Source organism: Catenulispora yoronensis, assembly GCF_039531695.1.
Classification (GTDB): Bacteria; Actinomycetota; Actinomycetes; order Streptomycetales; family Catenulisporaceae; genus Catenulispora; species Catenulispora yoronensis.
Genome location: NZ_BAAAQN010000005.1, coordinates 57,023 through 114,693, shown reverse-complemented (window position 1 = coordinate 114,693; position 57,671 = coordinate 57,023). Strand labels below are relative to the sequence as shown.

Sequence of the window (57,671 nt, the reverse complement as noted above, 5' to 3'; positions counted from 1 at the left end):
ACGTATCTGGTCACCGGCTCGATAGACGGCCAGACGTGGGGTGTCGACTACTACCCGAACGCGGACAAAGAGCTGCGGATCCAAGGCGGGACCGGCTGCAACGTCAAGCCCGACAGCACGGCGCCTCCGCCGAAGTCGACCTGACGCGTCGCCGGCTGCGCTCTCGCGACTCTGCGCTCTCGCGACTCTGCGCGCACGCGATTCAACACCCGCGCACGCGATCCAGCGCCCGCGCCCGCCAAAACAACCCCTACTGCTCCCCGCGCAGCATCGCCGCGGCCCGCTCCGGCCCGATGTCGTTCATGAACGCCCCGGCCCCGGACTCGGTCCCGGCCAAGTGCTTCAGCTTCCCGGGCGCCCGGCGCAGCGCGGCGAGCTGCCAGCGCAGGTGCGATTCGGCACGCCCGGCGCCGACCGGGGCCTGGTACCAGGACCCGATGTACGGCATCGGCCCGTCGAACAGCCCGTCCAGGCGCCCCACGCAGTCCTTGCCGATCTCGGCCAGTTCGTCGCGCTCGGCGGCGGTCAGCGCGGGCAGGTCCGGGACGTGGCGGTGCGGCACGATGTCCACCTGGAACGGCCAGCGGCCGGCATAGGGCACGTACGCCGTGAAGTACCGGCCGGACGTGATCACGCGCGCGGCCTCGGCACGTTCCTCGGCCAGCGCGTCGCAGGCCACGCATCCGCCGGTGCTCCCGTGGTACGCGGTCGCGACTTCGAGCATCTTCCGCATCCGGGGCGGGACATAGGTGAAGGCGTAGATCTGGCCGTGCGGATGGTGCAGGGTCACGCCGACCTCGACGCCACGGTTCTCGAAGCAGTACACGTACTCGATCCCCGGCCGCTGGCCGAGCTCGGCGGTGCGGTCGGCCCAGACGTCGACGATGCTGCGGATCCGCGCGACCGGCAGCGAGCCGAACGAGGAGCCGTGGTCGGAGGAGAACACCACGACCTCGCACCGCCCGGTGTCGCCGGCCAGCGACGGGAAGCGGTTCTCGAAGACCGCCACGTCGTAGTCCGCCGCGGGGATCTCGGTGAGGCGGCCGGGCGGGCGCGAGGGGTCCAGCGGGCACTGGTCGGCGGCCGGGAGGAAGATCCGGTCCTGGCGGTGCCCGGCCACCGTGGTGAACTCGCCGGTCAGCGGATCGCGGCGGAGCTGGCTGGTGGTGGACACGGTCGGCAGGTCGCGCTGGTCGGCGGCGGAGCGGTCGTGACCGGGGGTCTCGTCGTAGTAGATCAGCTCGCGGCCGTCGGAGAGCTTGGTGACGGTGCGCGTCAGGACGGGGTCCATGACGGGGTCCATGGTCCAGGCCTCCATCAGACGATCCGGCGCGCACCGGCGGAGGCGACGGCCGGGAAGAACTGGGGTTCGGCGTATCCCTGTTCGGCGAAGGCGGCGCGCACCGCGTCCTGCACGGCGTCGAGCTGGCCGCGGTCGACCAGCGCGATGGCGCTGCCGCCGAAGCCGCCGCCGGTCATCCGGGCACCGTGCGCGCCGGCGACGACCGCGGTGGCCACGGCGAGATCGAGTTCGGGGGCGCTGACCTCGTAGTCGTCGCGCAGCGAGGCGTGGGACTGCATCATCCGGTGGCCCAGCGGCGGCAGCGAGAAGTGCTCGTGGTTCAGGATGGCGACGAACTGCTGCACCCGGGCGTTCTCGGTGACGACGTGGCGGACCCGGCGGGCGGTCGGCTCGTCCAGGCCGACGGCGACCTTCGCGAACGCCTCCGGCAGGTCGGCCAGTGCGATGTCGCGCAGCGCCGGGACGCCGAGGAACTCGGCGGCGCGCTCGCAGGCCGCGCGCCGGTCGGCGTAGCCGTTCTCGCCGTGCGCGTGCGAGACCCGGGTGTCGATCACGAGCAGCAGGGCGTCCTCGGCGGCCAGGTCGAAGGGCTGCGGTCGGACCTCGCCGGTGCGGGTGTCGATGAACAGGACCGCGCCGTCCTGGCCGAACGCGGAGGACATCTGGTCCAGCGGTCCGCAGGGCACGCCGGCGTAGATGTTCTCGGCGCGCTGGGCGTGGTGGGCGAGTTCGGCGGTGGTGAGGTCGAACCCGGAGACGCCGGCCAGGGCCAGCCCGGTCGCGCACTCCAGGGCCGCCGACGAGGACAGGCCCGCGCCGACCGGCACGGTGCTGGTCAGGTAGAGGTCGGCGCCGGAGACCGGGAAGCCGGCCTGCTGGAGCACCCAGGCCACGCCGACCGGGTAGGCGGCCCAGCCGGTGACCGCGGGGTCGGCCAGCGGGCTCATGTCCGGGTCGGCGGCGTCCCGGTCGTCGGCGGCCGAGCCGGGGCCGACCAGCGCGTCGAGCGGGATCTCGACGGTCTCGCCGAGCTGGGCGGCGTGCACCCGCAGGATCCGGTCGGCGCGCGGCGCGGCGGCCGCGTAGCAGGCGCGGTCGATGGCCATCGGCAGCACGAAGCCGTCGTTGTAGTCGGTGTGCTCGCCGATGACGTTGACCCGGCCCGGCGCGGTCCACACGCCGGCCGGCTCGGCGCCGAACGTCTCCCTGAATCCGGTGGACGCCGACTGCGCCCCGTCCGCGGCCGATCCGGTCTGACGGCTCACCGCCACCCCTCACCCCACTGTTGCGATCCGTTTGATTCTGTTCGGATCTGGTGGGGTCAGGGTAGCGGTGAGATCATCCCCGCGACAAGCCGGGACGGCCGGGAGAACGGCTTCAGACCACGGTCAGCGGCAGCAGCTTCACCCCGGTCGGGCCCACCTGGATCTCGGTGCCCATCTGCGGGCACACGCCGCAGTCGTAGCACGGGGTCCACCGGCAGTCCTCGACCTCGGCGCCGCCGCCCTCGGCCGCCTCCAGCGCGTCCTGCCAGTCCTCCCACAGCCAGTCCCGGTCCAGCCCGGAGTCGATGTGGTCCCAGGGCAGGACCTCGTTGTACTCGCGCTCGCGGGTGGTGTACCAGGCCAGCGAGACCGGGCTGCCGGCGAGCGCCGCCTCGGCGGCGTCGGCCCAGCGCTGGTAGGAGAAGTGCTCGCTCCAGCCGTCGAAGCGGCCGCCGCGCTCCCAGACCTCGCGGATGACCGCGCCGACCCGGCGGTCGCCGCGGGAGAGCAGGCCCTCGATCACGCCGGGCTTGCCGTCGTGGTAGCGGAAGCCGATGGCCTTGCCGTAGTTGCGGTCGGCGCGGATGGCGTCGCGCAGCTTCACCAGGCGGGCGTCGGTGGCCTCGGCGTCGAGCTGGCCGGCCCACTGGAAGGGGGTGTGCGGCTTGGGCACGAAGCCGCCGATGGACACGGTGCAGCGGATGTCGCGGGTGCCGGAGGCCTCGCGGCCGGCCTGGATCACCTTGCGGGCCAGGTCGGCGATCTGGAGCACGTCCTCGTCGGTCTCGGTGGGCAGCCCGCACATGAAGTACAGCTTCACCTGGCGCCAGCCGGCGGAGTAGGCGGCGGTGACGGTGCGGATCAGGTCCTCCTCGGTCACCATCTTGTTGATGACCTTGCGCATCCGCTCGCTGCCGCCCTCGGGGGCGAAGGTCAGGCCGCTGCGGCGGCCGTTGCGGGACAGCTCGTTGGCCAGGTCGATGTTGAAGGCGTCGACCCGGGTCGAGGGCAGCGACAGCGAGGTGTTGGTGCCCTCGTAGCGGTCGGCCAGGCCCTTGGCGACCTCGGCGATCTCGGTGTGGTCGGCGCTGGACAGCGACAGCAGGCCGACCTCCTCGTAGCCGGTGGCCTTCAGCCCGGCCTCGACCATCTCGCCGATGCCGGTGATGGAGCGCTCGCGCACCGGGCGGGTGATCATGCCGGCCTGGCAGAAGCGGCAGCCGCGGGTGCAGCCGCGGAAGATCTCCACCGACATCCGCTCGTGCACGGTCTCGGCCAGCGGGACCAGCGGCTGCTTGGGGTAGGGCCACTCGTCCAGGTCCATGACCGTGTGCTTGGCCACCCGGAACGGCACGCCGGGGCGGTTCGGGGCGACGCGGCGGATGCGGCCGTCGGCCAGGTACTCGACGTCGTAGAAGCCCGGGACGTAGACGTTGCCGGTGCGGGCCAGCCGCATCAGCACCTCCTCGCGCCCGCCGGGCCGGCCCTCGGCCTTCCAGGCCCGCACGATGTCGGTGATGGCCAGCACCGCGCCCTCGCCGTCGCCGACCACGGCGGCGTCCAGGAAGTCGGCGATCGGCTCGGGGTTGAACGCCGCGTGCCCGCCGGCGATCACCAGCGGGTGCTCCAGCGTCCGGTCCGCGGCCGCCAGCGGGATCCCGGCCAGGTCCAGGGCGTTGAGCAGGTTGGTGTAGCCGAGCTCGGTGGAGAAGGAGACGCCGAACAGGTCGAAGTCCCGCACCGGCCGGTGGGCGTCCACGGTGAACTGCGGGATGCCGCGCTCCCGCATCACCTTCTCCATGTCCGGCCACACCGAGTAGGTGCGCTCGGCCAGGACGCCCTCGCGCTCGTTGAGCACTTCGTAGAGGATCATGACGCCCTGGTTGGGCAGCCCGACCTCGTAGGCGTCCGGGTACATCAGGGCCCAGCGGACGTCGCAGGCGTCCCAGTCCTTGACGGTCGAGTTGAGCTCGCCGCCGATGTACTGGATCGGCTTCTGCACCCCGGGCAGGACCGCTTCGAGCTGCGGGAACACGGATTCGACTGGCATTGGCTACTCGACCTGGGCTTTCTGGCTCACCGGGCGGCGGCGGGTGGCGGGCGGGTGTGACGGGCGTCACGGCCCGGGCGCACTGCGGCGCAGCTCCAGCCTAACGCGTGCGCGCAGGGTGGCGGCTGTCACTCGTTCGGGTGCCCGCCCCCCGCCACTCGGTCCAGCCGCACCGCCGCTCAGTCCAGCGTCACCGCCGGCCGCGTCGCGCGCAGCCGCACGTTCTCGACCAGGCCGATGGCGATGAAGCTGGCGAACATGGACGAGCCGCCGTAGGAGACGAAGGGCAGCGGGATGCCGGCGACCGGCATGATGCCCAGGGTCATGCCGATGTTCTCGAAGGTCTCGAAGGCGAACCAGCTGACGACGCCGGCGCAGACCAGCATGCCGAACAGGTCGTCGCACTGGCGGGCGATGGCGATGCCGCGCAGCAGCAGGACCGCGAACAGGGCGATGAGGACCACGCCGCCGACGAAGCCGAGCTCCTCGCCGGCGACGGTGAAGACGAAGTCGGTCTGCTGCTCCGGGACGTAGCGGCCGTTGGTCTGGGTGCCGTTGAACAGGCCCTTGCCCAGGACCCCGCCGGAGCCGATGGCCAGCCGGGCCTGGGCGGTGTTGTAGCCGACGCCCTGCGGGTCCAGGTGCGGGTCGGCGAACGCCGCGAACCGGTTGACCTGGTGCTGGGCCAGCAGGTGGAGCTGGGTGGCGGCGACCGCGGCGGTGGCGGCGCCGACCCCGAGCAGGGCCAGCCACTTGCCGCTGGTGCCGGCGAAGACCAGCAGGCCGGCCGTGGCCACCATGATCACCATGGCCGAGCCCAGGTCCGGCAGCAGCATGATGATGCCGGTCGGGACGCCGGCCACCACGGCCGCGGCGGCGATCCGGCGCGGCGGGACCGCCTCGGCGACGTGCTCGGACAGCACCCCGGTGCTCGACTTCAGGGTCAGCACCACGGCCAGCCCCAGCACCACCGCGACCTTGGCGAACTCGGCCGGCTGGATGGAGAAGCCGCCGCCCAGCACGATCCAGGAGTGCGCGCCGTTGATCGTCGTGCCCAGCGGGGTCAGCACCGCCAGCAGCCCGAACAGCGAGAGCACGGAGAACACCGGCGCGCAGGCCCGCACCCAGGCGTAGGACAGCACCGAGGTCCCGGCCATCAGCACCAGGCCGATGACCAGGTTCATCAGGTGCCGCTTCAGGAAGAACTGCGGGTCGCCGCCGGTCAGGCTGGTGCGGCCGCGGGTCGCGGACCACACCAGCACGGCGCCGTAGACGGACAGCGCCAGCGCCGTCCCGGGCAGGACCCAGTCGAAGCGGCGCAGCCGGCTGGAGCGGCGCCGGGTCTCGGCGACCGGCATCGCGGCCGGGCCCTTGTTCACGGCGGGGTTCAGGGTCACGGCGTGGCCTCGCGCATCTCGGGGCGGTCGGAGCACGTCCGACGGCGACGGCGGTCGGTCTGGCGCGCGGGCCGGGCGTCCACGGTCCCGGCGCTCACGTCGTCGGCTTCTTCGCCGACGGCGGGGACGCGGCCGTCTGCTGGGACGTCCCCGAGCCCCCGGAGTCCCCCGTCCCGGGCGCGGGCGGAGGCGGCGGCGTCGGCAGCGTGGTGGCCGGCGGCAGGGCCGGCAGCAGCCCGTCGGGCCGGATCGCCGGCAGCGCGGTCGGCAGCGTCCCGTTCGGGTCCGGCTTGCCCATGTCGACGCCGAACAGCGCCTTCAGGATGTTCCCCACCGACGGCCCCGAGGTCCCGACGCCGGTGCCACCCTGCGACACCATCATCGCCACCACGTACCGCGGCCCGGTCTCGGTCCCGGCGAACGCCACGAAGCACGACGTCGTCTGCTTGCCGTAGACCTCGGCGGTCCCGGTCTTGGCGTACGCCGGGATCACGTTCTGCGGCCACCCGGCGAACGCCGGGGCCGCGGTGCCCTCGACCGCCGTGCCGTGCAGCGCGTCCTTCAGGAACCCCAGCGTCGAGCCCGACACCGGCAGCTTGCGGGTGACGATCGGCGCCAGGTCCTTGACCAGCTTGCCGTCCGGGCTGACCAGCGCGCGCCCGATCTGCGGCTGCATCAGCGAGCCGCCGTTGGCGATCGCCGCGTACACCCGGGCCAGCTGGAGCGGGGTCACCAGGTCCCCGCCCTGGCCGATCGCCGAGATCACGGCGTCGCCGGGCTTGTACTGGTTGCCGTCGACGCAGTTCTCCTTGGCGATCGCCTGCAGGTACTTCGCGCGCTCCGGGTCCGGGCCGGCCAGCTCCGGGTAGCCGTCCTTGGCGCGCTTGCACCAGATGCCGTGCATCTTGTTCCACGTGGCCTGCTTCTCGGCCCGGTCCTGGATGTCGCCAGCCGCCTCGCCGGGCAGGTCGATGCCGGTCCGGGCGCCCAGCCCGAAGGCGTGCGCCATGGTGGCGATCGGCTCGGCCGGGTGCGCCACCGGCTTCATCCCGCCGTCGCGCTGCCACATGTCGAAGGCGACCCGGTAGAACACCGTGTCGCAGGACACCTCGATGGCCCGCTTCAGCGAGATCGGCCCGAACGCCTCGCCCTCGAAGTTGGTGAACGACTGGCCGCCGTAGGAGAACGAGGGCGAGCAGTCGTAGGTCCCGGTGCCGAACCCGTCCTGGAGCATCGCCGCGGTGGTCACCGCCTTGAAGGTGGAGCCCGGCGCGAACTGGCCCTGATAGGCCCGGGACAGCAGCGGGGTGCCGGCCGACTCGCCGGTCAGCGCCGCGTAGTCGGCCTGCGAGATGCCGCCGGTCCACACGTTCGGGTCGTAGGTCGGGGTGCTGGCCATCGCCACCACCCGGCCGGTGCGGGCCTCCAGCACCACCGCCGCCGCCGAGTCCGCGACGTAGGGCTTGCCGTTCGTCGGCGAGGTCTGCGACCGGGCCCGGGCCACGGCGGCGGCCAGCTCCTTCTCGGTGATCGCCTGGATCCGGGCGTCGATCGAGGTCACCAGGTGGTCGCCGTCGACCGGCGCGGTGTCGGCGACCGTGGACTGCGCGTGCCCGACGATGTCCACCGCGACCTGGGTCACGCCCGGCTTGCCCCGCAGGTAGGAGTCGTAGGTCGCCTCCAGCCCGGCCCGGCCGACCAGGTCCGAGCGCTGCATCACCTCGCCCTTGGCCGCCGCCGCGCCGAGCTCCTTCTCCGTGGCCGGCGACAGGTAGCCCAGGATGTGCGCGGCGTTCAGGCTGTACGGCGCCGGGAAGCGGCGGATGGTGTCCGGGCCGGCCAGCACGCCGGGAAACAGGTCGTGCTGCTCGGAGACCGCCAGCGCCTGCTGCACCGAGACGTTGCGCGCGACCGGGATCGGCTGCAGCGGCGAGCCGTTCCAGCAGGGCTTGGGGATGTTCGGCGCGCAGGTGCGGATCTGGTCGGAGATCGCCTGCGGCGTGGTGCCCAGCACCGAGGCCAGGCGGGCCAGCGTGGCCGCGCCGTGGTCCCGGCCGCCGAGCAGGGTGTTGCGATCCACCGACAGCGTCAGCGCCGACCGGTTGTCGACCAGCGGCCGGCCCTGGTCGTCGAGGATGTCGCCGCGCACCGCGGGGGTGACCACGGTCCGCACGTCGTTCGCGGCCGCGGCGTCGCGGAAGGTCTGGCCGGTGCGGACCTGGAGGTACCACAGCCGCCCGACCAGCGTCGCCAGCAGCGCCAGCACCAGGACCCGGAGCACCATCAGGCGGGTGCGGCGGCGGTCGGCCAAGCGGCTCTGCGCGGACGTCATCTACAGCACCTGCGTGCTGCCGGCCGAGGCGCGGCGGTTCAGGGTCTTGACGCCCGGCAGCCGGCTGTGCGAGCGCTGCGTCGGCAGGCCGCGCGAGTCGCCCCGGCCGAGCAGGAAGGCCACCACCGGGACCACGAACGGGGCCAGGACCCCGGCGTAGAGCGCCGAGGCCGCGGCGGCGGCCGCGACGCCCTGGACCTCGCCGGTGCCGACCGCGTAGTCCAGCGCCGTGTAGAGGAACGGAGCCAGCGCGGCCAGGGCCGCGACGAGCAGGATCGGCCGCACGACGGTGCCGCGCACCGCCTGAGCGGCCCGGCCGGCCAGGTAGCCGGACAGGCAGAGCACGAAGGCCTGGCTGCCGATCGCGTGCGCGGCCGGCGGGGTCAGGTCGGCGGCCAGGCCCAGCAGGAAGCCGACCAGCAGGCCGGCCCGCGGGCCGCGGACGAAGGCCACCGCGGCGACCACGGCCAGCAGCAGGTCGGGGGCGGCGAGCGGCAGGCGCACCGCCGAGAGCAGGAGGTCCTGCAGCGCGAGGACCAAGGCCAGGCCGCACAGCAGCGCGAGGATTCCGGTGAGTCTCAAGGTTCCACGTCTTCCGGGTCGTCAGCGGGTGAGCGGGTACGGGGACCGGCGCCCGACGGCCGGCGTCATTTCGGCGTTGTTCCGACGTGATTCCGACGTCACCACGGCCTCACTTCGGCGGCACCAGCGCGTCGCGCGGATCGGTGCGCGGCGGCGCGACCACCACCCCGACCGTCTGGATCGCGCCGTAGTCCACGTACGGCTTGACCGTCGCGGTCCGGGTCAGCGATCCGGGCGTGGGCTGCACCGCGGTCACGGTGCCCAGCGGCACGCCCGGCACGAACGGCGAGCCGCCGGAGGAGCCGAAGGTCAGCACCGGGGTGCCGAGCGGGATGTCGGCCTGCGGGTCGTAGAACTGCACGCTGAACCCGCCCGCGCCGCCGCCGGTGGCCAGCCCGACCTGGCCGCCGCCGCCCGGGCCGCCGGCCCCGGGGGTCCGGACGCCGACCGTGAACCGCGGGTCGGCGGCCAGCAGCACCGTCGCGGTGTCCGCGCCGACCGCCGTGGTCCGGCCGATCAGGCCGTCGCCGCCGAGCACGGTCATGCCCGGCCGCACGCCGTCGACCGACCCGGCGTCGATGGTCGCCGACCAGGTGCCCTGCTGCCGCGGCGCGAAGGCCAGCACCCGCGCCGGGACGGTGCGGTAGCCGCCGAGCGCGGCCACGTGCAGCAGCTTGTCCAGCTCCCCGGCCCGGGCCCGGGCGTCGGCGGAGGTCTCGTTCTGCTCGCGCAGCGCGGCGTTCTCGGCCTTCAGCCGGGTGATCTGCTTCTGGTCGGCCGTGCTGTGGCCGAGTCCGTGCACGAAGTCGGTCACCGGATTCGCCGCGGCCGAGACCGCGTGCTGCACCGGGCCGAAGGCCGCCTCGCCGGCCGCCCGCAGCGGGCGCAGCGGGGACCGGGCGCCGCCCCGGGCGTCCACCGTGATCATGGCGAAGGCCGCCGCCAGCAGTACCGCCAGCAGCAGCCTCGTCCGCTTGTCGTCACGCACGCTCCCCGGCTACCTCCGCCCGGGACGGCGACGGTTGTTCAGCGAGCCGAGCACCGGCGCCAGCGCCTCGAACTCCTCCAGGCAGCGGCCCGAGCCCAGCACCACCGAGTCCAGCGGGTTCTCCGCGATGTGCACCGGCATGCCGGTCTCGTTGCGGATCCGCTCGTCCAGGCCGTGCAGTATCGCCCCGCCCCCGGTCAGCACGATGCCCCGGTCCATGATGTCGCCGGCCAGCTCCGGCGGGCACTTGTCCAGGGTGTCGCGGACCGCGTCGATGATCGCCGCCACCGGCTCCTCGATCGCCTTGCGGACCTCGGTGGAGGACAGCAGGATCACCTTCGGCAGGCCGGAGACCAGGTCGCGGCCCCGGACCTCGGCGCGGGTCTCCTCCCCGGCGTCCCAGGCCGAGCCCACCGTCACCTTGATCTCCTCGGCGGTGCGGTCGCCGAGCAGCAGCGAGTACTCCTTCTTGACGTACTGGATGATCGCGTTGTCCAGTTCGTCGCCGGCCACCCGGACGCTGAGCGCGGTCACGATGCCGCCGTAGGAGATCACCGCCACCTCGGTGGTGCCGCCGCCGATGTCCACCACCATGTTCCCGGTGGCCTCCTGGACCGGCAGCCCGGCGCCGATCGCGGCGGCCATCGGCTCCTCGATCAGGTGCACGCTGCGCGCGCCGGCGGCGCTGGCGGCGTCCTCCACCGCACGCTTCTCCACGCCGGTGATCCCGGAGGGCACGCACACGATGACCCGGGGCTGGGCCAGCCAGCGGCGCTTGTGCGCCTTGCGGATGAAGTAGCGCAGCATCCGCTCGGCGACTTCGAAGTCGGCGATGACGCCGTCCTTGAGCGGACGGATCGCCACGATGTTGCCGGGTGTGCGGCCGATCATCTTCTTGGCCTCGGCCCCGACCGCGAGCACCGCGCCGGTCCCGGTGTCCACCGCGACCACCGAGGGTTCGTTGAGCACGATCCCTCGGCCGCGTACGTACACCAGCGTGTTGGCGGTACCCAGGTCCACCGCGATGTCCCTACCGATGACCGCCATCCCGGAGCCCATGCGCGATCCCCATATCTTCCGACGCTCGGAGGTTGCAGAAGTCTTGCCGTCACTGTCGGCGTCCGGCCCAGTGCTCTGAGCAACGCCTTCGATCGATCCTAACCAGCGTTATGCCCGATGCATCCCGGGGAATCCGATTCACCCCCAGGCGGTACGCCCGAACGGGTGAGAAGCCTTATGTCAGGGCTCTGCGCAGCTCAGGGGCCGTGGAACCGGCCGGCCCGCGGGCGGCCCAGGCGTGGCGGCGCGGCTCATGGATCCAGGATCGTCAGGCCGCGCGCCGGCCACCGGCCCGCCGATTCCAGCCGCCGGCAGACGGCCAGCATCGCCCCCGCGCAGGCCACGGCGGCGCCCACGGCATAGGACTGCGCGGCCCAGTACGCGGCCTCGTCGCGGGCCGGCACCGTGGCGGCGCCGTGGTACCGCAGGGTGAAGGCGGCGCCGACGGCGAGGGCGGCGGTGGCGACGCAGACCAGGAAGATGTACATCAGGCGCGGCCCGAGCCTGCTGCGCACCCGCGAGCGGGTCGGCAGCACCAGGCCGAGCTGCGCGACCGCGGCCAGGCCGGCCAGGCCGACGGCGAGCGCCAGCAGGTCGGCGGCGACGGCGTCGGAGAGCCGGTGCCAGTGCGCGGCCACGGTCGCCGCCCCGGAGACGGCGGCGCCGGGCAGGGCGAGCAGTGTGACCGGGACGTACCAGCGGCGGCTGACGACGATGAGGGCGGCGAAGAACAGCCCCATCGCCGCGGCGGTGTGGCCGGAGGGCAGGGTGTTCGGGGCCTGCGACGCCGCGTGGGCGGCCCCGCCGGCCGGGCCGAGCTGCGGCCGGCCCGGCAGCGCGCCCTTCAGCAGCCGGGCCCCGACGACGGCGCCGGCGGCGGTCAGCACCCCGCACAGCGCCAGCAGCCGACGGCGGCGGACCAGGCCGACCGCGGCGATCACGGCCAGCGACAGCGCGAAGCTCTCGGCGGTGATCCGGTTGAGCCACCGGTCGGCGTCCCCGTACCAGGTGCCGCCGCGGTGCTGCCGGGCCCCGGCCAGCGCGGAGTCCTCGAAGCCCGGCCCCCAGCGGGTCCGGACGGCGAGCAGGTAGACGACGAACACACCGGCGAACGCCACCGCCGCGACGGCGAGCAGCCGGGCGCACAGCTCGCGGCGCGAGCCGACGGTCGTGGTACGGCGGTCGACGGCGAGGGCCGGTTGGTAGAGCATGCGGTGGGGGTACCCGGTGCGGCGGGGCGGGTCGCCGGGGTTGGGCTGAATTGGTGACCGACGACGAGGGGCGGGGGTGGCACGGAACCATGGGGACGGAGCCCGGAACGGGGACGGAGCCGGGACGGGGATACATAGGGTCGACGCGGACCGATGGAAAGCCGGCGCGGAGGAATCCACGCGCGACAGGACCCGGTGACAGATCGCAGCGTCCGGACGGGACGCCTCCGCCGACCGCCGCCGGCTATCGCCTGCTGCTGGTCCTGATGGGGGCGGCGGTGCCGTTCGTGGTGGTGTTCGGGAGCGAGTTCCTCGTCGGCCTGCGGCAGACGCCGGACGTGCGGGACGGCTACCGGCCGAGTTGGAGCCTCGCCTGCGCGATCGCCGCCGTCTCGGCCGGCGTCTTCTACGGCGCTCTCGTCGCCGCCCGACGAAGCCCGGGCCGCGGCATCGCCAAGGCCCGTCGTCGGCAGGGTTATCGGAGACAGTACGACGCCCAGGCCGAGGCCTACTGGGAGGACCTGCGCACCAGGTACTTCGGCCCGAAGCGGGTGCCCTTGGCGTTCGTGGTGACCCCCGCGCTGTGGCTGCTCCCGATCACCTTCACGGCCAGCGACCTGGGGCCGCCGGACCCGGTGACCGGCCAGGCCCCGGTCTACGTCGGCAACCTGGTGGCGGGGTTCGCGCTGGCGGTGGCGCCCGTGCTGGTGTGGTCGCTCGCCGGACGCACGGTCACGGCGATGTGCCTCGGCGCGTGGTCGGCGTACGCGGGCTGGACCGAGGCCGGACATCCGTTCGCCGGCGGGGTCGCCGGGTTCGTGGGGCTCGCGGCGACGCTCGTCGTGCTGGTGGCGACGGTCGTGGTGCGCAGGCGGCGGCCGGCGAGGTCCTGAGGCCTGAGCCCCGGGGCCCTCGGCCCAGCCCTCAGCTCAGCCTCAGCCCAGCCCTCAGCCCAGCCCTCGGCTCAGCCCTCGGCGCCCCGGGCCTGCGCCGCCTCGTAGGCCGCGTAAGCCGCGGCCTTCTCCTCGTCGATCTTCCGGCCGGCCTTCAACGCCCAGTACCAGAGCACGGCGAAGAAGCCGCCGATGAAGAACATGTCGACGATCACGAACCCGCCGACGACCAGCGCGACCTGGAGCACCCAACCGATCTGGTAGGCCCACGCCTTGCGCAGCATGCCGCACAGCAGCACCGCGAGGACCATGGCCGGACCGCAGACGGCCCACACCGTGCCCGCGCTCAGATCCGAGAGCTTCATCGCCACCAGGGCGAAGAACAGGATCACCAGGACCTCGAAGCTCAGCACCGAGGTCGCCATCCGTCGGACCATCACCGGTCGTCACCGCCGTACTCGTCGTACTCGTCATAACCGCCGGACCGGTCGCCGGACCGGTCGCCGTAGTCCTCGCCGGACCCGTCGCCGCGCCCGCCGCCGCGCTCCCCGAACAGGTCGAGGTCGCGGTCGTCGAAGTCCTCCTTCTCGGCGTCCTCGAACTGGACGTCCTCGAAGGTGTGCCGGTCCTCGACCCGCTCGCCGCGGTCCCGCACCAGCAGGGTACGCGCCTCCCCGGCGGTCACCACCGACCCGGTCACGATGACCCCGGCGCCGCCGCTGGTCCCGGCCGGCACGGCCGCCTCGGCCAGGCCCAGGGCCAGGTCGATGGCGTCGTCCAGGCGGCGGGCCTCGTGGACCCGCTCGGCCCCGAAGATCTCGGCCGCGATCTGGGCCAGCTCGCCGGCCGGCAGCGCGCGCTCGGAGGCGTTCTGGGTGATCACCACCTCGCTCAGCACCGGCTCCAGCGCCTCCAGGATCCCGGCGACGTCCTTGTCCCGCAGCGCGCCGACCACGCCGACCAGGTGGTCGAAGGTGAAGTCGTCGGCCAGGGCCTGCGCGGTGACCCGGGCGCCGGCCGGGTTGTGGGTGGCGTCGACGATGACCGTCGGGCCGCGCCGCACCACTTCGAGGCGGCCCGGGGAGGTGACCTTCCCGAACGCCTCCCGGACCACGTCCGGATCCAGCGACGCGCCGCCGCGCCCGGCGCCGAGGAACGCCTCGACGGCGGCCAGGGCGGTGGCGGCGTTGTGCGCCATGTGCGCGCCGTACAGCGGCAGGTAGACCTCGGAGTACTCGCCGGCCAGGCCGCGCAGGGTCAACAGCTGCCCGCCGAGCGCCTGCTGCCGGTCCAGCACGCCGTACTCCAGGCCTTCGCGGGCCACGGTGGCGTTCATCTCCGAGGCCCGGCGCAGAATCACCTCGGCCGCCTCGATCGGCTGCTGGGCCATGACGACCAGCGCGTTCTCCTTGATGATCCCGGCCTTCTCGGAGGCGATCTGCGCCGGGTTGTCGCCGAGGATGTGCGCGTGGTCGACGTCGATCGGGGTGATCACCGCGACCTGGCCGTCGGCCACGTTGGTGCAGTCCCAGGTGCCGCCCAGGCCCACCTCCAGCACCGCGACGTCCACCGGGGCGTCGGCGAAGGCCGCGAAGGCCATGCCGACGATCACCTCGAAGAAGGACATCGGGAACTCCTGCGAGCCGTCCACCATGTCGACGTACGGCCGCAGGTCCTCGTAGACCTCGACGAAGCGCCGGACCGGCAGCGGCGCCCCGTCCAGGGTGATGCGCTCGGTCATCGACTCCAGATGCGGCGAGGTGAACCGCCCGGTGCGCAGGTTGAGCTCGCGCAGCAGGGTCTCGATCATCCGCGCGGTGGTCGTCTTGCCGTTGGTCCCGGTCAGGTGGACCACCGGATACGCCCGCTGCGGGTCGCCCAGCAGCTCGGTCAGGGCCCGGATCCGCGCCAGCGTCGGATCCATCTTGCTCTCGGGCCAGCGCTCCAGGAGCTCGCGTTCGACTTCCTCGAACTGCTCCTGGAGCTCCGGGTCGATGTTCGCCATGGACTGATGGTTCCTTATCGCAGTCGGTCAGGCGGACGGCAGGGCGTCGAGCTGGGCGCCCAGGCGCGCGATGTCGCCCTCGGCGTCGGCCAACCGCTTGCGGATCTTGTCGACCACGGCGTCCGGCGCCTTGGCCAGGAAATCGGCGTTGCCCAGCTTGGCGTTCGCCTGCTCGACCTCCTTGCGCGCGGTGGCCAGGTCCTTCTCCAGCCGCTTGCGCTCGGCGGCGACGTCGATCGCGCCGGAGGTGTCGAGCTCGATGGTGCCGCCGGTCAGGGTCAGGGTGGCGGTGGCCGCGAAGGCGTCCGAGGGCTCGGTGAGCCGGTTCAGCATCCTGATCGCGGCCTCGTGCCCGGCCAGCTTCGGGTCGGTCAGCGCCAGCCGCGCCGTCACCTTCTGCGTCGGCTTCACACCCTGGTCGGCCCGGAACCGGCGGATCTCGGTCACCACCTCCTGGAGCGCCTCGACCGAGGCCTGCGCGGCCTGGTCGATCCGGGCGGGGTCGGCGATCGGCCACTCGGCGATCACGATCGACTCGCGGCCGGTGAGCGCCGTCCACAGCGTCTCGGTCACGTAGGGCACGACCGGGTGCAGCAGGCGCAGGGTCACGTCCAGGACGTGGCCGAGCACCGCGCGCGCGGTCTGCGCGTCCGGGTCGTCGGCCGCGGCGCCCACCGGGAGGCGCAGCTTGGACAGCTCGATGTACCAGTCGAAGACCTCGTCCCACGCGAAGTGGTAGAGCGCCTCCATGGCCTTGGCGAACTGGAAGTCCTCGTAGAGGGCGTCCACCTCGGCCACCACCTCGTTGAGGCGGGACAGGATCCAGCGGTCCTCGGTGGTGAGCCGCTCGGTCGGCACCGCCTCGGGCACGTACGCGCCGTTCATCAGCGCGAACCGGGTGGCGTTCCACACCTTGTTGGCGAAGTTCCGGGCGCCGCCGATCCAGTCCTCGGCGATCGCCTGGTCGGTGCCGGGGTTGGCGCCGCGCAGCAGGCCGAAGCGCACCGCGTCGGAGCCGTACTTGTCCATCCACTCCAGCGGGTCGACCACGTTGCCCTTGGACTTGGACATCTTCTTGCCGAACTGGTCGCGCACCAGACCGGAGAGCACCACCTTGTCGAAGGGCTGCACCCCGTCCATGGCGTACAGGCCGAACATCATCATCCGGGCCACCCAGAAGAAGATGATGTCGTAGCCGGTGTGCAGCACCGCGGTCGGATAGAACTTCCGCAGGTCGGCGGTCTGCTCCGGCCAGCCCAGGGTGGAGAACGGCCACAGGCCCGAGGAGAACCAGGTGTCGAGCACGTCGGTGTCCTGGTGCCAGCCCTCGCCGGCCGGCGGCTGTTCGTCCGGGCCCACGCACACCACCTCGCCGGCCGGGCCGTACCAGATCGGGATCCGGTGGCCCCACCACAGCTGGCGGGAGATCGTCCAGTCGTGCATGTTGTCGACCCAGGCGAAGTAGCGCGGCTCCATCTCCTTGGGATGGATCCGCACCCGGCCGTCGCGCACCGCGTCGCCGGCCGCCCGGGCCAGCGACTCCACCTTCACCCACCACTGCAGGGACAGGCGCGGCTCCACCACGGTCTCGCAGCGCGAGCAGTGGCCCACCGGGCGCAGCAGCTGCTTCTGGCCGACGATCCGGCCCTGCTCGCGCAGCGCGGCCACCACGGCCGGGCGGGCCTCGAAGCGGTCCATGCCCAGGAACGGGCCGTGCACGGTGATCCGCGCGTGCTCGTCCAGGATGCTCGGCATCGGCAGGTTGTGGCGGCGGCCGATCTCGAAGTCGTTCGGGTCGTGGGCCGGCGTCACCTTCACGGCGCCGGTGCCGAACTCCGGGTCCACGTGCTCGTCGGCGACGATCGGGATGCGGCGCCCGGTCAGCGGCAGCTCCACCTCGCGGCCCACCAGGTGCCGGTAGCGCTCGTCGTCCGGGTGCACGGCCACCGCGGTGTCGCCGAGCATGGTCTCCGCGCGCGAGGTCGCCACCACGATCGAGTCCTCACCCTCGCCGTAGCGAATGGACACCAACTCGCCGGGCTCGTCGAAGTGGTCCACCTCGATGTCGGACAGCGCGGTCAGACAGCGCGGGCACCAGTTGATGATGCGCTCGGCGCGGTAGATCAGGCCGTCGTCGTACATCTTCTTGAACATTGTCTGCACCGCCTGGGACAGACCCTCGTCCATGGTGAACCGCTCGCGCGACCAGTCCACGGAGATGCCCAGCCGCCGCTGCTGGCCCAGGATCCGGCCGCCGTACTCGGCCTTCCAGTCCCACACCTTGCGCACGAAGGCCTCCCGGCCCAGGTCGTGCCGCGACAGGCCGTCCTTGGCCAGCTCCCGCTCCACCACGTTCTGGGTGGCGATGCCGGCGTGGTCCATGCCCGGCAGGTACAGCGTCTCGTAGCCCTGCATCCGCTTGCGGCGGATGATCGCGTCCTGGATCGACTGGTTGAGCGCGTGGCCCACGTGCAGCGAACCGGTCACGTTCGGCGGCGGGATCACGATGGTGAACGGCTCCTTGTCGGAGGCCGCGTCGGCGGTGAAGTAACCGTTCTTTACCCACCGCTCGTACAGCTCGCCCTCTACCTCTACCGGCGCGTAAGCGGTCGGCAGAGTGGTGGCGGCGCTGTCGGCAGCGCCCTGGGCGGCTGGATCGGTGGTTTCATTCACGCTCCAAGCTTAATGGTGCCCAGGTCGCGATTCCGCCGAGTATCCCGCAGTGCGGTCACAACGCCAGACGCAGGCTCAGCGCGACTTCCAAGTCGCGCATCGCGGCCCGGGTCAGGGTGGTGATTCGGTTGCCTCGCCGCCCCGCACCGGATCCAGGCCGACCCAGGAAGCGTCGCCCACCCGTCTCTGCTAAGAGATCCCGTCGCCGGTCACGGCGTCCCACAGCTCCGCGTCCCCGGATGCCTCCCACTCGTCGAACGCGGCGGCGTAGTCATCGGACAGCCGCAGCGAACGAACCAGTTCGATGGCCGCGTGGACTGCCGCTGAGCGGGAGCTCTCGTTCAGCCCGTCCAAGAAGGCCACGTCCTCGTCCGGCAGGGAGATGCGCAACTTCGTCGTCACCCGACAATTCTACCCAGATAAGAAATTCTCCTCGCCAAGTAGCACCCGAAACGCCGACAGCGGCGGCCCGCCGAAGCGAACCGCCGCTGTCCCGCTGTCCCGCTGACCGGCGATCGGACGGCTACGCCGACCGCTCCCGGCGCTCGTTGAGGTTCTGCTGGGTCCCGGTCCGGCGGAACTGCTGGTCCCGCGGCACCAGCGTGGGCAGCACGTGCTCGCGCACCACCTCGCCGGTGATCACCACGGTGCCGACGTCGGAGTGGCTGGGGACCTCGTACATCACGGACATCAGCACCTCCTCCATGATCGCGCGCAGGCCGCGGGCGCCGGTGCCGCGCAGGATCGCCTGGTCGGCGATGGCCTCCACGGCGTCGTCCTCGAAGACCAGCTCCACGCCGTCGAGCTCCATCAGGCGCTGGTACTGCTTGATCAGCGCGTTGCGCGGCTCGACCAGGATCCGTACCAGGGCGGCGCGGTCCAGCTTGTGGACCGAGGTGACGACCGGGAGCCGGCCCACGAACTCCGGGATCATGCCGTACTTCAGCAGGTCCTCGGGCAGCACGTCGGCGAAGACGTCGGTGGTGTCGATGTCGTAGCGGGAGCGCAGCTGCGCGGTGAAGCCCATGCCGCGCTTGTTCACCCGGGAGTCCACGATCTTGTCCAGGCCCTCGAAGGCGCCGGCCACGATGAACAGCACGTTGGTGGTGTCGATCTGCAGGAACTCCTGGTGCGGGTGCTTGCGGCCGCCCTGCGGCGGCACCGAGGACACCGTGCCCTCCAGGATCTTCAGCAACGCCTGCTGCACGCCCTCGCCGGAGACGTCGCGGGTGATCGACGGGTTCTCGGCCTTGCGGGCGATCTTGTCGATCTCGTCGATGTAGATGATCCCGGTCTCGGCCTTCTTGATGTCGTAGTCGGCCGCCTGGATCAGCTTGAGCAGGATGTTCTCGACGTCCTCGCCGACGTAGCCGGCCTCGGTCAGCGCCGTGGCGTCGGCGATCGCGAACGGGACGTTGAGCATCCGGGCCAGCGTCTGCGCCAGGTAGGTCTTGCCGCAGCCGGTCGGGCCCAGCAGCAGGATGTTGGACTTGGCCAGTTCGATCTGCTCGCCCCGGCGGCCGCCGCGCTCCCGCTGGTAGTCCCCGGCCTGGACCCGCTTGTAGTGGTTGTAGACCGCCACCGACAAGCTCTTTTTGGCGTTCTCCTGCCCGATCACGTACTCGTCGAGGAAGTCGTAGATCTCCTTGGGCTTGGGCAGTTCGGCCAGGCCCCGGGCCGCGGCGGGCTCGCCGGGCTCCTCCTCGATGATCTCGTTGCACAGATCGATGCACTCGTCGCAGATGTACACGCCAGGCCCTGCGATGAGCTTCTTGACCTGCTTCTGGCTTTTGCCACAGAAACTGCACTTCAGCAGGTCGGCGTTGTCGATGCGTGCCACGGTGGAGCTTCTCCTTCGTGAAGATCCCGGTGCTTGACCAACCACGGCGCGCCTGTCGGCGCGCTTCGTAGTCTGTCCCCCAAGACGGTACCGCTCATACCCCCGGCAAGGCGTGATGCGCGTCGATCACATCGTCGAGAACATCCCCGAACGGATCGGCGAGCATCAGCCGTGGCATCGAATGATAATCCGACACCACGGCCCGCGGCGGGTCACCCCGCCGAATTCCCCTCCCCGCCTTGAGCCTTCAGTGCGTGGCGAGCGTCTCGGTGCGGGTGGTCAGCACCTGGTCGATGATCCCGTACTCCTTGGCCTCGTCGGCCGAGAGGATCTTGTCCCGGTCGATGTCCCGGTGCACGTCCTCCAGCTGCCGGCCGGAGTGCTTGGCCAGCATCTGCTCCATCACGCTGCGCATCCGCAGGATCTCGTTGGCCTGGATCTCCAGGTCCGACAGGTCGCCGCGGCCGCCCTCGCTCCAGGGCTGGTGGATCAGGATCCGGGCGTTGGGCAGCGCCAGGCGCTTGCCCGGGGTGCCGGCGGCCAGCAGCACGGCGGCGGCCGAGGCGGCCTGGCCCATGCACACCGTCTGGATGTCCGGCTTGACCCACTGCATGGTGTCGTAGATGGCGGTGAGCGCCGTGAACGACCCGCCGGGGCTGTTGATGTAGATGGAGATGTCCCGGTCCGGGTCCATCGACTCCAGGGTGATCAGCTGGGCCATCACGTCGTTGGCCGAGGCGTCGTCGATCTGCACGCCGAGGAAGATGATCCGCTCGTCGAACAGCTTCGAGTACGGGTCCCACTCGCGGAAGCCGTAGCTGGTGCGCTCGCTGAACTTGGGGACGATGTAGCGGGCGTCGTGCTCCGGCCCGCGGTACAGCATGTCGTTCATATCAGGGTCCTCCGGAAGGGGGCGGCCAGGGGGGAATCGGGTGCCGGTGCGCACGCCGGGGTCAGGACCCGGCGGTGCCGCCGCCACCGGGGACGTCCGTGGCGTGCGTCATGATGTCGTCGATCAGGCCGTACTCCTTGGCCTCCGCGGCGCTGAACCAGGTGTCGCGGTCGGAGTCCTTCTCGATCTTGTCCAGCGACTGCCCGGTGTGCCGGGCGGTGAGCTCGGCCATCCGCGCCTTGCTGCGCAGCAGCCGCTCGGCCTGGATCCGGATGTCCGCCGCCGACCCGCCGATCCCGGCCGAGCCCTGGTGCAGCAGGATCTCGGTGTTCGGCAGCGCGAAGCGCTTGCCGGGGGTGCCGGCGGTGAGCAGGAACTGGCCCATGGAGGCCGCCATGCCCATGCCCACGGTCACGATGTCGTTCGGGATGTACATCATCGTGTCGTAGATCGCCAGGCCCGCCGAGACCGAGCCGCCGGGGCTGTTGATGTAGAAGTAGATGTCCTTCTCGCTGTCCTCGGCCGTGAGCAGCAGCAGCTGGGCGCACAGCGAGTTGGCGATGTCGTCGTCGACCTGGGTCCCCAGGAAGATGATCCGGTTGCGCAGCAGCCGGTTGTAGACCTGGTCGCTCAGGCCGAGCGGGCTGTCCACACCCGCGCGGGCCGTCGGGGTCAGCGGCGTCGTCATAGGTTCACCCTGCCTGGTTCGTCGGAAGCCGGAATGCTCGGACCGCCGATGACGGGCCCTGTGGGGGGTGTGATCGCCAGGTCCTAGGACGACCCTAACGCCCCGGTCCCCTGCCACGTCGGCGGCCCGGCCCTTGTTCGCTGACGGCATACGCCAAAGCCCTGCCGGACAGCGGGCAGGGCTTTAGTCGTACCGGAGCGCCGGTCTCAGGGGCCTGGCGCCGGGCCGGACGGCCGGCTCGCGGCGCGGCCCGGGGCCGGTCGGGAGCCGGCCGCGGGCCCGTCGCGGGCCGGTGGCGCGGAGCTCGTCGCAGGGCCGGCGCGCGGGCGCCAGCCGCGCGGCGGTCAGTCGTGCTTGTGGCCGTAGTGCTCGTCGCCGGGCGTGCGGCCATGGCTGTCCGGGTTCTCGCCGTCGGTGTCCTCGACGTCGGGCTCGTTGAGCTTCTTGACGTCGACCTCGTTGCCCGAGGCGTCCTTGACGGTCGCGGCCTCCAGCACCAGGTTCAGCGCCTTGCCGCGGCGGACCTCGCCGACCAGGGCCGGGATCTGGCCGGCCTGGGAGATCTGCTGGGCGAACTCGTCCGGGCGCATGCCGGCCTGCGACGCGCGCTGGATGAGGTGGTTGGTCAGCTCGCCCTCGGTGACCGAGATCTCCTTGTCGTTGGCCAGCTTGTCCAGGATGAACTGGGCCTTGACCCCGTCCCGGACCTCGGCGTCGAGCTCGGCGGTGTACTCGTCCTCGGTCTTCTCCTGGAGCTTGAAGAAGCCCTCGCGGGTCATGCCGCCCATGGCGATCTGCCGGTCCAGGGCCTCGTTGCGCCAGGCCAGCTCGGACTCCACGACCGACTTCGGCAGCGGGATGTCCACGCGCTCCAGCAGGACCTCCAGCACCTTGTCCCGGGCCGCGGCGACCTGCTCGAACTGCTCGGAGCGCTCCAGCGTCTCGCGGACGTTGGACCGGAACTCCTCGATGGTGTCGAACTCGCTGGCCAGCTGGGCGAACTCGTCGTCCAGGGCCGGCAGCTCGCGCTCCTTGACCGCGGTGACGGTGACCTCGATGGTGGCGTCCTCGCCGGCGTGCGAGCCGCCGAGCAGCTTGGAGGTGAAGGAGGCGGTCTCGCCGGCCTTCTTGCCGATGATCGCCTCGTCGGTGCCCTCGACCAGCTGGGTGGAGCCGACCTCGTAGCTCATGCCCTTGGCGGTGCCGTCCTCCAGCACCTCGCCGTCGATCGAGGCGGCCAGGTCCAGCGTCACGAAGTCGCCGTCCTGCACCTCGCGCTCGACCTCCTTCAGCGAGCCGAAGCGCTTGCGGATCAGGTCGATGCGCTCGTCCACGGCCTCGTCGGCCACGGCGGCGTCGTCGACCTCGACCTCGATGTCCTCGAAGGCCGGGACCTCGAAGTCCGGGCGCACGTCCACCTCGGCGGTGAACTTCAGCGTCTGGCCCGGCTCCAGCTCGGTCAGGTCCACGTCGGGCTGCCCGACGACCTCGATCTTGTGCTCCTCGACCGCCTGGCCGTAGAACTGCGGCAGGGAGGAGTTGACCGCCTCCTCCAGCGCGGCGCCGCGGCCGAAGCGCTGGTCGATGACCGCGGCCGGGACCTTGCCCTTGCGGAAGCCCGGGATCGAGACCTGCTCGGCGATCTTCTTGTACGCCGCGTCGAGGCTCGGCTTGAGCTCCTCGTACGGGACCTCAACGGTGAGCCGGACCCGAGTGGGGTCCAGGGTCTCGACAGCGCTCTTCACTGCTGCTCTCCTTGCGGCGCTGCCGGCGCCGGCAGCCTCGAGTCATGGCGCGACGTCGCGCGTGGACGGGATACGAAGCCCCATCGTAACCCGGAGTGCCGCCCCTGAAGGAAACGGTCCCCGAACTCGCTACAGCTCTCGTTGGTAGCAGAAGGAAGTCGGGTCCTCGGCGTACGCGCCGAAACAGGGGATGCCGGTGTATCCGGAGCGCTCGTAGAAGCGGATGGCGGCGGCCTGCTTGGGACCGGTCTCCAGCCGCAGCGTGCGCCAGCCCCGGGCGACGGCCGCGGCCTCCAGCGCCGCCAGTACGGCTCCGGAGACCCCGCGACCGCGCCAGTCCGGCACGACGTACATCCGCTTCAGCTCCGCGGCGCCGGGCTCCAGCGGCCGCAGCCCGCCACAGCCAACCGCCCGACCCTCGGCGCGCGCGACCAGGAAGAAGGCGATGTCGGAAGCCGACGGCGCCACGCCCGGTTCGCTGCCCTGCCCGTACATGCCGTCGATCTCGGCCCGCTGCGCGGCCCGCAGCGCTGCGGCCTCGGGATCGTCCCAGGGGACTTCCCCGACCACGATGTCCGAGGTGATCATGTCGTCCAGTGTGCCGCCGGCATGTGTCCGCGGTGTTTCGAGTGTTTCGATCAGTTCAGCTGTCCTGATCAGTTCAGCAGGGACTGCACTGTCATGATCGGCATCATCGCCAGCAGCACCGTCCCCAGCAGCCCCAGGAACACGAACACCATGGCGTTGAAACCGCTCAGCGGCCCCACCGCGAAATCCGCCTCGGCCAGCGGATAGCGGACGTCGACCGTGTCGCCGACGGCCAGTGCGCGGCTGGAGGCGTCACCGTGACGGTGGGTGACGCCGTCGGGCGTCGCGTATTCGAAGACCGGATATGTGAACTCGCTGTTGTGGAAGGAGATGACGGCGGCCACGGTCGCCGTCGCGCGCCCGGCGCCCCGTCGCAGCCGCCAGCGCAGGCCGAGAGCTCGCAGGTAGTCGGTCCGCAGCGCGGCGGCGGCCAGGCCGGCACCGAACGCGGTGGTGAAGGCGCCGATCACGACATCGGCGTAGCCGGTGTTCCGGTCCCAGGCGGTCCGGGTGATCACGACCGCTTCCACCAGGTACAGAAGGACGACGACCAGCAGGAACCGGCTGCTCCTGGCCATCGCCGACCACTTCCCGGCCATCCGCGGTCCTCCCCTTGCCTCGGCCCGTGATGCGGCGAGGAGCCCGAGCCCCTCGCCGCACCACGCTCACACGTCCGTGGCGGAGATGGTAGCGGCCGTCATCCGGCGCGCGTCGAGACCTGGAAGCTCTCGATCGTCATCGGCTTGCCGCTGACCGTCCCCGAGCCCGGACGGGCGGCGTCCGGGCCGCCGACGGAGCCCGGGAACGAGCCGCCGACGGCGACGTCGAAGATCACGAAGAACCCGTGGTGCACGGCGGCGTCCCAGGTGGCGGCATCGACCTGGGCGGCGTCCACGTGGAACACCTCGGTCCCGTCGATGGACCAGCGGATCTGTTCCGGGCTGCGCGAGCGGTCGATCTCCACCGAGTACTCATGCGGGCCGGAGGTGCAGGCCGGACAGGGATGCTCGCCGGAGCTGACGCCGCCCGGCTCGCCGCACGGACCGCCCGGCGAGATGCCGCAATGCAGGGTCGACCAGGTCGACGCCCGGCCGTTCAAGGCTTCCAGGACGTCGATCTCGCCGGCGCCCGGCCACGCCTGCGAACCGTCGCGCACCCCGCTGCCCAGCGCCCAGAACGCGGGCCAGTAGCCGGCCCCGTCCGAGGTGGTGACATCGGGCAGGGTCAGTCTGGCGCTGAGCTTCAGGACCCCGCCGGGCGGCGCCGCGAAGTCCGAACGCCGGGTCTCGACCCGTCCGGAGGTCCAGCTGCCGTCGGCGGCCCGGACCGGCGTGATGCGCAGCGCACCGGCACCGTCGAGCGCGACGTTGGCCGGGTCGCCGCTCATCGACTCCACTTCCTCGGTGCCCCAGTTCGGCGCCGGGCAGCCGGGATAGCAGTGCCCGGTGTCGACGAGCCAGTCCTGCGGCGGGAGCGGCGCGCCCGCGGGCCCCTGGAAGTCGGCCGTGTAGACCGTGCTCCAGGGCTTCGCGAACGGCAGCTGCGCACCCAATCGGGCCGCCAGCAGATAGGCGGCCGCGTTGGTGAGGTGCGAGTCGTCCCGATAGAGAAGGACGCCGTCCAACACCGCCGGGCACTTGGTGTCCGGGCACAGCAGGGAGCTGAAATCGACCGGCGTCACCCGCAGGTCCGCGGCGAGCGGATCGGCCGCCAGGGCGTCGGACCGGTTGAACGCGCAGTCCTGCCACCGCTCCTGCGCCCCGGAGACACAGACCGGGATATCGGTGTCGGGCTTCGGGGTGTCGTGGATGCCCGCGATCGGAACCCCGAGCGCGGCCAGCGCGGCCAGCGGTCCGTCCCAGGCCTTGGCGGTCTCGGCGGCCGGGGCGTACCAGTTCAGTTCGGTGACGATGATCAGGGCCGGCCGCGGCTCCTGCCGCAGCTGGTCCAGGACCGACGCGCGCCACGAGTAGCACTCGCGGTAGTCCCGGCCCAGGACCGGGCTCGTCACTTTCAGGTCGGCGAACGGGCAGCCCTGTTTGACCCGTTCCTCGACCGCCAGATGCCGGTCGGCGGCGATCCGGCTGACCGCCGAGAACCATTGGCCGGCGTGGGAATCGCCGATGAGGACGATGCGGTCGGCGGGCATTCGGTTCAGCGCCGGCGGATCAGGATCGCGGACCAGGCCGGTCGGCGAGGGACTTCCCGCCGGAGCCGGAACGAACAAGCACGGTGTGCTCACCGCGGCTTCCGGGGCGACCTCGCAAGCACCGTCCGGCGGGAAGTCCTTGCGGGCCTGGGCCGGACTCGGCACGGTGCTGCCGCCCTTCCGGTCGACCGCGGGCGCGGCCAGCAGATGCTGCCCGGTCCGCGCCGCCGCCGGCAGAGCCCTGACGTCGTACGGCTGCGTGTCGCCGAGCGCGTTCACGGCGCCGGTGCCGACCGCGAGACCGGCGGCCAGCGGCAGCATCACGGCGGTCGCGCCGATCGCCAGACCCCGCCGGGGCGTGGAGGTGATCAGCTTCGAGAAGCGCAGCGGCTGCTCGACGAGGCGCATGGTGCCGTAGGCCGGCAGCGCCGACAGCGCGGCCAGGACCGCGGCCGTCTCCCAGGGCAGGTCGCCCCACTCCGCCTGGGCCAGGACCAGGATCGGCCAGTGCCAGAGGTACAGCGCGAAGGACAGGCGGCCGACGGCGCGCGCCGGACGGACCGCCAGCAGTCCCGGCGCGGAGAGTTTGGAGTACTCCCCCGCACCGGCGAACAGAATAAGGACGGTTCCGGCGACGGGTACCAGGGCCGCCGTGCCCGGATAGGGCGTCTTGGCGTCGAAGACGACGGTCGCGGCGACGATCAGTGCCAGTCCCACGTACCCGGCGACGGTACGGAGGTGCCGCATCGCGACGGTCCGGCCGGCGACCGCGACCGCGAGGATCGCTCCGGCGCCGAACTGCCAGGCGCGGGACGGCGAGCCCATATAGGCCAGCGGGGCCGAGGTGGTCGTCCAGTACAGGGACAGGGCCAGCGACGCGGCGGACAGGATCAGGATCTCGCCGAGCACGAAGGCCCGGATCGAGCGGTTCCGCTTGCGGGCGGCGAGGATCGCGAGCAGCACCAGCGGCGCCCACACGACGTAGAACTGTTCCTCGACGCCGAGCGACCAGTAGTGCAGCAGCGGGCTCGGGGCGCGCGAGGCGGCCAGGTAGTCGGTCTGGTCGGCGACGAAGCGCCAGTTGCCGCCGTTGAGCGCGGCGGTGAGCAGGTCGTAGGCGACGTCGTGCTGGCGCAGCGGCGGCAGCACGATCCAGGTCGCGAGGGCGGTGAACAGCAGCACCACGCACGCGGCGGGCAGGATGCGCCGGGCCCGGCGGGCGTAGAACTCGGCGAGCGAGAAGGCGGGGCGGCCCAGCACCTGGCCGGTGATGAGAAAGCCGGAGACGACGAAGAACACGTCGACGCCGACGTAGCCGCCGGCCATGCCGGGCACCGCGGCGTGGAAGCCGATCACGGTGAGCACGGCGAGGGCGCGCAGTCCTTCGATGTCCGGCCGGAACTTGCGGTCGGTCACGGCTCAGCCCAGCCAGGGCAGCATCGGACGGAACGCGCCGGACGCCACCGCGCCGCCGAGGAGCAGCGCGAGGGTGATGGCGACGGCTTCGGGCCAGCGGAGGCGGTGGTCGGGGGTGGTGGCGGGATCGGGGGTGGCGGGATCGGGGGTGGCAGGATCGGGTGACACGGGTTCCCGCGAGGTACCGGCGAGTGCGGGTGCGGTCGCGTCCACGCGGTCGTCCGTTAAGGTCGGCGCCGCCGACATCTCGCTGCTCGTATCGGAATCCGCAATCGGTGTCGCGTACACGGTGTTCTCGGTGTTCCTGACGTTCTCGGCGTTCTTGGTGTTCTTGGTGTTCTTGGCGTTCTCAGCGCTCTGGGTGTTCTCAGTGCTCTGGGCGTTCGGGATGCTGGCGGTCATGCCGGCGGTACTCACTTCGACTCCTTCAACACCGGCGCGACCGGGCGACGGAAGCCCAGTGCCGGTATCAGATCCTTGATCAGCGGCACGGTGAGATACACCGTCACCGCCACGTACACGGCCACGCCCCAGAACCGGGCGGGCCCATAACGCGCGACGCCCGCGGCCAGGGCCACCACCGCCGCCCCGGTCGTCGCCCCGAGCCAGCACACCGCCAGCCGGGCGATGCCCCGGGCCAGCTTCGAGCGGCCGCCGCCGGAGCCGGTCGGCACCCAGTCGGCGCCGCGTCCGCGCAGGGTGTGCACGAGCGCCGCGCAGGCGGCGAAGGCGACCAGATAGTTGGCGCGGATCACCTCGATGCGCCATCTGCTGCGCGACACCGCCGGCAGCAGCACGAACCACACCCACAGCGGGGCCAGCAGCGGCAGCACGTGCCAGGGCCGGATCTGCTCGGGGTGCCCGGCCAGCATGATCAGCGGCGGGAGCGGGGCGGCGAAGACGTTGACCGCCATCACCACGTAGCCCAGGACGCCGTTGTAGTAGCAGACCCGGGTCCGCCAGGCCGCGCCGACCCGCTTGAGGTCGCGGCCGGTCAGCAGGTGCAGGTTGCCCATGGCCCAGCGGTACTGCTGGTTCACGTAGGCCGGCAGGCTCTCCGGCGACAGGCCCTTGGCCACGAGCACCGGCACGTACTGCGTGCGGTAGCCCTGGCCGAGCATCTCCAGGCCGGTGTACATGTCCTCGGAGTGGTCGAGCTTGGCGAAGCCGCCGATCGCGTCCAGCGCGGTGCGGCGGTAGACGGCGTTGCTCCCGCAGCAGATCGCGGCGTCGGCCGCGTCGCGCGAGGGCTGCACCCAGCGGAAGAACCATTCCTGGGCGGCGCCGGCGGCGCGCTGGAGCCAGGACATGGTCTCGTCGGTGTCGAAGAACTGCGGGCTCTGGACGATGCCGATCTCCGGGTCGGCGAGGTAGGGCACCAGGTGGTCCAGGAAGTCCGGGCGCGGGCAGAAGTCGGCGTCGAGGATGGCCACCACCTCGCCGTCGGAGACGGTCAGGGCGTGGTTCAGGTTCCCGGCCTTCTTCAGCCGGCCGCGGTCGGGCCGCACCACGTAGCGGAACCCGTACTCCCGGGCCAGGGCCGCCACTTGGGAGCTGGCGGCGTCGTCCAGGACGTACACGGCCAGGGTGCCGCGCCAGCGGACCCGGGCGACGTGGTCGTAGGCGTTGCGCAGGACGTCCAGCGGCTCGCCGCAGGTCGGCAGGTACACGTCCACGCTCGGCGCCCGCTCGGGCTGCCAGGCGCGGATCAGGACCTCGTGTCCGGCGCGGGTCAGGCGGCGCTGCTTCTGACCGTCGGCCAGGGCGAACGCCAGGCCCACCAGGTTCAGGGCCAGGACCGCGAAGAAGACCCAGAGCACCGGGGTGCGCAGGGAGAAGAAGAACAGTGTGATCGCGGTGAATATGAAGGACAAGGACGAACAGAGCAATACCCAGCGCCGCTGCGGGCCGAAGTACCAATAGAGCTCGTCGTCGTCGGGAGCTGCGGGCAGGAAAGGTGTCGATGATGTGCTCGGCGCCATGGCCGATGATCCCCCTGTGAATTCGTGCATTGACTCAACGCGACGGTATCCCGCTGGTCTAGACCTCTTGGCTACGAGCGTGTGAACGAGCCCTGAACCATGCCTTGTGACATCGGCCACTCCGACAGGTCAACGCCTTGACGGAACCGGCCGAACTGATGGCGGATCAGCCCTGCTCCGGGCCGGAAAACGGGACCCTGACCTCGGGCCCGACCGAGGCGAACAAATCTGCGCACCCTGCGTCACCGAGCAGGTTCGGAGGGTCAGGACACGAACGTGTCACAGACTCCAGGTCCGGGTTGTGGCCCCGGTGACGACGTGGATAGACACGTGGTTCGTCCCTGAAAATTTCATGAGGTTCCGGTGTCACGTCCGGAGCCCTCGGGGGCTTTTTGCACACAGGGGAAAGGGACTTCTTTCATGCCGAACGCCGCACACCGGCGGCGTGTCCAGGCGCTCGCCACGGGGGCGATAGCCGTGGTCGCCGCAGCCGCGCAGGCCATGCCGGCTCAAGCCGACGACACGCAGCACAGCAAGCACAACGACAAGACCTTGAACAACGCCCACCCGTCGTGGGCCACCGCCGACAAGGACCGCGGCGCGGTCCCGGCCTCGCAGAGCATCACCACGCGCGTGTTCCTCACCGGGCAGGACTCCGACGGGCTGGCCGCGTTCGCGCGCGCCGTCAACGACCCGACCAGCCCCGACTACGGGCACTTCCTGACCCCGGACCAGGTCAAGCAGCAGTTCGGGGCCACCCCGGCGCAGATCGCCGCGGTGCAGAAGTGGCTCCAGGACGCCGGCCTGAGCGTGGTGTCGGTCAACACCAACTGGATCGACGCCAAGGGCGAGCCGGCCGCCGTGCAGCGGGCCTTCGGCACCCAGATGAAGAACTACCAGCGGCCCGACGGCTCCGTCGGCTACGCCGCCTCCTCGGCCGCCGTGGTCCCGGCCGCGGTCGCCGACTACGTCACCGGCGTCACCGGCCTGGCGCAGGCCACGACCGCGGTGCACGTGAACTCCACCCGGGTCGACCCCGACACCAGGACCGCCGGCAGCGGCACCGGCACGACCGCGCCGAGCACCAACGGCGTCACCGCGGCGGCGTCCAACGCCCCGGCCTCCGGCTGCGGCGACTTCTGGGGCTCGCAGAGCGTGACCGGCTACCCGGCCGGCAGCAACGGCGCGAACATCCCGATCCTGCCTTGCCAGTACGGTCCCGCGCAGCTGCGCCAGGCCTACGGCCTGACCGCGGCCGGCAAGACCGGCAAGGGCGCGACCATCGCGATCGTCGACTGGTGGGCCAGCCCGACCATGGCCGGCGACGTCGCCAAGTGGGCGTCCGGCGTCGGCGACGGCACCCCGGCGTTCAAGGCCGGGCAGTACAGCGAGGTCGTGAACAAGGCCGCCTGGACCCACACCACCGACGGCATGTGCCCGTCGGCGGCCGACGAGGAGGCCCTGGACGTCGAGATGGCGCACGGGCTGGCCCCGGACGCCAACATCGTCTACGTCGGCGCGAACTCCTGCACCGACCAGGACCTGATGGCCGCCGAGCAGAAGATCGTCGACCAGCACCTGGCCGACGTGGTGTCCAACTCCTGGGGCGAGATCCTGCACTCGACCAACGGCGACCAGGACCCCGCGGTCGTCTCCCAGTACGACCGGATCTTCCAGCAGGGCGCGGCCGAGGGCATCAGCTTCCTGTTCTCCAGCGGCGACTGCGGCGACGACGACCCGGCCAACAAGGCCGGCGGCGCGGTCAACTGCAACGGCAACTCCTCGCGCCGGCAGGCCGAGTGGCCGGCCAGCTCGCAGTGGGTGACCGCGGTCGGCGGCACCACGCTGGCCACCAAGAACGCGGCCGGCGACTACGCCTGGGAAGTCGCCATGGGCGACCGCAAGGCGACGGCCAACCCCGGGGCGGCGAACTGGACCAAGGTCACCGGCGGCGTGGCCGTCCCGGGCAGCATCCCGTTCTACTTCGGGGGCGGCGGCGGCACGTCCGAGGACGAGCCCCAGCCCTGGTACCAGGCCGGCAAGGTGCCGACCGCGCTGGCCACCACGGAGGCCTCGGGGCAGACCGCGGCCCGGCCGATGCGCGTGGTCCCGGACGTGGCGATGAACGGGTCGGTGGCGACCGCCGTCCAGGTCGGCATGACCGACGACAAGGGCAACTGGACCCGGTTCGGCGCGGGCGGGACCTCGGTCGCCGCTCCGGAGTTCGCCGCGGTGCTGGCGAACGCCCGGGAGGCGGCCGGCCACTCGCTCGGGTTCGTCAACCCGGCGCTGTACTCGCTGAACGCGGGCGCGTTCCACGACGTGACCGCCCGCCCGGGCGTCACCGAGGGCATGCGGACCGCCGGCGGCGCCAGCCTGGGCACGCTGTACCAGGTCGGCCTGGACAACTCGCTGACCGCCACCCCCGGCTACGACACCGCCACCGGCCTGGGCTCGCCCAACGCCGGCTTCGTCGCCGCCCTGGCGGCGCAGAAGGCCCCGGCCGCGCCGGCCACCGCCGGCCCGGCGGTGACGCGGGTCTGGGGCAGCACGCGGTACGAGACCGCCATCGCGGTGTCGAAGAAGGCGTTCCCGACCGACCACTCGGCCCCGGCGGTCGTGCTGGCCACCGGCGGCACCTTCCCGGACGCGCTGGCCGGCGTCCCGTTCGCCAAGCAGATCAACGCGCCGCTGCTGCTCACCCCGAGCACCGCGCTCGACCCGGGCGTGGCGAACGAGATCAAGCGGGTGCTGGCCCCCGGCGGCCAGGTCTACGTGCTGGGCGGCGAGAAGGCGGTGACCCCGGCGGTGCTGGCCGCGCTGAAGCTGCCGGCCGGCCAGGTCCACCGCATCTTCGGCGACACCCGCTACACCACCTCGGTGGCGATCGCGCAGGCCATGGGCAGCCCCACCAACGTGGTGCTGGCCACCGGCCGGGACTTCCCGGACGCGCTGGCGGCCGGGCCGTACGCCTCGGACATCTTCACCGCCGACGGCAAGCCGGCGGCGATCCTGCTGACCGACGACACCAAGCTGCCGCCGGCCGCCTTCAGCTACATGGACAACCACGTCATGAACGTGGCCGCCATCGGCGTCCAGGCGTCCAAGTCGATCGCCGGGTTCCAGAACCTGGTGACCTTCCCCGGCAAGGACCGGTACGACACCGCGTCCCGGGTCGCCGCGGCGTTCACGCGCCCGCAGATCGCGGGCGTGGCCACCGGCACCGCCTTCGCCGACGCCCTCACCGGCGCGGCGCTGCTGGCCCGGTCGGACAGCCCGCTGCTGCTGACCGACCCGAAGGGGCTGTCGCCGTACACCGCCAAGGCGCTGCAAGGGCTCTCGCATGCGCTGAGCAACGGCGGCGTCGTCGACATCTTCGGTGGCCCGGTCGCGGTCACGGACGCGGTCATGAACCAGGTCGCCGGCGCGGTCGGCGGTCACGTCGTCCGCTAGGCAGGGCCACAGGGACCGTTCCCGGCAGTCGCCGGGGGCGGTCCCTCGCCTTTCGTCGCCGTTTACTCGCAGTAACTCCCCCGGCCTCGGCGACCGAACGGGGGTCTGCCATCATCCTCGAATGCGTGAACTCAATGAGCTGACGGAGGTCGCGGATCCGGCCTGGCCGGAACTGCTGACGATGATAGAAGCGTGCGCGACACCGGTGACTGCCCCGGCCGCCGATCCGGGCGAGAGCCGGCGCGGCCTGCTGCAACTCCAGGTCACCGCGCGGTCGATGCTGGGAGCCGTGACGCTGAACTGCGGCGGCCTGGTGCTGGACCACGGCTGGGTGCGGGTGTACGGCGGCGGTTCGGGGCGGGACGGCGCGCTGCCGAGCCTGGCCCGGGTGAACGGCTTCCCCGAGGAGTTCGATCCCGGCTGGCGGCCGTCGAGCGGCCTGGTGGTCGGCCACGACGTGCTCGGCGGGGTGTTCGCGCTGAACGGCGGCGACCCGGCCGCCGAGGGGCGGCCCGGGGACCCGGGGCAGATGACGTACTTCGCGCCGGACTCCCTGGAGTGGGAGGCGCTAGGGGTGGGCCACTCGGCGTGGATCCAGTGGCTGCTGGCCGGGAACGTCGCGGAGTTCTACAGCCACCTGCGATGGGACGGCTGGCAGGAAGAGGTCGCGGCGGCCGGGCCGACGCAGGGCATCACGGTGTATCCGTACCTGTGGAGCAAGGAAGCCCAGGAGGATCTGAAGGCGACGGCTCGGCGGGCTGTGCCGATGGGCGAGGTGCTGGGGATGTCCATGGACTTCGCGCGGCAGTTCGGGACGATGGATCCGGGTTTCCTCGGGAAGGTGTGATCGGGCTCTGATCTTCGTGATCAGGGCTCGGCGGGCTCGGCAGGATGTGTCCATGCCGAGCCCGCGGGGCGCGAAGCCGGGCGGATCGGATAGGGATCGGGACCCGATCGGGCGCGGATCGCGCGCGATCAGAGGCGGATCAGAGGCGGATCAGAGCCGGAACCGGCGTGGCTCAGGCGCGGAACTGGAGCGACTTCGTCTGGAGATACTCCTCCAGCCCGTAGCGCCCCAACTCGCGGCCGATGCCGGACCCCTTGTAGCCGCCGAAGGGCGCGGCGAGGTTGAACCGGCCGCCGTTGATGTCGATCTGTCCCGTGTCCATGCGGCGCGCGAACGCCACGGCCTCGGCGTCGTCGGCCGCCCACACCGCGCCGGCCAGGCCGTAGTCGGTGGCGTTGGCGATGCGCAGCGCGTCCTCGGCGTCGTGGAAGGACATCACCGAGATCACCGGCCCGAAGATCTCCTCGCGGGCCACGGCCATGTCGGTGGTGACGTCGGCCAGGATGGTCGGCCGGACGTAGAAGCCGGCGGCCAGGTCCTCCGGCGGCTGCGCGCCGCCGACCACGACGCGGGCACCCTCGGCCACGGCGTCGTTGAGATAGCCGCGGACCCGGTCCAGCTGCTTGGCGTTGACCAGCGGCCCGACCCGGGTCTCGGCCGCGGCCGGGTCTCCGGGGACGTACTTGGCGGCGGCCTCGGCGGCGATCGCCAGCGCCTCGGTGTAGTGCTCGTCGGGGACCAGCAGGCGGGTCCAGGCCGAGCAGGTCTGGCCGGAGTTGGCGAAGACGTTGGCGACGGCGGCGGTCACGGCCTTCGACAGGTCCGCGCCGGGCAGCACGACACAGGCGGACTTGCCGCCGAGCTCCAGCGTCACCCGCTTCACGCCGCGCCCCGCCTCCTCGGCGATGAGGCGGCCGACCGCGGTGGAGCCGGTGAAGGAGACCGCGTCGACGTCCGGATGCGCGGCCAGCGCCGCGCCGGCCGCCGCCCCGGTGCCGACGACCAGGTTGAACACGCCGGGCGGGAATCCGGCCTCGTCGACCAGGCGCGCGAACAGCCGGGCGACCAGCGGCGTGTCCTCGGCCGGCTTGAGCACCACGACGCAGCCCGCGGCCAGCGCCGGCACCACCTTGGCGACGATCTGGTGCAGCGGGTAGTTCCACGGCGTGATGGCCGCGACGACGCCGACCGGCTCGTGGAGCACGGTCGAGTGCCCGACGGTCTCTTCGAACTCGTAGTCGGCCAGGATCCGCAGATAGCTGTCGGCCACCCCGAGCGGCAGCCCGGCCTGCACAGACCTGGAGAAGCCGATCGGGGCCCCGAGCTCGGCGGTCACTGTCCCGGCGATCTCCTCCCGCGCCGCCGCCAGCCCGGCGACCAGCCGCCCGAGCAGCTCCAGCCGCTCGGCCTTGGCGGTGGCGCCCCAGGCCCGGGCCGCCGTGCGCGCGGCGGCCACGGCGGCGTCCACGTCCGCGGCGCCGCCGGCCGGCACCACGGCGAGCACCTCCTCGGTCGCGGGGTTGACGACGTCGAGCGTCGTGGCGGAGGCCGAGGGGATCCACTTGCCGCCGATGTACTGGTCGGTGAAGGTGAGCGTGCTCATGAGGGGCCGTCCCGGAAACTAGCGGTGGGAATTTATGCGGACGCTAGCGCCGTCCGCCGGAGGGCACAAGAACACCTGAGGGTCGGCGGCCGTGTCGTTGCTCACCCGCCGTGGGCCGAACGGGTGACTCGTTCGGCCGCCCCGCCCCCGGATGGGATAATCGTCCATATGCGCATCTACCTCGGCAGCGACCACGCCGGCTACGACCTGAAGAACCACCTCGTCTCCTGGCTGACCGCCGCCGGCCACGAAGCAGTGGACTGCGGCCCGCACGCCTTCGACGCCCAGGACGACTACCCCCCGTTCGTGATGCTGGCCGCCGCCAGGACCGCCGCCGACCCCGCCGCCCTCGGCATCGTCATCGGCGGCTCCGGCAACGGCGAGGCCATCGCCGCCAACAAGGTCGACGGCATCCGCGCCGCCCTCGCCTGGAGCGAGGAGACCGCCCGCCTGGGCCGCGAGCACAACAACGCCAACGTGATCAGCGTCGGCGCCCGCATGCACACCGAGGACGAGGCCACGAAGTTCGTCGAGGTCTTCATCACCACCCCGTTCTCCAACGAGGAGCGCCACGTCCGCCGCATCGACATGATGAGCGCCTACGAGAAGACCGGCGACCTCCCCGCGCTGCCGGCCAGCTGACCGGTTACGCCGAGGAAGACCGAGGGGTGCCGGACGGGGTGCCGAGAGCCACGACAGCGGCCCTCGGCACCGGGGGGAGCTTCAGCCGAGGAGGATCCCCTGGGTGTCCCCGGTACCGTTCCCGAAGTCCTTGGGCGCGGCCGGCGCCGGCTCACCCGGATACGTCAGGTCGAACTGGGTGACGGACGACAGGCCCTCCGCCTTGTACTGGACCAGAATCCGCCCGATGCGCCCGGACGGATCGACCCACACGTCGGCGTAGAAGGGCCCGATCTCCGACGCCATGGAGTCGATCTCACCACGCTTGTCAGTAGCGACGAACTCCGAGACCGCGCTGCGCGGATAGTCACCGCGGTACTGCGTCATGGACACGCCACGCACCGTCTGCGTACCGACCGACTTCACGTTCTCCAACCCCCCGACCTGCCGCACGAAAGCGGCGGGATCGTTCCCGGGCGTCCGGAACAGGTAGTGCGCGACCACCTTGGACCGCGGGACCTTCACCCACTGCGAGGTGCTGCCCTGCACCACCGACTTGATGAAGATGCTGTCGGCGGTGAACACCTCCGTGGCGTTCGCAGACCCCAGAGTCGCCACCAACTGCCCCGTCCCGGCCGCCATGTCGTACCCGCCGACAATGCTCACCGCCGGCGTGTCCGGCTGCCCGGCCACACTGAGCTTGATGCTCTCGGCGACATGCGCGTCAGCCTTCAACGTCGCCGCCACCGCCGCCGCGAACGCGACGGTGCCGTCCCCGCCACCGGCGGAGGCGCTGCTGGAGGAAGACGTCGTGGCAGGGGACGAACTGCCGGACGTCGCCGCGCTGGTCGCGCTGGTCGCGCTGGTCGCACTGGTCGCGCGCGTGGTGGCGACCCCGCCGACCGTCGTCGAAGACTGCGACCCGGCCGCTTTCTGCCCTGATCCCGAGGAGCACGCCGCGAGAAGAAGCACGGCGGCACCGGATACTGCTGCGAAGATTCTGTTCATTTGTTCCCCACCCCGAAGATGCCGAAAGCCCAGCTCGGGCGATCAACGCCGGGCTGGGCTTGCAGTACAGAGAGCGGATGACGGGAATCGAACCCGCACAATCTGCTTGGAAGGCAGAGACTCTACCATTGAGCTACATCCGCACCCGCGGCCCCGAAGAGTCGCGCGTGCGTCTATCTTGGCACACTCGGTGCCCGGTTCTCACCCCGGTTCTCACCCCGGTTCCCATCGCGGCCCCGCACCACCGGCCCCGCACCATCGGCCCCGCATCCCCGGCCGGGCAACATCGCTCGCGCGCCGCCGCTCACGTCCGCCAGACCACGACCAGGGCCCGGTCGTCGTTCACGTTGGCGGCCACCTCGTTGATCAGGCGGTCGGCGCCGCCGGTGAAGCCGGAGGTGAGGCGGGTCTCGGCGGCCCCGAGGAGGCGGTCGAGGCCTTCTTCGAGGTCGCGGCCGGGGCGTTCGACGAGGCCGTCGGTGAACAGCAGGAGGGCGTCGCCGCGGTCGAGGCAGCCTTCGGTGGCCGGGAACTCGGCGTCGTCGAGGATGCCGAGCAGGGGGCCGTCGGCCTCCTCGGTGGACCAGCGGCCGGTCTTGGCGGTGAGGCGGGCGATCGGGGGGTGGCCCGCGCTGTGGAAGCGGTAGTGGCCGGTTTCCAGTTCGACCACCAGGTGCACCGCGGTGGCGAAGCCCTCGTCCCAGTCCTGGCGCAGCAGGTACTTGTTCGCGGCGGTCAGGAAGTCGCGGGAGGGCACGGTGCCGAGCAGGCCGCCGAAGGCGCCGGAGAGCAGCAGGGCGCGGGTGCCGGCGGCCAGGCCCTTGCCGCTGACGTCGACCAGGCCGAGTTCCAGGGTGTGGCCGTGGGCGTGCGGGTCGTCGGGGTCGGGGTGCTCGGTGTCGAGGTGGTCGCCGGCGAGCAGGGCCGCGGCCGCGGCGGCGGGGACGGCGGCGGCCTCGGCCGGCTCGGGGCGGCGGGGCGCCGGGAAGGCGGGGTGGGACAGGGCCGCGATGAGGAAGTCGCCGGCGAAGGACTGGCCGCCGGCGGAGCGGATGGACATGTCGACGTGCCAGTCCGGCGGCAGGCGCGGGATCAGGCCCTGGGCGCGCAGGCGCTCGCGCAGGTCGAACAGCATCGCCTCGCCGCGGGTGCCCTGGACGCCCAGACGCAGGCGGGAGCGGGAAGTCAGTATCACCAGCGCCGCCGTCGCGAACACCGCCAGGGCGGCGCCGAAGGCCACGCCGGCCCGCTCGCGGTGGTAGGACACCGCCACCAGCACGGTGATGCAGACCACGAGCAGGAGCAGCTGCCCGCGCAGCTTCATCAGCAGCCCGCCGGCCAGCACCGGCAGCGCCAGCATGGCCGGCGTCCAGCCCTCGGGGAAGGCCACGGTCAGCATGCCGAAGCCGACGGCCACCATGCCCAGGGCCGGCAGCAGGTAGAGATCGGAGGCCATGGCGTGGTCGGTGATCCACCGGCCGATCCTGCCGTCCCCGAAGCGGCCGTCGCCGAAGCGACGGCGTCGCCCGGAGGCCGCTCGCCCGCCGGACCGCCCATTCCCCGAGTCCGCGGTCATGGGCGAACCATATCGGGAGGACGCCCCGTTCGTCACCCTCCGATCATCACGCGTCACGGTGCGCGGCGGAGGCCCGGGCGCAGGCGTGGCCGCCGCCCGCGGTTGTCAGGACGCTGTCGGTACCGGGGCGTCGGCGACGGGTCGGCGCGGGTCGGCGGCGCCCCGGTCCGCGCGGCTCAGGAGCCGGGCTTCTGGCACCCCGGGCACCAGAACAGGTTCCGGTCGCGCACCCCGGCGGTCGCGATCGGCGTCTCGCACACCAGGCACGGCTGCCCGGTGCGGCGGTAGGCGTAGACCTCGCCGCCGTGGTCGTCCTTGCGCGGCGGCCGCCCCATCGCCTCCGGCGTGTGCTCCGGGTGCACGGTGTCGATCCGCCCCAGCCGCACCCCCTCGGCCATCAGCGCCACCAGGTCGTCCCACATCCCGTCCCACTGCTCCCGGACCAGGTCCCGGCCCTTGCGGTAGGGGTCGATCCCAGCCCGGAACAGCACCTCGGCCCGGTAGACGTTGCCGACGCCGGACAGCACCGACTGCTCCATCAGCAGCTCGGCGACGGTCAGCGAGCTGTTCGAGACCTTGCGCCAGGCCAGGTCCGGCTCGGCGTCCGCGCGCAGCGGATCCGGCCCCAGCTTGCGCAGCATCGCCCGGCGCTCGTCGGGCCCGTACAGGTCGCAGGCCGAGGCGCCGCGCAGATCGGCGTGCCCGGACTTGCCGACCAGCCGCACCCGCACCTGCCCCACCACCGGCCCGGGCGGCTCCTCGCTGACCGCGAACTTCCCGTACAGCCCGAGGTGGACATGGATCCAGCGGTCGGCGCCGAATCCCAGGAAAAGGTGCTTTCCGTGCGCTTCCGAACCGGTGTACGGCAGCTCCGCGACCAGCTTCGCCCCCGCGTCGAAGCGCCCTTGTGGGCTCGTGACCTCGGACAACGGCGATTCAGTAGTGAGTTCGGGGGTGAACACGGCGTCGAGTTTGCCGGCAAGACGGTGAATCACGTGACCTTCGGGCATACCAAAGACACTACGCGTCCCCACCGACACTCGATCATGACGAAGGCGGAAGCCCGATGACCATTGAGAGCCTCGGCCGCAAGAACGGCCCCAAGCCCGGGGAGCACGGTCCCGCCGCCGCGCGCCACGGCCGCCGGGCCCAGCCGGAGACCCGGGCGGTCCCCACAGCCCGCCCGAAGCCGGCCCCGCCGCGATCCGTCGTCCCGGGACCGGTGGGACAGGCGGGGCAGACCGGAGCGGCGGCACAGGCGACACAGGCGGGTCAACGGGGACCGGCGAGCGAGACCGACGGCGCGAAGGCCGCCGCCAGGACCGCGGAGGCCCAGGGCGGCCGGGAACGCGGCTCGGGCGGACCAGGCGGACCGGGCGGACCGGGCGGACCGGGCGGATCCGGCGGACAGACCGCGACCGGCCAGGGCTCGAACCCGGCGCAGCGGCGCGGCCGCGGCGAGGGCAAGGCCGAAGGCCCGAACCGGGGCGGCGACCGCTCCCTCTACGACGGCGGCTCCCCCTCGGCCAACCGTCTCGGCCCGGCGAAGGCCATGCGCGCCCGCGACGTCTCCCGGCCACGCGATTGGTGAGGCCGCCGCACGCACAAAGCCCTCCGCACGCACAACAGCGACGGCGCCAGCGCCGACAACACCGACAGCATCGCCAGCGCCGACAAACGCCGAAGGCCCGTGAACCTCAGAGGTTCACGGGCCTTCGTACACTCAAGTCGGGATGACAGGATTTGAACCTGCGACATCGTGCCCCCAAAGCACGCGCGCTACCAAGCTGCGCCACATCCCGGTTCTCGCGACAGCAGGTTAGCACTGCGATCCGCCCGCGGTCCTGAGGCTTTTCCCGCTGCGCGGCGGGGATCGGGACGCGATCCCCGCCGCGGTGCGACCGGGGGCACCGATCGCGCTGTTCACACACCGATCAGCGCGATCGGCGCGCCGTCAGTCGAAGATCGGGTCCTGAGTCCGGGTGCGCTTCAGCTCGAAGAAGCCCGGCGTGGAGGCGACCAGCACGCAGCCGTCCCACAGCTTGCCGGCGGCCTCGCCCTTGGGCGCCGGGGTGACGACGGGGCCGAAGAAGGCCACGCCGTTCACCGCCACCACCGGGGTGCCGACGTCCTGGCCGACCAGGCCGATGCCCTCGGCGTGGGACTTGCGCAGGGCCTCGTCGTACCGGTCGGTGTCGACGGCGTCGGCCAGGGAGGCGGGCAGGCCGGCCTCCTCCAGGGCCTCGACGATCACCTCGCGGGTGTACGGGCGGCCGCCGGGGTGGTGGCGGTTGCCCAGAGCGGTGTAGAGCGGCAGCACAAACTCGTCGCCGTGCTCCTGCTGGGCGGCGGTCACCACGCGGACCGGGCCCCAGCCGGCGTCCAGCAGTTCGCGGTACTTCTCGGGCAGGTCGTCCCGGTGCTCGTTGAGCACGGAGAGCGACATGACGTGCCAGCGCACGTCCACGGGCCGGGTCCGCTCCACCTCCAGCATCCAGCGGGAGGTCATCCAGGCCCAGGGGCACAGCGGATCGAACCAGAAGTCGGCCACGTCGCGGGACGCGGTCTTGTCGGGGGTCGGAGAGCTCATACCCGGACCCAACACCCGAGGACCTGCGCGTAATCCCGGAGGCGTCCGACTGGACGGTCGTGCAAGGATCGATGACGAACCCATTCATCGAGGCGACAAGGAGCCGTGCAAGGGTGCCCGGTATCAATCTGACCCGCGAGGAGGCCCAGGAGCGCGCGGCGCTGCTGGACGTCCAGTCCTACGAAGTGCAGCTGGACTGGTCCGACGCCCCCGATCCGGAAGCGAAGACCTATCCGTCCGAGACGACCGTGCGGTTCCGGGCGCGGACTCCCGGTGCCTCGACCTTCATCGACCTGATCGCACCGAACGTGCGGGAGATCACGCTCAACGGCCAGGCCGTCGACCCGGCCGAGGCGTTCAAGGACAGCCGGATCGCGCTGGCCAACCTGCAGGCCGAGAACGAGCTGCGGGTGGTCGCCGACTGCGCCTACATGAACACCGGCGAGGGCCTGCACCGGATGATCGACCCGGTCGACGGCGAGGCCTACCTCTACACGCAGTTCGAGGTCCCGGACTCGCGCCGGGTGTTCGCGGTGTTCGAGCAGCCCGACCTGAAGGCGACCTTCGCCTTCACCGTGGCCGCGCCGGAGAGCTGGGAGGTCTTCTCCAACTCCCCGACCCCGGCGCCGGAGGCCCGCGGCGAGGGGGTCGCCGCCTGGGCCTTCGAGGCCACCCCGCGCGTCTCGTCGTACATCACGGCGCTGGTCGCCGGGAAGTACCACGTGGCGCGGGCCGAGCACACGACCGGGCGCGGCCAGAAGATCCCGATGGCGGTGGCGGTGCGCACCTCGCTGGCCGAGTACCTGCGTGCCGAGGAGATCTTCGAGGTCACCGGGCAGGGCTTCGACTTCTTCACGGAGAAGTTCCGGCGCGACTACCCGTTCGCCAAGTACGACCAGCTGTTCGTGCCGGAGTTCAACGCCGGGGCGATGGAGAACGCCGGCTGCGTCACCTTCCGCGAGGAGATGATCTTCCGCTCGAAGGTCACCGACGCCGCCTACGAGCAGCGCGCCGAGGTCATCCTGCACGAGATGGCGCACATGTGGTTCGGCGACCTGGTCACCATGCAGTGGTGGAACGACCTGTGGCTGAACGAGTCGTTCGCGACCTTCACCGCGTTCTACGCGATGGTCGCGGCCACCCGGTTCCGGGACGGCTGGACCACCTTCGCCAACGGCGAGAAGACCTGGGGCTACCGCCAGGACCAGCTGCCCAGCACGCATCCGATCGTCGCGGAGATCCGCGACCTGGACGACGTGATGGTCAACTTCGACGGCATCACCTACGCCAAGGGCGCCTCGGTGCTCAAGCAGCTGGTGGCCTGGGTCGGCGACGACCACTTCTTCGAGGGCGTCCGCACCTACTTCGACCGCCACGCCTGGGGCAACACCACGCTGGCCGACCTGCTCGGCGCGCTGGAGGAGACCTCGGGCCGGGACCTGAAGGAGTGGTCCAAGCTCTGGCTGGAGACCGCCGGGCCGAACACCCTGCGCCCGGTCTACGAGGTCGACGCCGACGGCGCCTTCACCGCGTTCGCGGTGGAGCAGGAGGGCTTCTCCGAGCAGTACCCGACGCTGCGCCCGCACCGGCTGGCCATCGGCCTGTACAACCTGGTCGACGGCGCCCTGGTGCGCACCGGCCGGGTCGAGCTGGACGTCACCGGCGCCCGCACCGAGGTGGCCGAGCTGATCGGCCAGGCCCGCCCGGCGCTGGTGCTGCTCAACGACGACGACCTCACCTACGCCCGGATCCGCCTGGACGAGCACTCGATGGCGACTCTGGTGGCGCACATCGGCGACTTCGCCGAGCCGCTGCCGCGCACCCTGTGCTGGGGAGCGGCCTGGGACATGCTCCGCAACGCCGAGCTGGCCGCGCGCGACTACGTCAAGCTGGTGCTCGGCGGCGTCGGCCGGGAGAGCGACATCGGCGTCGCGCAGCTGTTGCAGCGCCAGTCGCTGTCGGCGGTCGAGCTGTTCGCCGACCCGGCCTGGCGCCCGACCGGGCAGGCCGAGCTGGCCGACGCCTCCTGGCAGCACCTGCAGGCCGCCGAGCCGGGTTCGGACTTCCAGCTGGCCTGGACCCGCGCCTTCGCCGGCACCGCCCGCACCGAGGAGCAGCTGGACTACGTCGCGGCGCTGCTGGACGGCTCGCAGGAGCTCACCGGCCTGACCGTCGACACCGAGATGCGCTGGACCCTGCTGCTGAGCCTGGTCGTCTCCGGCCGGGCCGACCTGCCGGAGATCGAGGCGGAGCTGGAGCGGGACAAGACGGCCACCGGCGAGCGCTACGCGCTCCAGGCCCGCGCCGCCCGGCCCACCGCCGAGGCCAAGGCCGAGGCCTGGGCGTCGGTGGTGGAGGGCGACTCGCTGGCCAACCACACCGTGGCCTCGGTGATCAGCGGGTTCCAGTCCACGCCGGCCGAGAAGCGCGAGGAGCTGCTCAAGCCCTACGTCGCGAAGTACTTCGAGACCGTCGAGGGCGTGTGGAACTCTCGCACGCACGAGATCGCCACCCAGATCGCGACCGGGCTGTACCCGACCTTCGTGATCGAGCAGGGCACGCTGGACGCCACCGCGCAGTTCCTGGACGGCGCGCAGCCGGTGCCGGCGCTGCGCCGCCTGATCGTGGAGGCCGCGGACACCGTCACGCGGTGCCTGAAGGCGCAGGAGAAGGACCGGTCGGCGGCCTGATCGGAGGCTGACGGCCGATCCACGAAAAGCAAGAACGGAACGGCCCGGGCGGAGCTCCGCCCGGGCCGTTCCGTTCTGCTTGCCGGTTGCTTCTCCGAACTTCTACGGCTGCCCGCCGTGCAGCACCGGCGCCTTCTGCGCGTGCTCCATCAGCGAGCCGAGCCCGTTGACGATGCCGCCGGCCAGGTCGCCGAGCGCGAACGTGGAGGCCATCGCGGCCGCGGCCAGGGCCGCGGCCCGGTCGTCGACCTGGCGCTTGGCCTCGACGCCGGTCACGATCTCCAGCTGGTTGCGCCGCGGGTCGACGACCACCAGCACGGCCTGGTCGGCGTCGGCCAGCCGCCGTTGCAACCGCAGGGCCTGGGCCCGCAGGTCGCCCTCGACCGAGCCGACGTAGACCGAGAACCGCAGACCGGTCTGCGCCTCGGCGGTGGCGATCGCCTTGGCGATGTCCTGTTCCTGTCGGGCGCTGAACGCGTCACCAGCGGGCACTGGCGCCTCCCTCGGTCTGGGCCACCGTGGCGACCGCGGTGAGCTCCTTGAGCGAGGTGCCGGTCAGCGCGCGGCCGGCGGCGTCGCCGTGCTCGTCGCGGGGACCGCCGAACCAGACCGGCGCGGCCCACCAGCTGAGCTGGTGCGGGCGGTACCGGTTGCCGCGCGCGATCGACGGGGCGAGCACCAGCAGCGCGATCACCACGAAGATCGCCAGCGGGATGCCGATGTAGACGAGGATGGTGGCGACGGCGGACATGCCGGGGCCCGGTTCGTCGCCGGCGTCCCGGTGCAGGGCGAACGCCGGGGCCGTGAGCAGCAGGGGCACCGCCGCCAGAGCGCCAACCGTCGCCGCCCGCAACGCCCGGCGCGTGCGCGCATCGGGGATGGTCGGTGTTTTCACGCCTCCACCGTATCTGACGTGGCCTCACGCTCGAAAAGCAGGGGCCGCCCCCGGAGCCGATGCTCCGGGGGCGGCCCACAACACGGTGCCGGCTAAAGGATGCGCACGTCAGGCGGCCGCGAACGCGCCGTCGAACGTGAACCCCTTCGCGTCGCCGCCATACGCCTCCAAATACGGCGTCCAGCGCGGGTCTTGTCTTCCTGAGGACAGGATCCGCCAAGCCGAACCGGCCGGCTGCACCGGGGCCCGGCGCATGCGCCAGCCCAGGTCCGAGAACGGACGGTCCGCCTTCACATGGTTGCAGCGGCGGCAGGCCGAGACGACGTTGTCCCAGGCGTGCTGGCCGCCGCGCGAGCGCGGTATCACGTGGTCGATGCTGGTCGCCGGGGCGTCGCAGTAGACGCACCGGCCGCCGTCGCGCGCGAAGATCGCGCGGCGGGTCAGCGGTACCGCCCGGCGGTTCGGGACCTTGATGTAGCGGGTCAGCCGGATCACCGAGGGGGCGGGCATCGACCAGGTGGCCGCGTGGAGCAGGTCGCCGGATCCCTCAAGGGTGACGGCCTTGTCGCTGAGGATCAGAACCACTGCGCGGCGTTGGCTCACGACGCATAACGGCTCATACGAAGCGTTCAAAAGTAGTGCGTGCGGCACTGATGGCCTCCTGACCGAGTCCGACGCGTGGCTCGCGCCGGAGCTAGCGTTCCCGGCCCGCATTCGCCCACCCCGCAATGCGACTGACGCTCAGCTGGGGCATCGGTGCATGTCGGAGCACTTGTCCGCGGATCGGTTCACGGGTAGATCCAGTCTGTCCGCTGTTGTGGTTCCCGCGCTACCAGATTTCACGCACATCTTCAAAATCATGCGTCACGAGCGGGTTAACGCAGCTCGACCACAAGACATAGTGTTCTGCGGGCATGTCGCGCTTCCCTCTTCCGGAAAACCGCGGGGCCGGTAATCGCCGACATTCCGGGCTTTCCTCGCAGGGCCCTCGCCCTGGAACAGCCGGCGGGCACCGTGGAAGGCTGATCGTCATGGATCTCCGCATTCTCACCGAACCGCAGCAGGGCGCTTCCTACGACACCCTGCTCCGGGTCGCGCGCGCCGCCGAGGACCTCGGCTTCGGCGGCTTCTTCCGGTCCGACCACGTGCTGCGCGGCGGCACCGGCGACGGCCTGCCCGGCCCGACCGACTGCTGGACCACGCTGGCCGGCCTGGCCCGGGAGACCACGAGGATCCGGCTGGGCTCGCTGGTGACGCCGGTGACCTTCCGGCTGCCGGGCCCGCTGGCGATCCAGGTGGCGCAGGTGGACCAGATGTCCGGCGGCCGGGTCGAGCTGGGCCTGGGCACCGGCTGGGACGCCGCGGAGCACGCCGCCTACGGGATCCCCTTCCCGGCGAAGCGGTTCGACCGGCTGGAGGAGCAGCTGGAGATCGTCAAGGGCCTGTGGGCCACCCCGGAAGGGGAGACCTATTCCTTCCAGGGCGCGCACTACCGGCTCGCCGACTCCCCGGCGCTGCCCAAGCCGGCGCAGCGGCCGCATCCGCCGATCATCGTCGGCGGCCGCGGGCCCGAGCGGACCCCGCGGCTGGCCGCGCGGTTCGCCACCGAGTACAACTCGAACTTCCGTCCGGCCGACCAGGTCGCCGAGAGCTACACCCGGGTCCGCGAGGCGTGCACGGCGATCGGGCGCGATCCGGGCTCGCTGACCCTGTCGGTGACGCTGGTCGTGGCCTGCGGCCGTACCGACGCCGAGATCGAACGCCGGGCCGAGGCGATCGCCCGGATCACTCCGCCGAACCAGGTGATCCTGCGGTTCACGCCGGAGCAGCTGTTGGAGAGACTTGGTGAATATCACGCGATCGGCACCCGGCGCGTCTACCTGCGGACCTTCGACCTCGCGGATCTGGACCAGGTCGAGCTGATCGGCTCCGCAGTCCTGCCTCGGGCCGGAATCCTCTAATCTGGCGGGTGATTCGTTCTGTCGTCCAGATGATTCGTGAGGCCCCGAACCCCGTGTCCGCCCCAGTTCCCGCCTTCGCCTTCGAGAGCGCGGCCCCGTCGGCCGCGCCGACGTCGACTCCCGACACGTCGCTGAGCGAGAAAACCAGAAGCGTGGGCAACTGGTTCAGCGACCACTCGGGCGCGATAGTCACCGACGTGATCACCATCGTGGCGATCATCGTGGTGGCGCTGGTCATCCGGAAGATCACGCTGACCTTCATCCACCGCGCGGTGGACAAGGCCGCGATGCGGGCGGAGTCCAAGCCGGGCCGGTTCCTGGAGGCCGGGCTGCTGATGGGCGCCGAGCGCCGGTTGCAGCGCACCCGGGCCCTGGGCTCGGTGCTGAGCAGCATCGCCAGCGCCGCCATCATGATCATCGCGGCCCTGATGATCATCGACCAGCTGCACATCTCCACCGGCCCGATCCTGGCCAGCGTCGGCGTGATAAGCGCCGCCATCGGCTTCGGGGCCCGCGACGTCGTCACCGATCTACTGGCCGGCATCTTCATGATCATGGAGGACCAGTACGGGGTCGGCGACTACATCGACGCCGGCGACGCCAAGGGCACCGTGGAGGACGTGGGCCTGCGCATCACCCAGCTGCGGGACTACGACGGTGTGGTCTGGTACGTGCGCAACGGCACCATAAAGCGGATCGGGAACCAGTCGCAGGGCTACTCCCGCGCGATCGTCGACGTGCCGATCCCCTATACCGAGAACCCGGGCAAGGTCCGGGAGCTGATGGTCCGGGCCGCGCACCAGATGTTCGACGACCCGGAGTGGAAGGACAGCTTCCTGACCGAGGTGCCGACCATCGCGGGCATCGAGTCCATCGAGGGCGACCACATGATGATGCGGGTGTCGGTGCGCACGGCGGCGCGGCGCAGCGCCGAGGTCGCGCGCGAGCTGCGCGGCCGGCTGATCACCGAGTTCGACGAGGCCGGAGTGAAGGTCGGCGTCCCGGCCGCCGCCGGGACCCCCGGGCCGGACCAGCTGCCCGCCGCGCGGGCGGCGGTGGAGCCGGGCCTGAGCACCGAGGCCTGACCCGGCCGCCCGGGCCCGCCGGCCGAGGTTCCAGGGCTTCCATCGACCGGGGTCCATCGACCGGTTGACCCCCGGACTCAACCGGTCGCACCTCATGCCGCCCCCGGCCCCGCGGCCACGCTGGAGGCATGACCACAGCACTGCGCGCCAGGGGGCTGCGCAAGAACTACGGGGACGCCGCGGCACTCGACGGTGTCGACTTGGACGTCGCGACCGGCGAGATCTTCGCGCTGCTGGGTCCGAACGGCGCCGGCAAGAGCACCGCCGTGGAGATCCTGGAAGGACTACGGGACCGCGACAGCGGCGAGGTGTCGGTGCTCGGGACGGATCCGGCGCGGGCCGACCACCGGTGGCGGGCCCGGATCGGGGTCGTGCTGCAGGAGGCCCGCGACTTCACGATGCTGCGGGTCGGCGAGGCCGTGCGGCAGTTCGGCTCCTACTATCCGGCGCACCGCGATCCGGACGAGGTGCTCGCCGCGGTCGGCCTGACCGAGCAGACCCGCACCCTGACCTCCCGGCTCTCCGGCGGCCAGCGCCGGCGCCTGGACGTGGCCCTGGGCATCGTCGGCGGTCCCGAGCTGCTGTTCCTGGACGAGCCGACGACCGGGTTCGACCCGGCCGCCCGCCGGCAGTTCTGGGAGCTGATCCGGTCGCTGCGCTCGTCCGGCACCACCGTGCTGCTGACCACGCACTACCTGGACGAGGCCGAGGCGCTGGCCGACCGGGTCGGCGTGCTGGTGCGCGGCCGGCTGGTGGAGGTGGCCGCGCCGGAGCGGCTCGGCGGCCGGGACCGGGCCGAGGCGGTCGTGACCTGGGAGGAGGACGGGAAGCGTTGCGAGCAGGCGACCCCGGAGCCGACCCGGTTCATCGCCGAGCTGGCCACCTTGTTCCACGGCGAGATCCCGGGGCTGTCGGTGGTGCGGCCGTCGCTGGAGGACATCTACCTCGACCTGATCGGGTCGGAGTCGGAGCACGAGGGGGGACGGTGAGCACGATGGTGACGACCGACAGTGTGATCGACGTGGCGGGTACCAGGGCCGGCGCCGAAGCGGACCGGCCCCGGCGGGCGCCGCTGCGCGAGGTGTGGCGGATCGGCCGGGTCCGGATGGCGGTGGAGGTCCGGCAGCTGACCCGCAACACCGGCCTGCTGATCTACACCTTCGCCCTGCCGGTGGTGATGCTGCTGCTGTTCGGCTCGATCTTCCGCGGGAGGATCGAGGGGACCTCGGCCACCTATCAGCAGGTCTACGCGACCGGGATGATCGGCATGTGCGTGATCAACGGCGGGTTGCAGAACCTGGCGTTCGCGGTGGCCTCCGAGCGGCACTCCAAGGCGCTGAAGCGGCTGCGGACCACGCCGATGCCCGCCGCCTCGTACTTCCTGGGCAAGGTCGCCTCGGTCCTGGTCGCGACGGTCGGGCAGATCGCCGTGATGCTGATCGTCGGGGTGGGCCTGATGGGCCTGACGCTGCCCACCGACCCGAGCCGCTGGTTCACCTTCGTCTGGGTGCTGCTGGTCGGCGCGACCGCGTGCAGCCTGCTGGGCATCGGGCTGAGCGGGCTGATCCGGTCGGAGAACGGCGCGGCGATCGTCTGGCTGCCGATCATGGTGCTGCAATTCGTCTCCGGGGTCTTCATCCTGTTCTCCTCGCTGCCCAGGCCGGTGCAGCAGATCGGAGCGGTCTTCCCGGTGAAGTGGCTGTGCCAGGGGATGCGGTCGGTGTTCCTGCCGGAGAGCTTCAAGTACTCCGAGCCGGCGCAGGGCTGGGAGCACGGGCGGCTCGCACTGGTGCTCGCGGCCTGGTGTGTGGTCGGCTTGCTGCTGTGCCTGAAGACCTTCAGCTGGCGGGGACGGGACGACGGGTGACCAAGCGCGCCCGGCCGGACGCGGCGATCGACGCCGCGTCCGGGTTTGTTCCGTCCCCGTCCCCGGCCGAGGCCGAGGCCGAGGCGCCGGACTGCGGCGACGAACCGCTCACCGAGGCGCTGGCCGACGATGCGCGCGCGTCCCACCGCTCCTGGCGGCGCATCGCGCTGATCTGGGGAACCGCCTGGCACTTCGCCCTGCTGATCGGCGTACTGCTGGTCCTCAGCGGGCACAAGCCGTGGTTGCTGCTGCCGCTGGCGGGTCTGTCGGCATCGTGGATCTTCCTGGAGTACCCCTGGCTGGTCGACCGCGCCCGCGCTTTCAACGTGGTCTTCTATCACCTGGCGATCAGCTCCGTACTCAGCTTCGCGGTGGTCTGGGCCGACCCCGACCTGACCTTCCTGGCGAGCGTCGTGCTCTCCCAGTTCTCCCCGCTGACCGGCTACCGGCTGCGCGGCGTCGCGGTCCTGACCGGCGGCGCGGTCGTGCTGACCCTGCCGATCGCGCTGCGCAGCGGCTTCGACGGCGGCTCGCTGGTCGGCTGGGCCCTGACCGCCGGGTCGGCGCTGCTGTTCAACCTGTTCATCGGCGGGTTCTTCGTCGAGATGCTGAACGACCACGACCGGCGCGGAACCCTGATCCGCGAGCTGGAGGCCACCCGCGCCGAGTTGGAGCGGGTGAACCACGAGGCCGGGGTGCGCGAGGAGCGCGAGCGGCTGGCCCGCGAGATCCACGACACCCTGGCGCAGGGCTTCACCAGCCTGCTGATGCTGGTCCAGGCCGCGGAGGCGACGCTGGACACCGACCCGGCGACCACCCGGCAACGGCTGGAGCTGGCCGCCCGCACCGCCCGCGAGAACCTGGCCGAGGCCCGGGCCCTGATCGGCGGCGACCCGACGGCCGGGCTGCCGCTGGACGCCGCGCTCCAGCGGGCGGCGGCACGGATCGGCGAGGAGCTGGGGATCGCGACGTCGGTCGCCATCGACGGCCGGCCGCAGCCGCTGTCGGCGAACGTCCAAGTGGTGACGCTGCGCGTGGCGCAGGAAGCGTTGGCGAACGTCCGCAAGCACGCGCAGGCCGGATCGGCCGCGGTGCGGCTGGCCTACGGGAGCGACGGGCTCGCGGTGAGCGTCGAGGACGACGGCGTGGGGATGGAGGTCGCCGCGGTAACCGGCTTCGGCCTGCGCTCGATGCGCGAGCGAGTCGGCCAGGTCGGCGGGACAGTGACGATCACCAGCGCGCCCGGCGCCGGAACGCGGGTGGAGGCGGAGGTGCCCTATGAGTGAGGGGCTGCGGGCCGGCGAGGAGCCGCGGGCGAGCCGGGGATTGCGGGTCCTGATCGTCGACGACCATCCAGTCGTCCGGGCCGGCCTGCACGGCATGCTGGCCGCCGAGCCGGACCTGGACGTCGTGGGCGAGGCCGCCGACGGCGCCGAGGCCGTGCGGCAGGCGCTGGAGCTGGCCCCGGACGTGGTCCTGATGGACCTGCGGATGGCCGGCGTGGACGGCGTCGAGGCCACCGCGCGCCTGGCCGTCGAGGCCCCGGCGATCAAGGTGCTGATCCTGACCACCTACGACACCGACGCGGACATCGTCCGCGCGGTCGAGGCCGGCGCGACCGGCTACCTGCTCAAGGACACGCCGCGCGCCGAGCTGGCCGAGGCGGTGCGCGCCGCCGCGCGCGGCGAGACCGTGCTGGCCCCGGCGGTGGCGGCCAAGCTGGTCAGCCGGATGCGCCAGCCCGCGCCGCAGCCGCTGACCCCGCGCGAGCGCGAAGTCCTGGCCCTGGTCGCGCGCGGCCTGGCCAACGCCGAGATCGGCCGGGAGCTGTTCATCAGCGAGGCGACGGTGAAGACCCACCTGGTGCGCGCGTTCGGCAAACTCGGCGTGGACGACCGGACGGCCGCCGTCACCAAGGCCATGGCTCAAGGGATGCTCTGATCTACCCTCGGAAGGCATGACTCCTGAGGAAGCCCGCGCCACGTTCCTGAGCCAGCCGCACGCGGTCCTGGCCACGGCGGACGCGTCTGGCGTGCCGCACTTGGTCCCCGTAGTCTTCGCGGAGGTCGACGGGGACCTGGCGCTGGTGGTGGACCACAAGCCGAAGCGCACCACGGATCTGAAGAGGCTCCGGAACATTGCGGCCAACCCGCACGTCTCCTTACTGACGGAGCACTACGCCGCCGACTGGTCCGCGCTGTGGTGGGCGCGGGCCGACGGTACGGCGCGGGTCGGACCGCTCACGCCGGCGGTGCTGGCGGCGTTCCGGGCGAAGTACCCGCAATACCGCGACCGCCCGCCGGAGGGACCGGCGGCGGCGATCACGGTGACGAAGTGGTCCGGCTGGTCGGCCTGATCCGGCGCCGGAGGGGAACACTCTTGACGGGCGGGGACGGGACCAGCTACTCTCCCGTTTCGTTAGTAAACTTTCCTAATAGTTGTCCACCAGGACCGGGAAGCGGGGAGGAGAATGCCGCCGTGGCCACTTCCGACACCACCCCCGGCACTCCGCGCCTGCTCCGCTCGATCAACGACCGCTCCGCGCTGGAGCTGCTGATCGAGCACGGTCCGCTGACCCGCACCCGGATCGGCGCCCTGACCGGGCTGTCCAAGCCCACCGCCAGCCAGCTGGTGGACCGGCTGCTGACCGCCGCCCTGGTGGTGCCGGCCGGCACCGCGGCCGGCGGCCCCGGGCCCAGCGCCCAGTTGTACGCCGTCAACCCCGCCGCCGGATACGCCGGCGGCCTGGACGTCACCCACACCCGGGTCACCGCGGCCGTGGCCGATCTGGCCGGCCAGGTGGTCGGCGAGTTCGAGGTCCCGGTGGTCGGGCGCGGCGCGGCCGGCAGCGCCGAGCGGGTGCGCGACGCCCTGCACGGCGCCGCCGACGCCGCCGGCGTGGCCCCCGGCGCGGTCCGGCACGTGGTGATCGGCGTGCCCGGCGCCCCGCATCCGGAGACCGGCCAGCTCGGCTTCGCCCGCGACCTGCCGGGCTGGCACGGCGGCAACCTGGGCCGGCTGCGCGAGCTGCTGGGCGTGCGGGTGGACCTGGAGAACGACGTCAACCTGGCCGCCATCGCCGAGCAGCACCACGGCCAGGCCCGCGGCGCCGACGACTTCGTGGTGCTGTGGCTGGGCAACGGCATCGGGCTGGCGATCATCCAGGACGGCCGCTTCGTGCGCGGCGCCACCGGCGGGGCCGGCGAGATCGGCTACATGCCGGTCGCCCTGGACCCGGACGACCCGGCGCTGCGGGCCGGCGCCAAGCCGGTGAAGAACACCTTCCAGAACCTGGCGGGCCGGCCGGCGGTGTTGCAGCTGGCCCGCGAGCACGGCATCCGGGTGGCCGACCACGCCGAGGCGGTAAGGCACGCGGTCGAGACCGGCAACACCGAGATGCTCACCACCCTGGCCCGCCGCACCGCCCGCGGCCTGGCCCCGGTCCTGGCGATCCTGGACCCCTCGCTCGTCGTCCTGTCCGGCGGCACCCTGCGCGCCGGCGGCGACCTCCTCAAAGACCTGATCACGCGGGAACTGCACGCCGTGGCGGTCCCCCGTCCCGCTCTCGCGGTGTCCACCGTGGAAGGCAACCCGGTGCTCGCCGGGGCCATCCACGCGGCGCTGCGGGCGGTGCGGGCGGACATCTTCAGCCGCGGCGGGTAGGGCGCGAGATGTTTGTCACGTATTGGGACAGGAGTCTGATATGAAACTGGCCGTCGTCGGTGGAGGATCGACGTACACGCCGGAGCTGGTCGACGGCTTCGCGCGGTTGCGCGACACGCTGCCGCTCACCGAACTCGCCCTCATCGACCCGGCCGCCGACCGGGTGGAGCTGATCGGCGGCCTGGCCCGGCGGATCTTCGCCAAGCAGGGGCACCCGGGCACGGTCACCACGCACACCGAGCTGGAGTCCGGCGTCGAGGGCGCCGACGCCGTGCTGATCCAGCTGCGGGTCGGCGGCCAGGCGATCCGGAACGTGGACGAGACCTTCCCGCTGGAGTTCTGCTGCGTGGGCCAGGAGACCACCGGGGCCGGCGGGTTCGCCAAGGCGCTGCGCACGGTGCCGGTGGTGCTGGACATCGCCGAGCGGGTCCGGCGGCTGGCGCCGCAGGCCTGGATCATCGACTTCACCAACCCGGTCGGGATCGTCACCCGGGCCCTGCTGGACGCCGGGCACCGCGCGGTCGGGCTGTGCAACGTGGCCATCGGCTTCCAGCGGCGGGCCGCCGCGCACCTGGGCGTCGAGCCGTCGCGGATCAAGCTGGACCACGTCGGGCTGAACCACCTGACCTGGGAGCGCGGCTTCTACCTGGACGGCGTGGACGTGCTGCCCAAGTACCTGGCCGAGTCGCTGGACGAGATCGCCCACGACATCGAGCTGCCGGCCGAGCTGATCGGCCGCCTGGGCGTGGTCCCCTCCTACTACCTGCGCTACTTCTACGCCCACGACATCGTGGTCAAGGAGCAGATCGACCAGGTGGCCAAGGGCGAGAACCGGGCCAAGGCGGTCGCGGCGGTGGAGGCCGAGCTGCTGGCCCAGTACGCCGACCCGACGCTGGACACCAAGCCGGAGGCGCTGAGCAAGCGCGGCGGCGCGTTCTACTCCGAGGCCGCCGTCGAGCTGCTGGCCTCGCTGCACGGCGACCTCGGCGAGGAGCTGGTGGTCAACGTCCGCAACGGCGGCACCTTCCCGTTCCTGGCCGACGACGCGGTGATCGAGGTCCCGGCGATCGTCGACGCCTCCGGGGTGCGCCCGGCACCGCTGCGCGCGCCGGTCGAGCCGCTGTACCGGGGCCTGATCGCGCACGTGTCCGCGTACGAGGAGCTGGCGGTGGCGGCCGCGATCCACGGCGGCGTGGACCGGGTCCGCACCGCGCTGCTCGCGCACCCGCTGGTCGGCCAGGCGGACCTGGCCGACAAGCTCGCCGACTCGCTCGTCGCCAAGAACCGCGACTTCCTGCCGTGGGTGTGAGCCGCGCGGCCGTCCTGGCGATCGACGGCGGGAACAGCAAGACGGAAGTGGCTTTGGCCTTGGCGGACGGGACGGTGCTGGCCTCGGTCCGGGTCGGCCCGTTCACCCCGTACCTGGACGGCGTGGCCGGGGCGGTCGCGGTGGCCGCGCAGGGCGTGGCGCTGATCCGCGCCGAGCTCGGCCTGGCCGCCGACGAGCCGCTGGCCGACCTGCTGGCCGCCTACGTGGCCGGTGCCGACTTCCCGGTCGAGGTCGAGGCGCTGACCGAGGAGTTCGCCGCGCACGGCTGGGCCGAGCGCACCATCGTGGACAACGACCTGTTCGCGCTGATGCGCTCGGGGACGTCGAACCCGTGGGGCGTGGCCGTGGTCTGCGGCGCGGGCATGAACGCGGTCGGCATCGCCCCGGACGGCCGGCACGCCCGGTTCCCGGCGATCGGCGTGGTGTCCGGCGACTGGGGCGGCGGCGCCGGCATCGGCGAGACCGCGCACTGGTTCGCGGTCCGCGCCGAGGACGGCCGGGGCGCCCCGACGGTGCTGCGCAAGGCGGTGGCCGAGCACTTCGGCAAGGCCTCGATGGCCGAGCTGGTGGAGGCGATCCACTTCGGCGAGATCGCCGAGGACCGGTTCGGGGAGCTGGCGCCGCTGGTGTTCGAGGTCGCCGGGCTCGGCGACGAGGTGGCGCTGTCGATCGTGGACCGGCTGGCGAACGAGGTCTGCGCGTGGGCGTTCGCGGCGATGGGCCGGCTGGACCTGATGGACACCGAGATCGAGGTCGTGCTGGGCGGCGGAGTGCTGCGGGCGCGGCAGCCGCTGCTGATGGAGCGGATCGAGCGGAGCTTCGCCGAGCGGGCGCCGCGCGCGGTGCTGACGGTGGCCGACGAGCGGCCGATCCACGGTGCGGTGCTGCTGGGGCTGGACGAGCTGGCGCGGCGGTGAGCGCGGCGCGGAACACGGCGCGGAATACGGCGACGCGGAGCACGGCGACGCGGAATACGCCGGCGGACGCGGCGCTTCGATGATGTGCGGGCCTTGAACGCCGAGGTCTGTGCCCTGAGATGAGTGAGGGCCCCGGTTTCCACCGGGGCCCTCACTCATGGTGCTGCAAGGTGTCGCACAATGCTGCGAACCTCAGACGAGCGCGGCGTCCAGGGTGATGGACGGCACGCCGGCCAGGGCCTTGGAGACCGGGCAGTTCGCCTTGGCGGTCTCGGCGGCGGTCTGGAAGTCCTCGGCGCTCAGGCCGGGCACCGAGGCGCGGACCGTGAGCCGGATCTCCGTGATGCCGGTGCCGGGCTGGAAGTCGACCTCGGCGTGGGTGTCGACGCTGGTCGGCGGGGTGCCGGCCTGCGCCAGGCCGTGCGAGAGCGCCATCGAGTAGCAGGTGGAGTGGGCCGCCGCGATCAGCTCCTCGGGGCTGGTCACGCCGTTCGGCTCGGCCGAGCGCGCCGGCCAGTTGACGTCGAAGGTCCCGATCTCGGACGAGGCCAGAGTGACGGCGCCCTTGCCGTCCATCAGGCTGCCTTCCCAATGAGTGTCGGCCTTGCGCGTGGTCGCCATGGGTGGTCCCTGCCTTCTTCAGTACAGTCGGGCGTTGAGGCTTTGACGCGATCCTCTCACGGGGTCGGCCGGTGCGCTCAGTCGGTCCGTTTGAAGACGTAGACGTTGTTCACGGGGTCCGCGAACACCTGCTCGTAGGCGTAGCCGGGGTGCCGTGAGCGGACGAAGTCGATCGCCGTGCGCTGCCCGTTCCAGTCGGCGCGGTCGATGTCGAAGGCCTCGTACTCGGGCGCGTCGGTGATGTTGGAGTTGCCGATCCACAGCGCGTCGGTGCGGACCGCGAGCGCCGGGAGCATGGTCACCGTGGTCTCGACGGTGACCCCGGAGGGCACGGCCGCCTCGCCGCGCTTGATCGCCGCGACGTGCGGGGACGGGAACCAGGTCTCGTGGCGCCACAGGTCCTGGATCGGGAAGTACTGGGTGAGCGCGACGGCGATCGCGAGCATCGCGACGGCGCCGTGCTTGAGCTGGGCGTCGCCGAGGCTGTGGAACCGGCTCAGGAGGGCGTTCGTCAGTGGGCGTGCCCGCCCCTGTTCCTGTCCCTGTCCCTGCCTCGATGCGCGGGACTGCTTCATCAGCGCCAGTCCATGGATCGCGGCGGCGAAGACCACGACGGTCGGGACGACGCTGTAGTGGAAGTCGGTGCCCCAGTAGGTGGGCTCGACGTTGATGAAGCGCGCGAGCAGCGCCGGGACGGCGAGCAGGACGAGCGGGGAGCGCAGAGCGACGAAGGCCACTGGCAGCAGCGTCAACAGGACCGTGCGTTCCTTGACGCCGATGCCGTCCAGGAACTGCCGGGGCACGCAGGTCGCCAGCCGACCGAGGCCGGAGTGCTGCGCGGGGTCCAGGCAGCCGCCCTCGCGCCAGTAGAGGTAGACACCGTCCGGGTTGAAGTGCGGTATGACGACCTTCACCAGCAGCGAGAGCACCAGGGCGCCGCAGGCGACCCCGAAGCCGACCACCGCGCCCTGGTACGCGGGCCGGTCGCGCAGGCGGGTGCGGGCCACGACCATGGCGATGATGACGGGGACCAGCAGGGCCAGGTCTTCCTTGACGAACAGCAGCGGCAGGGCCCAGAGAACGGTCTTGCGATGTTCGCCGCGGATGTAGGCGCACAAGCTGAAGGCCAGCGCCGGGACCGCGAAGGCGACCTCGTGGAAGTCGAAGTTGGCGGCCTGGACGACGCCCCAGGCCAGGCCGTAGGAGATGCCGATGGCGGCGCCTTGGCGGGGGCCGAGGAGGTCCTGCGCGGTGCGGGTGAGGGGGACGGCCGCGAGCGCCAGGAGGAAGGCCTGGGCGACCAGGAGGGTGATCGGCGAGGGGAAGACGCGGAAGACCGGGCCCAGGAGCATCAGGATCGGATGCCAGTGGTCGCCCAGGAGGTCGAGGTTCTGGCCGCGGATGTCGACCATCGGGGCCTGGAAGTGCGCGTAGGCGCGGATGGCCTGGATGAATATGCCGAGGTCCCAGGACAGGGAGTCGCGGCGTTCGTAGCGCAGGACGGAGATCAGGGAGTAGAGGAGGAAGGTGCCGGTGGCTATGAGCCAGGGGGCGCGGAGGAGGCGGGGGCGGGAGCGGGGGCGGCGGGTGCTCCGGCTCGGGCTCTGGTTCTGGCTCGGGCGCGGGTTCTGGTTCTGACGGGCGCTCGGGCTCTGGGCCTGGTTCGGACTGGCGCTCGGGCTCTGACTCGGACTCTGGTTCTGACTGGCGCTCGGGCTCGGGCTGGAGCCGGGTGCGCGCGGGCCGGGGGCACGGGCCGCGGCCTGCGCCGTGGCGTTGACCAAGTCGATCAGGTCGCCCCGCGGGATGGGATCGACGTCGTCATTCGCGACTATGGGTCCGGTATCCAGCGCTTTCGACTCCCCCGCCATGGATGAAGCATAGAT

The 57,671-nt window shown here is 71.9% G+C and carries 50 protein-coding genes and 2 tRNA genes (2 of these 52 running past the window's edge); 18 read left to right on the top strand and 34 right to left on the bottom strand.

Annotation, left to right across the window (positions count from 1 at the left end; translation table 11 throughout):
* Positions 1-144 carry the 3' end of a hypothetical protein gene (locus ABD481_RS05880; RefSeq protein WP_344664489.1) on the top strand. 381 nt of this gene lie to the left of the window's left edge, so only the last 144 of its 525 coding nucleotides appear in the window; its start codon lies beyond the left edge, outside the window; it ends in the stop codon at positions 142-144.
* Between the two features lie 106 nt (positions 145-250).
* Here the strand turns inward: ABD481_RS05880 and galT are convergent, their stop codons facing one another.
* The 9 genes from galT to ABD481_RS05835 all read right to left on the bottom strand — a co-directional run bounded on the left by galT (position 251) and on the right by ABD481_RS05835 (position 12,187).
* On the bottom strand, positions 251-1,303 hold the full coding sequence (gene galT / locus ABD481_RS05875) for a galactose-1-phosphate uridylyltransferase (protein ID WP_344664488.1): 1,053 nt from the start codon (positions 1,301-1,303) through the stop codon (positions 251-253).
* 14 nt (positions 1,304-1,317) lie between these two features.
* Positions 1,318-2,568: a galactokinase gene (gene galK / locus ABD481_RS05870; protein WP_344664487.1), complete on the bottom strand. Its 1,251-nt coding sequence runs from the start codon at positions 2,566-2,568 to the stop codon at positions 1,318-1,320.
* Positions 2,569-2,680: 112 nt separating this feature from the next.
* Positions 2,681-4,618: a TIGR03960 family B12-binding radical SAM protein gene (locus ABD481_RS05865; protein WP_344664486.1), complete on the bottom strand. Its 1,938-nt coding sequence runs from the start codon at positions 4,616-4,618 to the stop codon at positions 2,681-2,683.
* A gap of 179 nt (positions 4,619-4,797) precedes the next feature.
* Positions 4,798-6,015 (bottom strand): rod shape-determining protein RodA, encoded by a 1,218-nt coding sequence (rodA, locus tag ABD481_RS05860; RefSeq protein WP_344664485.1) that lies wholly within the window; start codon positions 6,013-6,015, stop codon positions 4,798-4,800.
* 94 nt (positions 6,016-6,109) lie between these two features.
* Positions 6,110-8,347 carry a penicillin-binding protein 2 gene (gene mrdA / locus ABD481_RS05855; RefSeq protein ID WP_344664484.1) on the bottom strand — a complete coding sequence of 746 codons (2,238 nt, stop codon included), beginning with the start codon at positions 8,345-8,347 and terminating at the stop codon, positions 6,110-6,112.
* Positions 8,348-8,929: a rod shape-determining protein MreD gene (mreD, locus tag ABD481_RS05850; protein ID WP_344664483.1), complete on the bottom strand. Its 582-nt coding sequence runs from the start codon at positions 8,927-8,929 to the stop codon at positions 8,348-8,350.
* A gap of 109 nt (positions 8,930-9,038) precedes the next feature.
* On the bottom strand, positions 9,039-9,917 hold the full coding sequence (mreC, locus tag ABD481_RS05845; RefSeq protein ID WP_344664482.1) for a rod shape-determining protein MreC: 879 nt from the start codon (positions 9,915-9,917) through the stop codon (positions 9,039-9,041).
* Between the two features lie 9 nt (positions 9,918-9,926).
* Positions 9,927-10,964 (bottom strand): rod shape-determining protein, encoded by a 1,038-nt coding sequence (locus tag ABD481_RS05840; protein ID WP_344658908.1) that lies wholly within the window; start codon positions 10,962-10,964, stop codon positions 9,927-9,929.
* 263 nt (positions 10,965-11,227) lie between these two features.
* Entirely contained in the window at positions 11,228-12,187 is a 960-nt protein-coding gene (locus ABD481_RS05835; RefSeq protein WP_344664481.1) for a phosphatase PAP2 family protein, read from the bottom strand.
* Between the two features lie 266 nt (positions 12,188-12,453).
* Between ABD481_RS05835 and ABD481_RS05830 the strand changes: the two genes are divergently transcribed.
* Positions 12,454-13,080, top strand: coding sequence for a hypothetical protein (locus ABD481_RS05830; RefSeq protein ID WP_344664480.1), 627 nt, complete (start codon positions 12,454-12,456; stop codon positions 13,078-13,080).
* Positions 13,081-13,151: 71 nt separating this feature from the next.
* On the opposite strand, the gene ABD481_RS05825 is transcribed toward ABD481_RS05830, so the two are convergent.
* The 13 genes from ABD481_RS05825 to ABD481_RS05765 form a co-directional block, all read right to left on the bottom strand.
* Complete coding sequence (locus ABD481_RS05825) at positions 13,152-13,505, bottom strand: DUF4233 domain-containing protein (RefSeq protein ID WP_344664479.1); 354 nt, start codon at positions 13,503-13,505, stop codon at positions 13,152-13,154.
* An 11-nt stretch (positions 13,506-13,516) separates the two neighbouring features.
* The gene (folC, locus tag ABD481_RS05820) at positions 13,517-15,085 is read right to left on the bottom strand and encodes a bifunctional tetrahydrofolate synthase/dihydrofolate synthase (protein ID WP_344664478.1); all 1,569 of its coding nucleotides are present in this window, start codon (positions 15,083-15,085) and stop codon (positions 13,517-13,519) included.
* 27 nt (positions 15,086-15,112) lie between these two features.
* The gene (locus ABD481_RS05815; protein ID WP_344664477.1) at positions 15,113-17,758 is read right to left on the bottom strand and encodes a valine--tRNA ligase; all 2,646 of its coding nucleotides are present in this window, start codon (positions 17,756-17,758) and stop codon (positions 15,113-15,115) included.
* Between the two features lie 189 nt (positions 17,759-17,947).
* A complete protein-coding gene (locus ABD481_RS05810) occupies positions 17,948-18,160 on the bottom strand; it encodes an antitoxin (protein ID WP_344664476.1) in 213 nt (70 codons plus the stop codon).
* A 121-nt stretch (positions 18,161-18,281) separates the two neighbouring features.
* The gene (gene clpX, locus ABD481_RS05805; RefSeq protein ID WP_344664475.1) at positions 18,282-19,598 is read right to left on the bottom strand and encodes an ATP-dependent Clp protease ATP-binding subunit ClpX; all 1,317 of its coding nucleotides are present in this window, start codon (positions 19,596-19,598) and stop codon (positions 18,282-18,284) included.
* Between the two features lie 247 nt (positions 19,599-19,845).
* On the bottom strand, positions 19,846-20,490 hold the full coding sequence (locus ABD481_RS05800) for an ATP-dependent Clp protease proteolytic subunit (protein WP_344664474.1): 645 nt from the start codon (positions 20,488-20,490) through the stop codon (positions 19,846-19,848).
* Positions 20,491-20,551: 61 nt separating this feature from the next.
* A complete protein-coding gene (locus ABD481_RS05795) occupies positions 20,552-21,178 on the bottom strand; it encodes an ATP-dependent Clp protease proteolytic subunit (RefSeq protein ID WP_344664473.1) in 627 nt (208 codons plus the stop codon).
* Between the two features lie 344 nt (positions 21,179-21,522).
* Positions 21,523-22,923 (bottom strand): trigger factor, encoded by a 1,401-nt coding sequence (gene tig / locus ABD481_RS05790; protein WP_344664472.1) that lies wholly within the window; start codon positions 22,921-22,923, stop codon positions 21,523-21,525.
* Positions 22,924-23,052: 129 nt separating this feature from the next.
* Complete coding sequence (locus ABD481_RS05785; RefSeq protein WP_344664471.1) at positions 23,053-23,511, bottom strand: GNAT family N-acetyltransferase; 459 nt, start codon at positions 23,509-23,511, stop codon at positions 23,053-23,055.
* A 68-nt stretch (positions 23,512-23,579) separates the two neighbouring features.
* Positions 23,580-24,110, bottom strand: coding sequence for a DUF3592 domain-containing protein (locus ABD481_RS05780; RefSeq protein ID WP_344664470.1), 531 nt, complete (start codon positions 24,108-24,110; stop codon positions 23,580-23,582).
* A gap of 98 nt (positions 24,111-24,208) precedes the next feature.
* Entirely contained in the window at positions 24,209-27,076 is a 2,868-nt protein-coding gene (locus tag ABD481_RS05775; protein ID WP_344664469.1) for an acyltransferase family protein, read from the bottom strand.
* 3 nt (positions 27,077-27,079) lie between these two features.
* On the bottom strand, positions 27,080-27,493 hold the full coding sequence (locus ABD481_RS05770; protein WP_344664468.1) for a hypothetical protein: 414 nt from the start codon (positions 27,491-27,493) through the stop codon (positions 27,080-27,082).
* Positions 27,490-29,058, bottom strand: coding sequence for a glycosyltransferase family 2 protein (locus ABD481_RS05765; RefSeq protein ID WP_344664467.1), 1,569 nt, complete (start codon positions 29,056-29,058; stop codon positions 27,490-27,492). The genes ABD481_RS05770 and ABD481_RS05765 overlap by 4 nt, the downstream gene beginning before the upstream one ends.
* Before the next feature lie 420 nt (positions 29,059-29,478).
* On the opposite strand from ABD481_RS05765, the gene ABD481_RS05760 reads away from it, so the two are divergent.
* On the top strand, positions 29,479-32,511 hold the full coding sequence (locus ABD481_RS05760; protein WP_344664466.1) for a cell wall-binding repeat-containing protein: 3,033 nt from the start codon (positions 29,479-29,481) through the stop codon (positions 32,509-32,511).
* Positions 32,512-32,632: 121 nt separating this feature from the next.
* Positions 32,633-33,358 (top strand): DUF2625 domain-containing protein, encoded by a 726-nt coding sequence (locus tag ABD481_RS05755; RefSeq protein ID WP_344664465.1) that lies wholly within the window; start codon positions 32,633-32,635, stop codon positions 33,356-33,358.
* A 172-nt stretch (positions 33,359-33,530) separates the two neighbouring features.
* Here ABD481_RS05755 and ABD481_RS05750 read toward each other — a convergent pair whose 3' ends face one another.
* Entirely contained in the window at positions 33,531-34,961 is a 1,431-nt protein-coding gene (locus ABD481_RS05750) for an aldehyde dehydrogenase family protein (protein ID WP_344664464.1), read from the bottom strand.
* A gap of 168 nt (positions 34,962-35,129) precedes the next feature.
* On the opposite strand from ABD481_RS05750, the gene ABD481_RS05745 reads away from it, so the two are divergent.
* Positions 35,130-35,603, top strand: a complete 474-nt coding sequence (locus ABD481_RS05745; RefSeq protein WP_344664463.1) for a ribose-5-phosphate isomerase — start codon at positions 35,130-35,132, stop codon at positions 35,601-35,603.
* 81 nt (positions 35,604-35,684) lie between these two features.
* Here the strand turns inward: ABD481_RS05745 and ABD481_RS05740 are convergent, their stop codons facing one another.
* The 4 genes from ABD481_RS05740 to ABD481_RS05725 form a co-directional block, all read right to left on the bottom strand.
* On the bottom strand, positions 35,685-36,590 hold the full coding sequence (locus tag ABD481_RS05740) for a hypothetical protein (protein ID WP_344664462.1): 906 nt from the start codon (positions 36,588-36,590) through the stop codon (positions 35,685-35,687).
* Positions 36,591-36,662: 72 nt separating this feature from the next.
* Positions 36,663-36,733, bottom strand: a tRNA-Gly gene (locus ABD481_RS05735).
* A gap of 161 nt (positions 36,734-36,894) precedes the next feature.
* Positions 36,895-38,166: a PP2C family protein-serine/threonine phosphatase gene (locus ABD481_RS05730; RefSeq protein ID WP_344664461.1), complete on the bottom strand. Its 1,272-nt coding sequence runs from the start codon at positions 38,164-38,166 to the stop codon at positions 36,895-36,897.
* Positions 38,167-38,342: 176 nt separating this feature from the next.
* Positions 38,343-39,176: an Fpg/Nei family DNA glycosylase gene (locus ABD481_RS05725; protein ID WP_344664460.1), complete on the bottom strand. Its 834-nt coding sequence runs from the start codon at positions 39,174-39,176 to the stop codon at positions 38,343-38,345.
* A 56-nt stretch (positions 39,177-39,232) separates the two neighbouring features.
* Between ABD481_RS05725 and ABD481_RS05720 the strand changes: the two genes are divergently transcribed.
* Positions 39,233-39,757, top strand: a complete 525-nt coding sequence (locus ABD481_RS05720) for a hypothetical protein (protein WP_344664459.1) — start codon at positions 39,233-39,235, stop codon at positions 39,755-39,757.
* Between the two features lie 137 nt (positions 39,758-39,894).
* Here the strand turns inward: ABD481_RS05720 and ABD481_RS05715 are convergent.
* A tRNA-Pro gene (locus ABD481_RS05715) sits at positions 39,895-39,968 on the bottom strand.
* Between the two features lie 152 nt (positions 39,969-40,120).
* The gene (locus ABD481_RS05710) at positions 40,121-40,756 is read right to left on the bottom strand and encodes a mycothiol-dependent nitroreductase Rv2466c family protein (protein ID WP_344664458.1); all 636 of its coding nucleotides are present in this window, start codon (positions 40,754-40,756) and stop codon (positions 40,121-40,123) included.
* 113 nt (positions 40,757-40,869) lie between these two features.
* Here ABD481_RS05710 and pepN point away from each other — a divergent pair, with 113 nt between their 5' ends.
* On the top strand, positions 40,870-43,446 hold the full coding sequence (pepN, locus tag ABD481_RS05705; RefSeq protein ID WP_344664457.1) for an aminopeptidase N: 2,577 nt from the start codon (positions 40,870-40,872) through the stop codon (positions 43,444-43,446).
* 102 nt (positions 43,447-43,548) lie between these two features.
* On the opposite strand, the gene ABD481_RS05700 is transcribed toward pepN, so the two are convergent.
* From ABD481_RS05700 to ABD481_RS05690, 3 genes are all read right to left on the bottom strand, one after another.
* Positions 43,549-43,938 (bottom strand): DUF5130 family protein, encoded by a 390-nt coding sequence (locus tag ABD481_RS05700; RefSeq protein WP_344664456.1) that lies wholly within the window; start codon positions 43,936-43,938, stop codon positions 43,549-43,551.
* Positions 43,925-44,341, bottom strand: coding sequence for an aa3-type cytochrome oxidase subunit CtaJ (gene ctaJ / locus ABD481_RS05695; RefSeq protein ID WP_344664455.1), 417 nt, complete (start codon positions 44,339-44,341; stop codon positions 43,925-43,927). Before ctaJ ends, ABD481_RS05700 begins: the two co-directional genes overlap by 14 nt.
* A gap of 108 nt (positions 44,342-44,449) precedes the next feature.
* Positions 44,450-44,992, bottom strand: a complete 543-nt coding sequence (locus tag ABD481_RS05690) for an HNH endonuclease (protein ID WP_344664454.1) — start codon at positions 44,990-44,992, stop codon at positions 44,450-44,452.
* A gap of 380 nt (positions 44,993-45,372) precedes the next feature.
* Between ABD481_RS05690 and ABD481_RS05685 the strand changes: the two genes are divergently transcribed.
* The 10 genes from ABD481_RS05685 (at position 45,373) to ABD481_RS05640 (ending at position 55,164) form a co-directional block, all read left to right on the top strand.
* Positions 45,373-46,302: an LLM class F420-dependent oxidoreductase gene (locus ABD481_RS05685; RefSeq protein ID WP_344664453.1), complete on the top strand. Its 930-nt coding sequence runs from the start codon at positions 45,373-45,375 to the stop codon at positions 46,300-46,302.
* Between the two features lie 29 nt (positions 46,303-46,331).
* A complete protein-coding gene (locus ABD481_RS05680; RefSeq protein ID WP_344664452.1) occupies positions 46,332-47,387 on the top strand; it encodes a mechanosensitive ion channel family protein in 1,056 nt (351 codons plus the stop codon).
* A 128-nt stretch (positions 47,388-47,515) separates the two neighbouring features.
* Positions 47,516-48,376, top strand: coding sequence for an ABC transporter ATP-binding protein (locus ABD481_RS05675; protein WP_344664451.1), 861 nt, complete (start codon positions 47,516-47,518; stop codon positions 48,374-48,376).
* A 5-nt stretch (positions 48,377-48,381) separates the two neighbouring features.
* Positions 48,382-49,254 (top strand): ABC transporter permease, encoded by an 873-nt coding sequence (locus ABD481_RS05670; RefSeq protein ID WP_344664616.1) that lies wholly within the window; start codon positions 48,382-48,384, stop codon positions 49,252-49,254.
* Positions 49,251-50,540, top strand: a complete 1,290-nt coding sequence (locus tag ABD481_RS05665) for a sensor histidine kinase (protein ID WP_344664450.1) — start codon at positions 49,251-49,253, stop codon at positions 50,538-50,540. Before ABD481_RS05670 ends, ABD481_RS05665 begins: the two co-directional genes overlap by 4 nt.
* Positions 50,533-51,195, top strand: coding sequence for a response regulator (locus ABD481_RS05660; protein ID WP_344664449.1), 663 nt, complete (start codon positions 50,533-50,535; stop codon positions 51,193-51,195). Before ABD481_RS05665 ends, ABD481_RS05660 begins: the two co-directional genes overlap by 8 nt.
* A 16-nt stretch (positions 51,196-51,211) precedes the next feature.
* Entirely contained in the window at positions 51,212-51,610 is a 399-nt protein-coding gene (locus ABD481_RS05655; protein WP_344664448.1) for a TIGR03668 family PPOX class F420-dependent oxidoreductase, read from the top strand.
* A gap of 122 nt (positions 51,611-51,732) precedes the next feature.
* On the top strand, positions 51,733-52,917 hold the full coding sequence (locus tag ABD481_RS05650; protein WP_344664447.1) for an ROK family transcriptional regulator: 1,185 nt from the start codon (positions 51,733-51,735) through the stop codon (positions 52,915-52,917).
* 40 nt (positions 52,918-52,957) lie between these two features.
* On the top strand, positions 52,958-54,226 hold the full coding sequence (locus ABD481_RS05645) for a 6-phospho-beta-glucosidase (RefSeq protein ID WP_344664446.1): 1,269 nt from the start codon (positions 52,958-52,960) through the stop codon (positions 54,224-54,226).
* Positions 54,217-55,164, top strand: coding sequence for an N-acetylglucosamine kinase (locus ABD481_RS05640; RefSeq protein ID WP_344664445.1), 948 nt, complete (start codon positions 54,217-54,219; stop codon positions 55,162-55,164). Before ABD481_RS05645 ends, ABD481_RS05640 begins: the two co-directional genes overlap by 10 nt.
* Before the next feature lie 192 nt (positions 55,165-55,356).
* On the opposite strand, the gene ABD481_RS05635 is transcribed toward ABD481_RS05640, so the two are convergent.
* The gene (locus tag ABD481_RS05635) at positions 55,357-55,785 is read right to left on the bottom strand and encodes an OsmC family protein (RefSeq protein WP_344664444.1); all 429 of its coding nucleotides are present in this window, start codon (positions 55,783-55,785) and stop codon (positions 55,357-55,359) included.
* 77 nt (positions 55,786-55,862) lie between these two features.
* A complete protein-coding gene (locus ABD481_RS05630; RefSeq protein ID WP_344664443.1) occupies positions 55,863-57,656 on the bottom strand; it encodes a DUF2079 domain-containing protein in 1,794 nt (597 codons plus the stop codon).
* A gap of 13 nt (positions 57,657-57,669) precedes the next feature.
* On the opposite strand from ABD481_RS05630, the gene ABD481_RS05625 reads away from it, so the two are divergent.
* Positions 57,670-57,671, top strand: partial view of a globin gene (locus tag ABD481_RS05625; protein ID WP_344664442.1) — a 2-nt sliver only. Its footprint extends 421 nt past the window's final position; just 2 of its 423 coding nucleotides fall inside the window; only part of the start codon is in view: it crosses the right edge, with 2 bases visible at positions 57,670-57,671; the stop codon falls past the right edge of the window.

Coding starts and splice junctions, on each gene's coding strand:
- ABD481_RS05745 (WP_344664463.1), top strand. CDS start 35,130: ATGCGCATCTACCTCGGCAGCGACCACGCCGGCTACGACCTGAAGAAC.
- ABD481_RS05655 (WP_344664448.1), top strand. CDS start 51,212: ATGACTCCTGAGGAAGCCCGCGCCACGTTCCTGAGCCAGCCGCACGCG.
- ABD481_RS05840 (WP_344658908.1), bottom strand. CDS start 10,964: ATGGCGGTCATCGGTAGGGACATCGCGGTGGACCTGGGTACCGCCAAC.
- ABD481_RS05660 (WP_344664449.1), top strand. CDS start 50,533: ATGAGTGAGGGGCTGCGGGCCGGCGAGGAGCCGCGGGCGAGCCGGGGA.
- ABD481_RS05730 (WP_344664461.1), bottom strand. CDS start 38,166: ATGACCGCGGACTCGGGGAATGGGCGGTCCGGCGGGCGAGCGGCCTCC.
- ABD481_RS05755 (WP_344664465.1), top strand. CDS start 32,633: ATGCGTGAACTCAATGAGCTGACGGAGGTCGCGGATCCGGCCTGGCCG.
- ABD481_RS05710 (WP_344664458.1), bottom strand. CDS start 40,756: ATGAGCTCTCCGACCCCCGACAAGACCGCGTCCCGCGACGTGGCCGAC.
- ABD481_RS05835 (WP_344664481.1), bottom strand. CDS start 12,187: ATGCTCTACCAACCGGCCCTCGCCGTCGACCGCCGTACCACGACCGTC.
- ABD481_RS05760 (WP_344664466.1), top strand. CDS start 29,479: ATGCCGAACGCCGCACACCGGCGGCGTGTCCAGGCGCTCGCCACGGGG.
- ABD481_RS05795 (WP_344664473.1), bottom strand. CDS start 21,178: ATGACGACGCCGCTGACCCCGACGGCCCGCGCGGGTGTGGACAGCCCG.
- ABD481_RS05630 (WP_344664443.1), bottom strand. CDS start 57,656: ATGGCGGGGGAGTCGAAAGCGCTGGATACCGGACCCATAGTCGCGAAT.
- ABD481_RS05740 (WP_344664462.1), bottom strand. CDS start 36,590: ATGAACAGAATCTTCGCAGCAGTATCCGGTGCCGCCGTGCTTCTTCTC.
- ABD481_RS05675 (WP_344664451.1), top strand. CDS start 47,516: ATGACCACAGCACTGCGCGCCAGGGGGCTGCGCAAGAACTACGGGGAC.
- mrdA (WP_344664484.1), bottom strand. CDS start 8,347: ATGACGTCCGCGCAGAGCCGCTTGGCCGACCGCCGCCGCACCCGCCTG.
- folC (WP_344664478.1), bottom strand. CDS start 15,085: ATGGCGAACATCGACCCGGAGCTCCAGGAGCAGTTCGAGGAAGTCGAA.
- ABD481_RS05780 (WP_344664470.1), bottom strand. CDS start 24,110: ATGGCCGGGAAGTGGTCGGCGATGGCCAGGAGCAGCCGGTTCCTGCTG.
- ABD481_RS05635 (WP_344664444.1), bottom strand. CDS start 55,785: ATGGCGACCACGCGCAAGGCCGACACTCATTGGGAAGGCAGCCTGATG.
- ABD481_RS05825 (WP_344664479.1), bottom strand. CDS start 13,505: ATGGCGACCTCGGTGCTGAGCTTCGAGGTCCTGGTGATCCTGTTCTTC.
- ABD481_RS05765 (WP_344664467.1), bottom strand. CDS start 29,058: ATGGCGCCGAGCACATCATCGACACCTTTCCTGCCCGCAGCTCCCGAC.
- galT (WP_344664488.1), bottom strand. CDS start 1,303: ATGGACCCCGTCATGGACCCCGTCCTGACGCGCACCGTCACCAAGCTC.
- ABD481_RS05670 (WP_344664616.1), top strand. CDS start 48,382: ATGGTGACGACCGACAGTGTGATCGACGTGGCGGGTACCAGGGCCGGC.
- ABD481_RS05680 (WP_344664452.1), top strand. CDS start 46,332: ATGATTCGTGAGGCCCCGAACCCCGTGTCCGCCCCAGTTCCCGCCTTC.
- ABD481_RS05720 (WP_344664459.1), top strand. CDS start 39,233: ATGACCATTGAGAGCCTCGGCCGCAAGAACGGCCCCAAGCCCGGGGAG.
- ABD481_RS05685 (WP_344664453.1), top strand. CDS start 45,373: ATGGATCTCCGCATTCTCACCGAACCGCAGCAGGGCGCTTCCTACGAC.
- ABD481_RS05785 (WP_344664471.1), bottom strand. CDS start 23,511: ATGATCACCTCGGACATCGTGGTCGGGGAAGTCCCCTGGGACGATCCC.
- ABD481_RS05645 (WP_344664446.1), top strand. CDS start 52,958: ATGAAACTGGCCGTCGTCGGTGGAGGATCGACGTACACGCCGGAGCTG.
- ABD481_RS05725 (WP_344664460.1), bottom strand. CDS start 39,176: ATGCCCGAAGGTCACGTGATTCACCGTCTTGCCGGCAAACTCGACGCC.
- ABD481_RS05800 (WP_344664474.1), bottom strand. CDS start 20,490: ATGAACGACATGCTGTACCGCGGGCCGGAGCACGACGCCCGCTACATC.
- ABD481_RS05750 (WP_344664464.1), bottom strand. CDS start 34,961: ATGAGCACGCTCACCTTCACCGACCAGTACATCGGCGGCAAGTGGATC.
- ABD481_RS05865 (WP_344664486.1), bottom strand. CDS start 4,618: ATGCCAGTCGAATCCGTGTTCCCGCAGCTCGAAGCGGTCCTGCCCGGG.
- ABD481_RS05830 (WP_344664480.1), top strand. CDS start 12,454: ATGGGGGCGGCGGTGCCGTTCGTGGTGGTGTTCGGGAGCGAGTTCCTC.